Raw genomic sequence first — 56,286 nt, forward strand, 5'->3', positions numbered from 1 at the left:
GCTGCCGGACGTGCGCGCCTTCCTGATCACGGCCTTCGGCGCGCTGACCAGCCGCGACCCGTCCGTCACCCGCGCGTTCGTGGACAGCCTCGGCTGGGCCGGACCGCTGGCCCTGGTGGCCGGCTTCGTGCTGCAGGCCGTGCTGCCCGTCCTGCCGGCCGTCGTCCTGATTGCCGTCACCACCCGCGCCTACGGGCCCTACGAGGGATTCCTGCTCGTGTACGTCGGCACGATGCTGGGCGCCGCCGCCGGGTACGGCCTGGGCCGCGTGCTGGGCGACACCCTGATCCGCACGCTGGTCGGCGAGCGGACCAGGGTGAAAGTTCACGAGTTCGTCGAACGGCACGGCATCCAGGGCGTCCTGATGATCCGCCTGATGCCGGTCCTGTCCGCCGACGTCATGAACCTCGTGGCCGGAGCGGCCCGCATGGAATTCCGGCCCTTCATGCTCGCCACGGCCGCCGGGGCGCTGCCCGTCACGGCGCTCGTCGTGTGGCTGTCCGAGAGCGGCGAGCGGCTGCTGTGGGGCATGATCATCCTCTCGGCCGTCGTCGCGACCGTCGCCGCTGGACGCGCCCTGATCCGGCGCCGCCGCGCCGGGCGCTCACTCGGGTAAACTGAACGCCCGAAGTCCACCGGCACGGTGGATGCAGGAGGCTCATGACCAAGCAAGACCAGGGCGCCCAGGCGTCGGCATACGAACGGGCGGGCGTCAGCATCGACGCAGGACACCGCGCGGTGGAACTCATGAAAGGCGCCGTGGCGCGCACCCACACCCCCAACGTCCTGGGCGGCCTGGGCGGCTTCGGCGGGCTGTTCCGCGCCGCGTTCGGACACATGGACGACCCCGTGCTGGTCGCCAGCACCGACGGCGTCGGCACGAAGACCAAGGTCGCCGTGCGCAGTGGCACCTTCACCGGCCTGGGCGGCGACATCGTCAACCACTGCGTGAACGACATTCTGGTGCAGGGCGCCCGCCCGCTGTTCTTCCTGGATTACGTCGCCATGGGCAAGCTGCTCCCCGAACGCGTCGCGGAGGTCGTCACCGGCGCCGCGCAGGCCTGCGAGGCCCTGGGTGTGGCCCTGCTGGGCGGCGAGACCGCCGAGATGCCCGGCGTGTACGTCGAGGGCGAACTGGACATCGTGGGCACCATCGTCGGCGTCGTCGACCGCCCGAAACTGATCAACGGGAGCCGCATCCAGGCCGGGGATACGGTCCTCGCGCTGCCGAGCAGCGGCCTGCACACCAACGGCTTCTCGCTGGCCCGCATGGCCCTGGACGACCTCGACTGGACTGAAGCCCGCGCCGACCTGGACGGGCAGACCCTCGCGCAGATCCTCCCGGTGCCGCACCGCGCGTACCTGCACGCCTTCGACGCCCTGGAACGCGCCGGGATCGACATTCGCGGCATGGCGCACATCACCGGCGGCGGCCTGATCGACAACCCGCCCCGCGTGTTCCCGCAGGGCATCGGCATGCAGATCGACACCTCCAGCTGGACCGTCCCGCCCGTGTTCGAACTGATCGTGCAGCGCGCCCAGGTCGCCCGCCACGAGGCGTTCCGCGCGCTGAACATGGGCGTCGGCTTCCTGTTCATCCTCCCCGCCCAGCAGGCACAGGCCGCGCTGGACGCCCTGAAAGCCGCCGGGGAGCAGCCCTGGGTGATCGGGCAGATGGTGGAAGGCGAGGGCGTCACGTTCACGGGAGCCGTTTGACGAAGCGACTCGCCCCCACCGGATTCGCCGCGCCCGACCGCGCCACCGCCACCGAATTCTGGGTGGTCCGGCACGGCGAGAGCACCTGGAACGCCGACGGCCGCTACCAGGGCCAGGCCGACGTGCCCCTCAGCCACATCGGCATCCTGCAGGCGGCCAGCCTCGCCGAACGCCTGACCGGGCAGCACTTCGACGCGGTGTACACCAGCGACCTCGCCCGCGCCGCCCGCACCGCCGAGATCGTCGCCGAACGCCTCACCGGCGCGCCGCCCGCGCAGCGCGACCCGGGGCTGCGCGAGATCGACGTCGGCGAACTGTCGGGGCTGGTCATCAGCGAGATCCGCGAACGCTACCCCGACTACCTGGGCGCCCTGAGCACCGAACCCTGGAGCACCCGGCGACCCGGCGGGGAGAGCATGGAGGACCTGTACGCCCGCAGCGGCGCCGCGTTCGGCGCCCTGCGCGAACGGCACCCCGGCCAGAGAGTCCTGGTGTTCACGCACGGTGGCGTCGTGCGCGTTGCTGTGGGCCTCGCCCTGGGCGGCGTGCCCGCCAACGCCTGGGCGCGCCTGAGCGTCGCCAACACCAGCATCACCCGCGTCCTGCTGGGCGAGGGCAGCGGCATGCTGCTGGGCTTCAACGACGACGCGCACCTCGAAAACCTGCTGGAGGCCACCGAAGCCGACGACGTGCTGGGACAGGCGCCGTAACGGGATCAACTGCCGGAGGGTTCAGGTTCACCGCCTGGACCCTCTGCCCTGTGAACGTGCTGGCCCCTGATCCTCCCGGTCACGTCGGGACGCGGTGCAATCCTGCACGCCGTTCCAGGGTCGCCGGGTGCTGGGGCGGGCGGGCGCACCCTGTGGGCGTGAACGCCGCAGCGGCGGGAGGGGCCGGACCGGCTGGCCCACGGGACCGCTGCGGCGGGAGGACCGCGCATGACCGACCAGCCGACCACCACCGAACAGCCTGAAACCCACGCCCGCGTCCCCGAGCTGCCGCGCGTCATCCAGGGAGGCATGGGCATCGCCGTGTCCGACTGGCGACTGGCCCGCGCCGTCTGCATCAGCGGCGGGCTGGGCGTGGTATCCGGCACGGGGATCGACACGGTGCTGCTGCGCCGCCTGCAGGACGGGGACGCTGGGGGAGAGGTGCGGCGCGCCCTGGCGACCTTCCCGAACCCGGCGCTGGCGCAAGCGTGCCTGGATCGGTACTTCCGCCCGGAGGGCCGCGCGCCCGGCGAGGCGTACGCCCGGCTGCCCCTGCCGACCGCAGACCGCTCCCGCGACGCCTGGGAGATGACGCTGCTCGGCGCGTTCGTCGAGGTCACGCTGGCCCGCGAGGGACACGACCGCCCGGTGGGACTGAACCTCCTGACGAAGCTGCAGGTGCATACGCTTCCGGCGCTGTACGGCGCGATGCTGGCCGGGGTGGGCACCGTGATCATGGGGGCCGGGATTCCCCGCGACATCCCCGGCATCCTGGACGCGTTCGCGGCGGGGCGGCCCGCCAGCCTGCGCGTGGACGTGAAGGGCGGCGACCCGCTGACCCTGACCTTCGACCCCGCCGAGTTCGACCTGCGGCCCGTCCCGCTGACCCGCCCGGACTTCTACCCGATCGTGTCCTCGCACGTCCTGGCGGGGGTGCTGGCCCGCAAGGCCAGCGGGGCGGTGCAGGGCTTCATCGTGGAGGGGCCGACAGCCGGTGGGCACAACGCGCCCCCGCGCGGCCCGCTGACGCTGGATGACCGGGGGCAGCCCGTGTACGGCGAGCGGGACGAGGTGGACCTGCCCGCGATGCGCGCCCTGGGCCTGCCGTTCTGGCTGGCGGGCGGCTGCGGCACCCCACAGGCCCTGCACGAGGCGCTGGCGGCGGGCGCGTCCGGAATTCAGGTGGGCACCCTGTTCGCCTTCGCGCGGGAATCCGGGCTGCGCGCCGACCTGAAAGAGGATGTCCTGACCCGCGCGCAGACCGGAACGCTGGACGTGTTCACCGATCCCCTCGCGTCGCCCACCGGTTTCCCGTTCAAGGTGGTCACGCTGCCCGGCACCCTCTCGCAGCCGGAGGTGTACGCCGCCCGCGAGCGCGTGTGCGACCTGGGCTACCTGCGCGAGGCGTACCGCACCCAGTCAGGGCGGGTGGGCTGGCGCTGCCCCGCCGAACCCGCCCAAGCCTACGGGGCGAAGGGCGGGGACACCGCCGACACCGTGGGCCGCAAGTGCCTGTGCAACGCCCTGATGGCCGACGCCGGGTACGCGCAGGTTCAGCGCGGCCGCGTCACCGAACCTGGCCTGCTGACCAGCGGGGACGGACTGGCTGCCCTGCGAGGCTGGACGCCCGGGTACGGCGCGGCGGACGTGCTGCGCGTCCTGCACGGCTGATCCGGTATTCAAGTGATTTCAGGTCATTCGGAGTCGCCCGGTGGCCCCCTCACCCTTCCGTCGCTTCGCTCCTCCCTCCCTCTCCCTCCGGGGGAGAGGGGACAACGGAACGCGACCACGTTGGAGACAAGTCACTTTCATACCGTCTGAATGGCCCACCCCGACCTGCCGGAAGGAGCGGGGCGGGTGCGCTAGGGTGGAGGCACATGCACCCTCACCTGCCCACGCCTGACCGGGGGAGCCCGTGACCGCCCCCTCCGCCCCCCCGCCGGGGCCGCTGCTGGACCGCTACCGCGCCGGGGACCTGCGCGCCCTGGCCCGCGCCGTCACCCTGGCCGAGGCCGGACTGCCCGCCGCGCGCCCCCTGCTGCGCGCCGCCCGGGAACGCACCGCGCGCGCCGTCGTGCTGGGCGTGACCGGCAGCCCCGGCAGCGGCAAGAGCACCCTAACCGACGCCCTGATCGCGTTCCTGCGCTCGCGGGGGCAGCGCGTCGCGGTGCTCGCCGTGGACCCCAGCAGCCCCTACAGCGGCGGCGCGATCCTCGGGGACCGCATCCGCATGCTGCGCCACCACGCGGACGAGGGCGTCTTCGTGCGTTCCCTGGCGAGCCGGGGCGCGCTGGGCGGCCTGTCCGAACGCACCCTGGGCGTCCTGGCCCTGATGGAAGGCGCGGGCTTCGACTGGGTGATCCTGGAGACCGTGGGCGTCGGGCAGTCCGAGGTGGACGTCGCCGCCGCCTGCGACCACACCCTGCTGGTCGTCACGCCCGCCGGGGGGGACGGCGTGCAGGCGTTCAAGGCCGGGATCATGGAGATCGCGGACGTGATCGCCGTGAACAAGGCCGACCTGCCCGGCGCGGACCGCACCGTGCGCGAACTGATGGCCGCGCAGGGCCTCGGCGCGCACGACGAGCACACCTGGTTCGCTCCGATCCGCCGCACCATCGCCGCGAAGGGCGAGGGCATCGAGGCCGTCGTGGCGGCCGTCGAGGCCCACCGCGCGCACCTGGGCGAGGACGGCCTGCAACGCCGCCGCGAGGCGAGGGCGGCGCTGGAGGTCCGCACGCTGGTGCAGGAACGCCTGCTGCGCCGCGCGCGTGACCTGGGCCGCGACCTGTACGCCCGCGTTGCCCGGGGCGACCTGGACGCCGACGCCGCCGCCGACACGCTGCTGCGGGGGGAGCTGTGAAGGCCCGCCTCCCCATGAAGGCCAGCACAGTAGCCGGGTGGCTGTTCGCGTTCCTGGTCGTGCAGCGCCTGCTGGAGCTGCGCGTCGCCCGCTCGAACGAACGCTGGGCGCGCGAGCACGGCGCGCAGGAGTACGGCCAGTCGCACTACCCGCTGTTCTTCGTGCTGCACCCCACCTGGATGCTCCTGACGCTGCTGGAGGGCCGCGCCAGCCGGGGTCGCGTGAACCCCTGGGCGCTGGCGCTGTTCATCCTGGCGCAGCCGCTGCGGTACTGGGTGATCCGCACGCTGGGCCGTTACTGGAACACCCGCATCCTGATCGTGCCCGGCGGGCAGCGCGTCACCGGCGGCCCGTTCCGGTACCTGAAGCACCCCAACTACGCCGTCGTCGCGTTGGAGATCGCCTCGGCCCCACTGGCAGTCGGGGCGTGGCGCACCGCGCTCGCTTACACGCTGCTGAACGCCGCGCTCCTCCTCGGCATCCGCATCCCGGCCGAGGAACGCGCCCTGGCCGAATACCAGCGCTCGCAGCAGGATTGACCCGCAACGAATCAGGGCGGCCCGCGCTGATGCCCGGAGCCGCCCTGTCCTCTGCTCCCTCGGGTCAGTTCACCCGGACGCTGTTCGTCAGGGTGCGGACCACAGCCTCGTTCTTCGCGAAGTCCTTCACGTTCCCGGCGATGGTCACGACCAGCATGCGGCCTCCGACGCTAGTCACGAGCAGTTCGCGGCGCAGCTCGTCGCCCTGGCTGGGCGTGGTGAAGATGAACTGCGCCCAGGGGGTCCCGCTGACCTGCAGCAGGTTCGCCTTGAGGGTCTTCACGTTCGGGACCTGCGCCCGAATTACGCTGGGGAACTGCTCGACGAGTTTGCTCACCTCGGTCTTGTTGAGTTTGCTGTCACGCCATTCGAAGGCGACGCTCACCTTGCGGTCCTCGGTCATGAAGACGGCGTCGGGGCGGCCGGCCGAGCTGGGGAACGCGGTGCGGATCCCGGCGGCACTGAGGGTCAGGAGTTTGGCGTTCGGTTCGACGGTCACGGGGACGTTACCCAGCTTCACGGGCACGGCACTGGCGGCGCCCAGGGTCACGGCGGCGGCGAGCGTCAGGAGAAGGGAGCGGGGCTTCATGTCAGTGCCACCCTAGCGTGAGAGGTGAGAACGCTCGTGAACCGAGCATGAGGACTGTGCGATTCGCATCAATTTCACGTCAGCCGATTCCGGCTGCCCTGAGCGCGAAGGTCGCGGCCCGCGCGCCAATCATCATGCTCGTCGCGTTCGTGTTCGCGTGAATGATGCGCGGCATGACGCTCGCGTCCCCCACCCACAGGCCCCGCACGTCCCGCACCGCCAGGTCACGGCTCACCACGGCGTCCTCACCGTCACCCAGGGCCGCCGTGCCGACCGGGTGGTACAGGGTCGCGCACTCGCGCGCGACGTGCTGGCGCAGCGCCGCGTCACTGCGGTGCCCCTCGCCCGGCAGGACCTCCGCGCCGCGCAGCTCGGACAGGGGAGGGGTCGCGGCGATCTCGCGCGCCTGCCGCACGCCCGCCACGAGACTCTGCACGTCCCGCTCGTCCGTCAGGTACCCCGGATCGATCACGGGCGCCGCGAGCGGGTCGCGCGACGCCAGGCTCAGGCGGCCCCTGCTGTGCACGTCCACCAGCACCGGCCCCACCGAGAAATGATTGCCCGGCTCGGTGCGGAACCCGTGATCCCGGAAGTACGCCGGACCGAAATGGAACTGGATGTCCGGGTCGTCCTGGCTGCTCAGGCCAGGTCGGGCGTGCGTGAACGCGCAGGCCTCCGCGACATTGCTGCTCAGCGGCCCGCTGCGGTTCCACAGGTACCGCGCCAGCGCCTCGCCCTGCGGCACCCGGTCCAGACTCGTGATCCGCGACCGCGTGATCACCGGCACCGCGAGGTGATCCTGTAGCCCCCCACCCACGCCCTCCAGCGCCACACGGACCGGGATGCCGTGCCGCTGCAGTTCCGCGCGCGGCCCGATCCCCGACAGCATCAGCAGTTGCGGCGTCTGCACCGCGCCCGCCGTGAGGATCACCCCGCCCGCCGGGGCGTCCAGCGTCCGGCCCCGCCAGCGCAGCCGCACACCCGCCGCGCGCCGGCCCTCCCACAGCAGTTCCAGCACGTGCGCGCCCGTCAGGACTGTGAGGTTCGGGTGGTTCAGCACGGGCTTCAGGAACGCCCGGAACGCACTGACCCGCTCGCCCCCCAGGTGATTGCTCTCGAACAGGCCCGCGCCGTCCAGCACCCCGTCGTTGAAGGTGTCCACGACCGGCACACCAAGCCCCACCGCCGCCGCCTTCACGAACGCGTGACTCAACTCGTGCGACTCGCCGCGCGCCCCGGCAGGCATCGGACCATCCACGCCCCGCGATTCGGACGCCGGGCCCCGGTACGACTCCAGCGCGCGGAACTCCGGCAGGACGTCCTCCCACGTCCAGCCGTCGCCCCAGCTGTCGAAATCCCGCCGCGAGCCGCGAATCCAGATGGTCGCGTTGATCGCGCTGCTGCCGCCCAGCACCTTCCCACGCGGCCAGTAGAAGGACCGCCCCGCCGCGCGCGGCTGCGGCACCGTCGTCAGGTTCCAGTCCACCCCCGTGCGGAACAGCTTGTTGAACGCCCCCGGCGCGCGGATCAGCGGGTGAGAGTCCGGCCCGCCCGCCTCCAGCAGCAGCACCCGCGCGCCCGCGTCCAGCAGGCGCCGCACCGCCACGCAGCCGCCCGACCCGGCCCCCACCACGATGAAATCCACGCGCCCCTGCCCTGCGTCCCCGCTTGTCATGTGCACCGAGTATAGACGCCCACCCCGCGCGCCCTCCCGGTCCGGGCAGACCGCCCGGTACACTCCCGTACATGAGCCTCACCTTCCCCACCGGTTTCACCGCCGCCGCCATGGCCGCCGGAATCAAACCCAGCGGCAAGACCGACCTGAGCGGCGTCACCAGCAGCACTGCTTGCACCTGGGCGTTCGCGGGCACCCGCAGCACCACCGCCGCCGCGTGCGTCACCCGAAACCGCGACCTGTACGCGCAGGGCGCCCCCATCCGCGCGCTGCTCGTGAACGCCGGGAACGCCAACGCCGCCACCGGCACCCGCGGCGCGGGCGACAACGCCGACATGGCCGACGCGTTCGGCAGCGTCCTGAACGTGCCGCCCGAAGCGGTCCTGACCGCCAGCACCGGCATCATCGGGCACCTGCTCCCCATGGATAAGGTTCTCAGCGGCATCGAGCACCTGCCCGACGACCTGGAGAACGGCGCGGACGCCTTCGCCAGCGCCATCATGACCACCGACACCCGCCCCAAGACGGCAGAAGCCACCCTGAGCAGCGGCGCGCGCATCGTCGGCACTGCCAAGGGCAGCGGCATGATCCACCCCGACATGGCCACCATGTTCGCCTTCGCGTTCACCGACGCCCAGATCGATCAGGCCGCGCTGCGCGACGCGTTCCCCGCCATCGTGAACCGCACCTTCAACGCCGTCACCGTCGACGGCGACACCAGCACCAACGACATGGCCGTCGTCCTGTGCAACGGGCAGGCCGGACCCACCGACCTTACCGAATTCCTGACCGCCCTGGAAGGCGTCATGCGCGACCTCGCCCGGCAGATCGCCGCCGACGGCGAGGGCGCCACCAAACTCCTGACCGTGCAGGTCAGCGGCGCCCGCACCGAAGCCGAGGCCCTCGCCGCCGCCCGCACCTGCTGCGTCAGCCCCCTGCTGAAAAGCGCCGTGCACGGCAACGACCCCAACTGGGGCCGCGTCATCATGGCCGTCGGCCGCAGCGGCGCCGGCGTGAACATCGAGAAACTCCGCGTTACCGTGCAGGACCACCCGGTCTTCCAGGGCAAACCCCTCCCGTACGACGACGCGCAGGTCAGCGCCAGCATGAAAGCCGAGGAGGTCGTCTTCACCATCGACCTCGGCGTCGGCGACGCGCGCGGCGAGGCCTGGGGCTGCGATCTCAGCGCCGAATACGTCAGCATCAACGCCGACTACACGACCTGACCCGGGGAGGTGGTGCGCGGGGGGCGGGACACGGTGCCTGCCCCCCGCGCCTTGTGCCGGGTCATACGGACTCCGGTTGAAAGTTTTGCAAAAACGTTCAACCCGAGCGGACTCGCAGAGCTGCGCAGCAGAGCGAGGAGGAGAAAATAGGGTTCCGGACGTGGAGCTGGCAATCCGGTGAAGTTCCGGATTGTCAGCGAAACAAACGGAATCCGTATCACTCCGGCAAGCTGGACAGCGCGTCGAATCGGGCAAGATGCCGCTGCGTGCGCTCGATCCAGGGTTTCAGGACACGTGGCGTCGCGGTGTACGGCAGGGCGGTGAACGTCAACACGGTCAGCGCCGCGCCCTCCAGCGCAGCCGCCCGCACCTTGTGGTGCCCATCCACGATCACGTTCACGGCCAGGGTCAGGTTCGACAGCAGCGTCCCCTCGACCTGACTGTTGCTGTCCCGCTCCTCGATCACCTGCACGCAGACCGCCGTGGGGCGCGCCCCCGCCCGGAACTGCTCCCGGTAGAACGCCACCCTCCGGGCATCCAGCGACTTTTCCGCCTGGGTGGGCAGCAGGACCGAGACGCCCGCCTCCTCGCCCGGCACCTGCCGCCCGTCGGTGTACGTGATCATGCCGGGCTCCTGCCAGCCCGGCGCGCGGTAGGACAGGGCAGGTGGTGCCGTGGGCACGTCCACTCCGGGCCAGGAGCCCTCCTGAAGATCACCCGGCCAGTACCGCTCCCGCTCGTGCGTCATGTAGTCCAGCGGGCCGCCCGGCACCACCACCGACGGGCGGGTCGTGACCAGACTCGCCACGTACCACCCCGGCGGGAGGAGTGACGCCAGCCGCGTGACGGTTGCCCCGTCGAGCGCCCACAGGCCAAAGGCCAGAGCGTCCTGCAGGTCATCCACCGCTGGTAGGGCGGGACGCCGCGTCAGAGTTAGCGCGTGAAACAGCGCGGGCAGCGTGCCCGATCCCATCCCGATCAGTGCCGCCACCCGCCCTTGAACGCGAAGCGCGGCGCCGGAGTATCCCCGGCCCTCCCAGCGCAGCGGCACCTGATCCGCCGCCTGCCCCGCCGCGACCAGCGCGAAGGGAACACGCCCCACGTGACCCTGCACCCACGCGGGATCAGGCGTGACTGCCGACCGGTCCAGTACCGGAGGCAGAGGTGCTTCCGTCTGCGGGTCGAACGTGGTGAACCACACCGGGGCCGTGTCCATTCCGTCAATCTCGCACCCTCATGCCGCCCAGCCACGCTCATGTGCCCCCCGTGGCGCTCAGCATTCCTTACCGATTCCCCCGCTCGCCCGGCGGTGGGGGTAGGGTGCGGGCATGAGTGCCCCACCTACTCTTCGTCCGGTTGCATCCCGTTCGGCGCTGGCGCGTCCGCTGGACTTCGCGTACCCGTCGAACCGCGTGGCGGCACTGGGGCTGCTGGGGACGGTGGCGCTGGCCCGCCTGCGCGGGCGCGGCTGGGCGGACGCGGTGGGAATCGGGGGCGCGGCGTTCCTGGCGTGGGCGACCGCGCGGGAACTCGACCCGGACTTCCCGGGCACGGCGAACGCGGCGCTGCCCGTGGCGGCGGTGGCCGGGCTGATCAGCCGGGGCGGAGGGCTGGCGCCGTTGCTCCCGGCGCTGGCGGTGCTGTCGGGACTGCGGGGGATCGCAGGGACGACGGGGGAGACCCTGACCCGCACCGATCACCTGGGTCTGCTGGCGCAGTCGCTCGCGGCGGCCGGAACGGGCGGTACGGTGGGCGCGCTGGTGGCCGGTGCGGCGCCCCTCCTGACCGATGGGGGGCGGAGTGTGACCCCGCTGATGGGCGCGCTGCTGCCCCCGCTGGCCCGCGCGCGGGGCGGATCGTGGACGGGCGCACTGCTCGCGGCGGCTGCCCTGCCGCTGGCCCGTGATCTGACCGCGCCGGAACCAGTGCAGAGTGCCTGTGACCGCGCCCCGCGCGCCGTGCGGGCCGAGGAGGTCCGCCGCGCCCGGCAGGTCGCCACGCTGGCCCTGGCCGCCGGGCTGCTCACGCGGCAGTCGCGGGGGCTCCTGCCACTGGCCGCCGCGTGCCTGACCGTCGCCGCCCGCCGCGCCGGGGCGAACCTCAAGAACACCTGAAGCCCCGCGGTCGCAGACTGGGCGCATGGAGACAGCGCCACGGAGGGTCGCCTCCTACGCTAAACGCATGACCGGACTTCCCAGGCAGATCACGCTGCTGCTCGCCACGATCCTCACGCTCGTGATGAACTACCTCAGCAACGCCCTCCCCCTCTTCGGGAACTCGAACAAGGAGGTGAGCGACGCCCTCCCGAACGCCTTCACGCCCGCCGGACTCACGTTCGCCGTGTGGGGGCCCATCTTCCTGGGCCTGGTGGTCTTCGCCGTGTACCAGGCGCTGCCCGCCCAGCGCGGCCCCCGATTTGATCGGCTGTTCTGGCCGTTCCTGCTGGGCAACCTGCTGAACGTCTCCTGGCTGCTGGCCTTCCAGAGCCTGAACTTCGGCCCCAGCGTGCTCATCATGCTCGCCCTGCTCGCCAGCCTCGTGTGGCTGTACCTCACGGTGCGCGACCTGCCGCCCCAGGGCGCGGAACGCTGGACGCTCGCGCTGCCGTCCTCGCTGTACCTGGGCTGGATCAGCGTCGCCACGATCGCCAACATCACCGCGTACCTCGTCAGCGTCGGCGTGACGGCCGGCGCGCTGGGCCTCAGCGCCCCCGTCTGGTCCGCGGTCCTCGTCGTGATTGCCGCCGCGATCGGCGTGTTCTTCCTGGCCCGCTTCCATGACTACGCCTTCGCCGGGGTGCTGCTGTGGGCCTTCTACGGCGTGTACGTCGCCCGCCCGGACGCCGCGACCGTCGTGACCGGCGTCGCCATCGCCGCCGTCATCGTTGTGCTGGGCGCCCTGCTCAGCCTGCGCACCCGCCGCACCGCGCTGTAACGAGCGCACCCGGATGGGCTGCTGCGGGCATGACCGGCAGCGGCCCACCTGCGGTCGGTACACTGAACTTCACATGCATCCCGACTCGCCCCTGGCCCTGATCGGTTACCCCGCCCCGGCCGCCCGCGCCCTGCGCGACCTCGGCCTGATCGCCGTGAACGTCCCCACTGACGACCTGCGCGCCGTGCTGGACGCCAGCCGCACCCTCCACTTCACTGGGGCGCTCGTTCACCCCAGCCAGGAGACGCACGCGCTGGACGCCGTCACGCCCGACGCCGTCGCCCGCCGCGTGGGCCGCGTGGACGCCATCGCCCTGAGCGGCGAATTCCACGGGACCTTCGCCCTCAGCGACGCGCTGACCGACGCGCTGGACGCCAGCGGGTACGCCTCGCGCGGCGCGAGCGCCCTGATCCTCGGCGTGGACGCCCACGACCTCGCCCTGGCCCTGCCCCTCGCCCGGCTGGGCTTCACCGAGATCGGCATCGCCGCCGAGAGCACCCCCGAAGCGGAACGCGCCACCCGCGACCTGCCCGCCGGACGCCGCGCCTACCCCCTGAGCCGCCGCGACCCCAGCGTCACCGACTTCGCCGCCCGCGCCGACCTGCTGATCCTCACCGCCGGGACCCTCCCGCCCGGGCTGGTGCAGCCGTACCACACCGTCATCGACCTGACCGGGCGGGCCAGCATCAGCGGCAGCGGCGCGAACACCCTCGACCTGCGTGACCTCCCCCTGCGGCGCCTCGCCCGGCAGCTGGAACACGCCACCGGGCAACGCTTCCACCCACAGGAACTCGAAGGGGCCCTGCAGGCCCTCGTGTAAGAGAAAAAAGGGGAGAGGCGCACCCACTGTTCGGGTGCGCCTCGCTTTCTGCCCGCTCAGTTGTGGCTGGCGGTGTCCAGTTTCTGCAGGTAGGCCTTCCCGCCTTCGAGTTCGGCCTGGAAGCCGTCGGCGGCGGCGAACACCAGCGTCTCGGCCAGCGTCTCGCTCATCAGGTATTCCTGCCACGCTTCGGCGGCCTCGCGGGCGTCGCCCTGAAGGTCGAGGTGGAGGGCGATGCGGTCCTGCACCTCGAATCCGGCCTTCTTGCGGGCGTCCTGCACGCCGCGCACGAGGTCGCGGGCGAGCCCTTCGAGTTCCAGTTCGCGGGTCAGGGTGGTGTCGAAGGCGACGAGGTACCCGGCTTCCTCCTGCGCGGCGAAGCCTTCGGGGGACTTGGCGTCCACGAGGACCTCGTCCGGCCCGAGTTCGAAGCGTTCACCGGTGGGTGCCAGGACCTCGAACTGCTTGCCGTCGCGCACGAACCGGGCGACTTCGCTGGCGTCGGCGGCGGCCAGCGCGGCGCGGACCTGCGGGACTGCCTTCCCGAACTTCTTGCCCAGCACGGGGAGGTTGGGGCGCAGCTGGTAGCTGACGAGTTCGGTGAACTGGTCGATCAGTTCGACCTCCTTGACGTTCAGTTCCTCCTTGAGCTGCTCGGCGAAGCGGCCCAGCGCCTGGGTCTGGTCGGCGGTGCGGGCACGGACCATGACCTTCGGCAGGGGCTGACGCTGGCGCATGCCGGTCTGTCCGCGGACGGCGCGGCCCAGGCTGACGACGCGCAGCACGGCGTCCATCTCGCCCACCAGGGTCGGGGCGGCCAGCGCCTCTTCGACCTTGGGCCAGGGGGTGAGGTGCACGCTGTCGGGCGCGTCCGGGACCAGCGAGCGCACGAGGTTCCCGTACAGCGTCTCGGCGAGGAACGGCGTGAACGGCGCGGTGAGTTGCGTGACGGTCACCAGGGCGTAGTGCAGCGTGGCGTACGCGTTGTGGTCCGCGCCGTCGTCCCCGGCCCAGAAGCGGCGGCGGTTGCGGCGCACGTACCAGTTGCTCAGGTCCTCCACCACGAAGTCCTGCAGGGCGCGGCTGGCTCCGGTCGGGTCGTAGTTCTCCAGCGCGCCCGTGACCGTGGCGATCAGGGCCTGCACCTTGGCGAGCAGCCAGCGGTCCACCTCGGGGCGCTGATCGGCGGGTGCGGCGGCCTTCAGGTCCGGCTGGTCGAGGTTCGCGTACAGCACGAAGAACGAGTAGGTGTTCCACAGTGTCAGGAAGTAGCTGCGGAACGCCTCGCCGACGAGGTTCATGCCGAAGCGGCGGCTCAGTTCGGGCGGCGCGCTGACATACATGTACCAGCGGGCGGCGTCCGCGCCGTACTGCTCGAACACGTCCCAGGGGTTCACGACGTTCCCCTTGCTCTTGCTCATCTTCGCGCCCTTCTCGTCCAGGATGTGCCCGGAGCAGATGACGCTCTTGTACGCCACGGAGTCGAACACCATCGTGCCGATCTGGTGCAGGCTGTTGAACCAGCCGCGCGTCTGGTCGATGGCCTCCGCGATGAAGTCCGCGGGGAATCCCCCGTTCTCGAACTTCTCCCTGTTCTCGAAGGGGTAGTGGTGCTGCGCGAACGGCATGCTGCCGCTGTCGTACCAAACGTCCATCACGTACGGCACGCGCCGGAAGGTCTTGCCATCCGCCTCGAAGGTGATGTCGTCCACGAAGGGCCGGTGCGGGTCGAAGTCGGGGCCCGTCAGTTCGGGGCGGCCGCTCAGTTCGGCCAGTTCGGCGTAGCTGCCGATCACGCGGTACTCGCCGTCCTCGGCTTCCCACACGGGCAGCGGCGTGCCCCAGTAGCGGTTGCGCGAGAGGTTCCAGTCGATCAGGTTCTCCAGCCACCCGCCGTAGCGGCCGTTCTTGATGTGCGGCGGGTGCCAGTCGATCGTCTGGTTCAGTTCGATCAGGCGCTCCTTCAGGCGGGTGTTGTTTAGGTACCAGCTCTCGGTGGCGTAGTACATCAGCGGGGTGCCGCAGCGCCAGCAGTGCGGGTAGGCGTGCAGGAAGTTCTTCTCGCGCCACATCAGGCCGCGCGCGCGCAGGTCGCGGACGATCTCGGTGTTCGCGTCGCGGAAGAACACGCCCTGCCACGGACCGAAGCGGTGCTTGCCCTCGCCGTCCACGCCCACGATCACCGGGAAGCCGTAGTTGCGGGCCAGACGCATGTCGTCCTCACCGAACGCGGGCGCGGTGTGCACGATGCCTGTCCCGTCGCTGTCGGACACGTAGGTGTCCAGACCCGACATCCACACGGGCTTGCCCTCGCCCTCGGCCTCGTACGCTTCGGTGAAGAGGGGCTGGTACGCCACGCGCTCCAGTTCGCTGCCCTTGAAGGTCTTCACGACCTCGGCGTCCTCGCCCAGCACCTCGTTCTTCAGGCTGGCGGCCAGGATCAGCACCGCGCCGTCCTTGTCGCGCGCCGCCACGTACTCGAACTCCGGGTGGATGGCGACACCCACGTTGTACGGCAGCGTCCACGGCGTGGTCGTCCACACCAGGAACGCCGCGCCGTCCTCCAGGCCCAGGCGGGCCGGGTCGGTCAGGCGGAACGGCACGTACACGCTGGGATCCTGGATGTCCTTGTAGCCCTCGCTCACCTCGGCGTTGCTCAGGGTCGTGCCGTCCTTGGGGCAATACGGCGCGACGCGGAAGCCCTTGTACAGCAGGCCCTTCTCACTGAGGTTCTTGACGCTCCACCAGATGCTCTCGATGTAGTCCTTGTGCAGCGTCATGTACGCGTCGTCCAGGTCCACCCAGTAGCCCATGCGCTCGGTGAACTTGCGCCACTCGGCCTCGTACTCGAACACGCTGGCGCGGCACTCCGCGTTGAACTTGTCGATGCCGTACGCCTCGACCTCGCGTTTGCTGTTCAGGCCGAGTTTCTTCTCGACGCCCAGCTCGACCGGCAGGCCGTGCGTGTCCCAGCCCGCCTTGCGCGGCACGTGGAAGCCCTGCATGGTCCGGAAGCGCGGGAAGAGGTCCTTGAACGAGCGGGCCTGGACGTGGTGCACGCCGGGCTGGCCGTTCGCGGTGGGCGGGCCCTCGAAGAACGTGAAGACGGGGCCGCCTTTGGTCTGTTCCAGGGAGCGTTCGAACACGCGTTCGCGTTTCCAGAAGTCGAGGATGCCCTGTTCCAGCGCGGGGAAGTTCGGGTTGCCCTGCACGGGCGTGAAGAGGGTCTTCTTGTCGGTCATGTGAGCTCCAGATGGGCGGTGAGGGTCGTGGTGGCTCGGGCGTCGGAGGCGGGGGTCACCCGCGTCGGAATCGGCCGCCTGGGCCGGGCGGGGCAGAGGGGCGTTCCGTTGCGTCGTTGGATGCGGGGCATGGTCACCTCCGGCGGGTGCGGGTCAGGACAGGGGAGAGGGGGCGGCTAGTCGACGATGAACAGCGTGGCCCCCACGGCGGTACTCGACCGGTGCGCTTCGGCCTGATCGGCCACCTGATACGACTCGCCGGGCCGCAGCGTGAAGGTGCGCCCGTCGGCCAGTTCGGTGTCCAGCTGCCCGGCCAGCACGAGCAGGATGTGGCCTTTCTCGCACCAGTGGTCGGCCAGATACCCGGCGCTGTACTCGACCATCCGCACACGCACGGGTCCACCCGGTCCGGCTCCGAACTGCCGGGTGCGCCACGTCGCCGCGCCGCGCTCGCCGGGGTGCTCGGTGGCGGGCACGTCGGCCCAGGTGGTCACCCCGAAGGGAATGTCGGTCAGCTGCATGGTTCGGGCCTCCGGGGACGGAACACGGGTAAACGGAGAAGGGGGCGGCGGGTCTCAGCGGTCACGCCCCCACGCGGGGGGACGGTGCTGGGACGCGCCGCCCCCTGCGGGGAGCTGGTGCGTGGTACCACCCAACTTCACCGGTCATCACCGGTCTCCATTGGCCCTCTGACGGGGGGTGTCCGGACGGGTCTAGTCGGCCCGTGGGCCTTTCTTCCGTCGGCGCGGGAGGTGATCTTCGGTACTCGCGGCTGGCGTCAGGCTTTCACCGTCCCTGACTCGCTCGTGCTGCCCTGCGCGCCCTACTGTCCTCTCGGTCGCCTCTGCTGTCTCACCCCGGTCTGGGGTGCGCCTCATGGTAGGGCGGCAGGCTGGGGTCGGTCAACGTGGACCGCCGCACGGCGTCCCGTTGAGGGTATGCTGGACGGTGATTGTTGCGGTCCGCCTACCCCCGAGGTCACCGCGCGCATGTGAAAACGGACAGCGCGCGTTTAGAATTGGTTTCAGGAGTTTGAACGAATGACATTCCCCACCCCCCCTGCCTGCCCCGACCGGACCGCCCCTGAGGCGCGGCCCATGCGGGTCGGCATTGCCCTTTCCAACTGTGCCCGACGGGAGGCCACGCCGTGACCGACACCCATCAGAGCCTCCCGTTTCACGAGTTGCAGCAGAAGATCCTCCCGGAACTGCACCTGATCGCCGCCGGGTACGGCATCGAGAACTACCGCAAGCTGAAGAAGGACGCCCTGGCCCTGGCGATCATGGAGCATCAGGCGGCCAGTGAAGGCCAGCTGCTCGCGCGCGGCTTCCTGGAGATCAGCCCTGACGGGTACGGCTTCCTGCAGGCCGACCTGCTCGACCCGAACAGCCGCACGGTGCTGATCAGCGCCGGCGTGATCAAGCAGTACCACCTGCGGACCGGGGACGAGATCATCGGCCGCGCCCGCAAGCCCCGCGAGAACGAACGCTTCGGCGCGCTGGTGCAGGTGGAGGCCGTGAACGGCGTGGACCCCGAGACGGCCCGCCGCCGCCCGCGCTTCGATGACCTGACCCCCACCTTCCCGGACGCGCAGCTGGTGCTGGAAGACCCCACCATGGACGACGGCCTGAGCCTGCGCGTCGTGGACCTGCTGGTGCCCATCGGGCGCGGGCAGCGTGCGCTGATCGTCGCGCCGCCCAAGGCCGGCAAGACCAGCCTGCTGAAGAAGATCGCGAACTCCATCGTCAAGAACTACCCGGACGTGACCGTCATGGTCCTGCTGGTCGACGAACGCCCAGAGGAGGTCACGGACTTCCGCGAGAGCGTGCAGGGTGCGCAGGTCATCGCCAGCACCTTCGACGAGCCGCCCCAGCATCACGTGCGCGTCGCGGAGTTCGTGCACGAACGCGCCCGCCGCATCGTCGAGGAGGGTGGGCACGTCGTGATCCTGCTGGACTCCATCACGCGACTGGCCCGCGCGAACAACCTCGTCACCCCGCCCACCGGGCGCACCCTGTCCGGCGGTCTGGACAGCAACGCCCTGCACTGGCCCAAACGCTTCCTGGGTGCCGCACGCAACATCCGCGAGGGTGGCAGCCTGACCATCCTGGCGACCGCCCTCGTGGAGACCGGCAGCCGCATGGACGACGTGATCTTCGAGGAATTCAAGGGCACCGGCAACGCGGAACTCGTGCTGTCGCGCCGCCTCGAGGAACGCCGGATCTTCCCGGCGCTGGACATCCTGAAGTCCGGCACGCGCCGCGAGGAACTGCTGCTGCAGCCTGAAGTCCTGAAGAAGATGTGGCTGCTGCGCAAGGTCATCAGTGACATGGACCCCGCGGACGCGATGGAGATGCTGCTGTCCCGCATGGGTAAAACCCGGAACAACGTCGAATTCCTGCAGGCCCTGGCCGGCGGCTGACGTTCGTCTACTCGATTTCACTCCCCGGAGCTCACCCTTGTCCTTTCCTTCTGTGCGCCGCGCGACGCGGCTCCTGACCCTCGGTACCCTGCTGGGCCTCGCCCAGGCGCAACAATCCACTCCGGAAGAGCGGCTGCTCTCGCCGCTGCAGCTGCAACTCAGCAGCCCGGCGGACGTCGTCCTCACCCGCGACCGTGGCGAGCGGCTGGTGCAGATCGTCACCACCCGCGACACGCCCCTGCCGGCCGTGGCCCGCCGCTACGGCCTGACGGTCGGCGCCGTGAAACTGGCGTCCACCCGGGCGAACACCCAGGTGGTGCAGTTGACCTTCCCGGGTCGCGTGCAGGCAGACCAGCCCGTCCGGCCCCGCTCGGTCGTCACGTACCGCGTGCGGCCCGGGGACACCATGGCCCGCGTCGCTCACCGCTTCGGCATCTCGGTCGTGGATCTGCTGGGCGTGAACCTGGACCGCACCAGCCTCGACCGGCTGGAGGTCGGCGGCACCCTGAACGTTCCCACGGGCACGCCGGGGCTGCTGGTGCGCATCAAACCCGGTCAGTCTGCGCTGTCCCTGATTGCCGGGTACGGCGCGGATCTCGTGGCGACCGCGCAGGCGAATGACGTGCTGCCCACCGAACTGAACGTCGGAGATGAACTGCTGCTGCCCGGCATCCGCGCCGAAGGCTTCGCGCAGCAGCTCGCCGATCGCCGTGAGGCCGAGCGCCGCGCCGCCATCGCCGCGCAGCGGCAGGCGCAGTACGAGAAGTTCGTCGCCTGGAAGAAGGGCCGCGAGAAGGCCCGCCTGGAAGCGAGATACGAGGCGCAGGCGCAGTACGAGAAGTTCCTGGCCTGGAAGAACAGTCCTGAACGGAAGGCCGCGATGGCCGCCCTGGAACGACAGCAGCAGTTCGAGGCGGCGCAGGCGGCCGCCCGGGCACGCGCGCGGCAGTCGGCGCAGCGGACCAGCGTCTCGGCCGCCGGAGTGGGCTCCGGGCGCAGCGGGCTGGTCTGGCCCATGCGCAACTACCGCCTGACCAGCCGGTACGCCGAGCAGGACATCGAATTCCACCGTCAGGTGTTCCACGGCGGGATTGACCTGGCTGCGCCGTACGGCACGCCGATCTACGCGGCGTCGGCAGGTCGCGTCACGCAGAGCGGCTATGGGGCGTATGGTCTGAATGTGTTTACGCAGAGTGGCAACAGCACCCTGGTGTACGGTCACATGAGCCGCGCCGCCGTCTCCGAGGGGCAGCAGGTGGAGCAGGGGCAGCTGCTGGGGTACATCGGCTGCACCGGCATCTGCACCGGTCCTCACCTGCACTTCGAGGTGCGGCTGGGTGGCCAGACGGTGGATCCGCTGGGCCTGCTGCCATGACCCCGGATCGTGCCGGGGTGCGCCTTCTGGTCGTGGATGACGAGGAGCAGATCCTGGAACTGCTGGATCTGACCCTGGCCATTCACGGGTTTGAGGTCTGCCCGGCCAGCAGTGGACCGCGCGCGCTGGAGGTCCTGGCGCAGGAACGGATTGACGTGATCGTCATGGACGTGCTGATGGTGCCGTGGGACGGGTTCGAGACGGTGCGCCGCATGGCCGCCCAGCATGGTGCGGCGCTGCCGCCGGTGGTGTTTCTGTCCGGTCTGGCGCGACCGGCGGTCATGCCGGACCTGGGTCCTGACGTGGTGCAGGAGTACCTCGTCAAGCCGTTCCGGCCGTCGCAACTCGTCGAGCGGATCGAGGAAGCCCGGCGCCGTAAGCCGTCCCGCTAGTCTGGACCTGGCTCTCCTGCTTCCAATCTGACCCCCCGCATGCGGCCAACGTGACCCTATTCGGGGGGTCAGTTCTGGCCTACTCTGGGCCCATGACTGAAGCGACCACCGGTACCCCCGCCCTGAAGCAGGGCTTCGCTGAAATGTTCAAGGGCGGCGTCATCATGGACGTCGTCACCGCCGACCAGGCCCGCATCGCCGAGGCCGCCGGCGCGACCGCCGTCATGGCCCTCGAACGCGTCCCCGCCGACATCCGCAAGGACGGCGGCGTGGCCCGCATGAGCGACCCCAAGATGATCAAGGAGATCATCGGCGCCGTCAGCATCCCCGTCATGGCCAAGGTCCGCATCGGGCACATCGTGGAAGCGCAGATCCTCCAGGCGCTCGGCGTGGACTTCATCGACGAGTCCGAAGTCCTGACCCCGGCCGACGACCAGTACCACATCCTCAAGCACGACTTCAAAGTGCCCTTCGTGTGCGGCGCCAAGAACCTCGGCGAGGCCCTGCGCCGCGTCGGCGAGGGCGCGAGCATGATCCGCACCAAGGGCGAGGCCGGGACCGGCAACGTCATCGAGGCCGTCCGTCACGCCCGCACGGTGCTGGGCGAGATCAAGCACATCCAGGCCCGCCCCGCCGAGGAACTCATGACCGTCGCCCGCGACCTCCAGGCGCCCTACGAACTGGTCCGCTACGTGCACGAGCACGGCAAGCTGCCCGTCGTGAACTTCGCCGCCGGTGGCGTGGCCACGCCCGCCGACGCCGCGCTGATGATGCTTCTGGGCCTGGACGGCGTGTTCGTCGGCAGCGGCATCTTCAAGAGCGACAACCCCGAGCGCCGCGCGCAGGCCATCGTGAAGGCCGTCACGCACTTCCAGAACCCCGAGGTGCTCGCCGAGATCAGCGAGGACCTGGGCGCCCCGATGACCGGCATCAACATCGACGACCTGATTCCTGCCGAGCGCCTCGCCGCGCGCGGCTGGTAAACATGGCCCGCATCGGCGTGCTGGCCCTCCAGGGCGCGTTCCGCGAGCACCGCGCCGCCCTGGAACGCCTGGGCGCCCAGGTGACCGAAGTCCGTCTCGCGACGGACCTGGACGGCCTGCACGGCCTGATCCTCCCCGGCGGCGAGAGCACCACCATGGCCCGCCTGATGACCGAGTATGCGCTGTGGGAACCCCTGCGGGCCTTCCACGCGCGCGGCGGGCAGCTGTGGGGCACCTGCGCGGGCGCGATCCTGCTGTCCCGCGAGGTGCAGGGCGCCCCGCCGCAGTTCGGACGGCAGGACAGCCTGGACCTGCTGGACGTGACCGTGCAGCGCAACGCCTTCGGGCGGCAGATCGACTCGTTCACGACCGGCCTGGACGTGCGCGGCCTGGACGGCGCGTTCCCCGCCGTGTTCATCCGCGCGCCCGCCTTCGCCCGCGTCGGTGACGGCGTGGAAGTCCTGTCCGAGTACGACGGGCAGGCCGTCGCGGTGCGTCAGGGCCGCGTGCTCGCCACCGCGTTCCACCCGGAACTCACCGGGGACGACCGCCTGCACGGGCTGTTCCTGCAGGGCTGCCTCACGCCCGCCTGAACGCAGACGCCACAGGCCGCCACCTCCGAGCGGGGTGGCGGCCTGGTTTGTATGGGTCAGTCGTTGCTGGCCGGTGCGGGCGCCTGCGTGGGCCGGGTGACGCGCAGGCGCAGGCTGAGTGCCAGGGCCACCACCACGAGTCCCAGCGCCAGCAGGTACGCGCGGCGCAGCCCCTCGGCGAGGTCGAACCCGCCGCTTTCGATTGCGGCCGAGCCGATCAGCAGGGCCATCAGCGCGGTGCCCAGCGCGCCGCCCATCTGCCGGGCGAACAGGACGCCGCTGGTGACGGCGCCCAGTTCCTCGCGCGCGGAGGACTCCTGTGCGGCCAGCAGCAGGCTCAGCATGGAAAAGCCCATGCCGGTGCCCACCGCGAAGCCCAGCGCGCTCGTGACCCACAGCGGCGCGTGCACGGCGAAGATCAGCGCGCCGAACATGACGACGAGCACCGCGAACCCTGCCTGGGCGATGCGGGCCAGCGGCACCGTTTTCACGAGGCGCGAGGTGACGATGGCCGTCAGGGTCCAGCCGACCAGCATGGGGGTCAGGATCGCGCCGCCCGCCGTGGCGCCGCCGCCCGTGACACCTTGCGCGTACAGCGGCAGGTACGCGATCACGCCGAAGTACGCCGCGCCGCCCAGCAGGTTCCCCGCGAACGCCACGCGCGGCAGCCGCTCGCGCAGGGCGCGCATGGGCAGCAGCGGGTCCGGGTGGCGGCGTTCCAGGACCACGGCTCCGGCCAGGGTCGCGGCGCCCAGTCCCACCAGCAGCCACTGCCGCTGCTCCAGGCCCCACACGACCAGTCCGCTGCCCAGCGTGAACAGCGCCGCGCCCGCCCAGTCGATTCTCGCGGGGCGGGGCTGCCCGGTCTCCGGCAGGAAGCGCAGGGCCAGCAGCAACGCCGCCACGCCGAACGGCAGGCTGGCGTAGAAGGTCCAGCGCCACGAGACGGCCTCCGTGAGCCAGCCGCCCAGCAGAGGCCCCACCAGTCCGGACACGCCCCACACGCCGGAGATCAGGGACTGCACGCGGCTGCGCTCCTGCAGGGAGTACAGTTCGCCGACCATCGTGAGGGTCAGGGGCAGCAGGCCGCCCGCGCCGATGCCCTGCACAGCCCGCGCGGCGATCAGCAGGACCATGGAGTGACTCTGCCCGCACAGCGCCGAGCCGATCAGGAAGATCACGATGGCCGCCAAATATAGGCGGCGGCGGCCCACCACGTCGCTGGCGCGGCCCCACAGGGGGCTGCTGACGGTGCTGGTCAGCAGGTACACGGCGAACGGGAGGGCGTACAGGTGCTCGCCGCCCAGGTCGCGGATGACGCTGGGCATGGCGGTGGCGACCACGCTGGCCTCCAGCGCAGCCAGGAACACGCCCACGATCAGGCCGGTGGTGGCCAGTTGCCGCGCCTGCGGGCTGAGGTTGGGGAGGGCATTCACCTGCGCAGCGTACTCCCGTGAACGTCGGGCCAAGAGTGGGGCTGGATTCACACGTTCTGAATCGTTACAGTCTGGGGATGACCATGCACCAACGTCCGCTGGGCCGCACCGGCCTGAACGTCACCGAGATCGGCTACGGCGCCTGGGGCATCGGCGCCGACATGTGGAAGGGCGCCCAGGACGACCAGAGCCTGGACGCCCTGCGCCGCTACATCGAACTGGGCGGAAACTTCATCGACACCGCCATGGGCTACGGCAGCGGCCACAGCGAACGCCTCGTCGGGCAGGTGGCCCGCGAGCATCCCGGTACATTGGTCGCCACGAAGATCAGCCCGAAGAACATGGGGTGGCCCGCCGCGCCCGGCACCACCGCCGACGAGGCCTTCCCCGCTGAGTACATCACCGACATGACCCGCGCCAGCCTGGAGCGCCTGGGCCTGCCCAGCATCGATGTGCAGCAGTTGCACGTCTGGAACGATGCCTGGCTGGGCCAGGGCGACTGGCAGGACGCGGTGACCCAGCTCAAGCGCGACGGACTGATCCGCGCCTTCGGGATCAGCATCAACGACCACCAGCCGGACAACGCCGTGAAGGCGGTCGAGGCGGGCGCCGTGGACTCCGTGCAGGTCATCTACAACGTGTTCGATCAGTCCCCGCAGGACCGCCTGCTCGACGCCTGCCTCGCGAACGGCGTGGGCGTCATCGTGCGCGTCGCGCTCGACGAGGGGAGCCTGACCGGCACCCTGACCGAGTCCACCACCTTTCCTGACGGCGACTGGCGCAACGGCTACTTCGGCGGCGACCGCCTGACGCAGCTGCAACCGCGCCTGCGCGCCATCGAGCAGGACCTCGGCATCCGCACCGATCAGCTCGCGGAGACCAGCCTGCGTTTCGTGCTGGCGCACCCCGCTGTGTCCACCGTGATCGTCGGCATGCGCTCTGTGCGCAACGTCGAACGCAACGCCGCGCTGGCGGACGGGCAGGGCCTCGCGGCCGAGCAGGTCCAGCGCCTGCACGCGCACCGCTGGGACCGCAACTGGTACCGCGCGGACTGATCACTACCTTCGACCCTCAGTAATCAGCCCCCAGGAGCAGACGCAACCGGGGGCTGATGCAATCCAGTTTCAGCTGGCGCGGGGCGGCAGGCGCACGATGGTCAGCATGTACCGGCCCAGCGCCTGAATGGCCTCGTAAAACTTGCCGAACTCCACGGGTTTGACCACGTAGCTCGCGGCGAACGCCTGATACGAGCGCAGGATGTCCTCCTCGGCGTGACTGGTCGTCAACATGATCACCGGGATGGTCATCAGCGCCGGGTCGTGCTTGAGCACCCGCAGCAACTCCAGGCCGTTCATGCGCGGCATGTTGATGTCCAGCAGGATCACGTCCGGGCGGGCCTTGGCCGGGTCGCGCAGGTACTTCAGAGCCTCGACACCGTCCCGGGCAATCTGCAGGTGATTCAGGATACCCGCGTCCGCGAACGCCTCCTGGGTCAGGATGATGTCGGCCTCGCTGTCCTCGACGAGCAGAATATGGACGGGCAGTGGGGTCTGGGTCATGGGAAGCCTCCGGCCCGCTTCCGGGCCACTGCGTGACAGTCTGGCAGGCGCACGTGATGGTGTGCCCCCATACAGGTTCACCCGCTCCCTACGCACCCTTGAGGCAGCCTTGACGTCCCGGCCGGTACTCTGGACGACATGAACGTGCTCCAGTACTCCCTGGCCGGCGGCGCCGCCTTCCGCACCCCGGACGCCCTGCTTCACGACCTGAGCCTCGGTGAGGCCGTCCAGACGGTTCCCGACCTGCCGTACACCCTGGGGGCCCTGCTGGAGCACCTGCAGGTCACGCAGCGGGCCAGTCTGGCCCTGGCGTCCGGACGGGCCGAAACGTGGCCGGATGGGCTGAACGTCTGGCCGGACGGGCCCTGGACCGCCGACCGACTCGCCGCAGTGCTTCTGGACCTGCGTGCCGGACTGGCCGAGGCGCAGGCTCTGGCAGCCGACCCGAGTACCCGGGCGCGGGACGTGCTGACCGACCTGGCGGTGCACAGCGCCTACCACTGGGGGCAGGTGGCCCTGCTGCGCCGCCTGCACGGGACGCTGCCCGGCCCGGAGCAGGCGTGACGGTCCTCGTCGGGTCCCTCAACCCGGGCAAGGTTCAGCCTGTGCAGGGCGTCTTCTCGGCTCTGTTCCCCGGCCTGGAGGTGCGGGGCGTGGCGGTGCCCAGCGGCGTGCGTGATCAGCCCATCGGGGTGGGGGAGACCCGGCGGGGGGCCGTGAACCGCGCGCGCCGCGCCGCCCGCCGTCCGGGAGCGACCTGGGGTGTGGGCCTGGAAGGTGGGGTGCGGGTCGAGCGGGGACAGGGTTGGCTGTTCGGGGTGGTGGCGGCCGTGCGGGCGCAGGACGAGACGCTCCTGATGTCCCGCACGGCGGAACTCCCGGTGCCTCCGGCGGTGCTGCCCCGCGTGCTGGCCGGTGAGGAACTGGGCCGGGTGATGGACGCCGTGCTGGGCACCACGGACCTGAAGCGTGGGGCGGGCACGGTGGGCGCCCTGACAGGTGGACTGGTGACCCGCCCGGGCGTGTGGGCCCAGGCGCTGGCCCTGGCGCTGGTGCCCGCCCTGCACCCGGACCTGTACCCGTCCGCAGCAGATGGGAAAAACGAACGTCTGTTAGGCTCGGACTCGTGAGCACCTGGATCCAGTCCCGCCAGATCGGCCCCGCCACCGTCCACTCCCTGACCGACGGCGAGTTTCGCCTGGACGGCGGCGCCATGTTCGGCAGCGTCCCCCGCGTCCTGTGGGAGCGGGCCACCACCCCCGACCACCTCAACCGCATCCGCCTGCGCATCAACCCCCTGCTGATCCAGCTGGACGGAGAGAACATTCTCGTCGAAACCGGCATGTGGGACCAGGGCGGCGAGAAATTCGAGGCCATGTATGCCCTCGACCGTGACGAGACCGTCTTCCGCGGCCTGGACGCCATGAACCTGACTCCCGAGGACATTCACCTCGTCATCAACACGCACCTGCACTTCGACCACGCCGGACGCAACGTCACCACGCTGGGCGAACCCACCTTCCCCAACGCCCGCTACGTCGTGCAGAAACAGGAACTCCACGACGCCCGCCACACCCACGAACGCAGCCGCGCCAGCTACCTCCCCGCGTACATCGACCCCATCGAGCATGCGGGCCTGTTCGACATCGTGGACGGCGAACACGACCTGCGCCCCGGCCTGAGCGTCCTCCCGCTCCCCGGACACAACCTCGGCCAGCAGGGCGTCGTCCTGCGGCAGGACGGACAGACCCTCGTGTACGTGGCCGACCTGATCCCCACCCTGGCCCACGCCCCCACCGCGTACATCATGGGCTACGACCTGTACCCCGTCACCACGCTGGAAACCCGCAAACGGTACCTGGGGCAATGGTTCGAGGAAGGCGCCCTGATCTGCACCCCCCACGACCCGGACACCGCCTTCGCGCAGCTGCATCTCAACCCCAGAGGTGGCTTCACGCTCGCGCCGGATCAGCACCCCTGAACACGCCCGCACCCCGACACGCTACCCTGCGGGAGTTCATGCGTTCACTGCTGCCCCTGCTGTTCACGGCCCTGACTGTCCTGCCCTCAGCCTGGGCAGCCAGTCTCGACCCGCACTACTACCCGCACCGCCCCGGCACCCGCTGGACCTACAGCAGCGGCGAAACGCAGCTGGTCGGCGCGCCGGTCACCCACCGCGGCGTGACCGTCGTGCCGCTGAGCCACCAGTTCGGCAGCACCACCTACAGCCAGGACATGCTCGAGTACCGCCCTGACGGCAGCGTCTGGCTGCGCGGCGTGAACGCGGCCGGCCGGCTCAGCTGGTACGCCGCGCCCCTGCTCGTGTACCCCACCGGCCCACTGAAACCCGGCCAGACGTGGCAGTCCAGCACCGGAACCCTGCGCATGACCGTCACCGTGACTGGCGTCGCTCCTCTGAAACTGGCTGCCGGATCCTTCAACGCCCTGATCCTGCGCAGCGAGACCGTCACCGGCGGCAAGGCCAGCGTGCAGCTCAGCTACTTCGTTCCCGCCCTGGGCATCGTCCGCTACCAGACCGCGGACGGCAGCACCATCGACCTGCAACGCTGATCCCTACGGGAGGTGCAGAAGTCCCGAGAGACCTGCTCACCCGTAAAACGATGAAAGTTGCCGGAGCACACCTCTGCGCGAAAAAAGCCCTGGACGCACGGTCACACCCAGGGCGACGGCGGCGGTCAGTTTCGGCGGCGCCGGGCGCGGTAGGTGAGCAGGGACACGTACATCTTCGTGCGCGCCTTCGCGCCACCCCAGAAGCCCCGCTTCTTCTCCTTGACGACCTGCGCCACGTTCGGCAGTTCCACGTACGCCCACCGGGCCCCGGTAGCCTTCAGGTGCCGCGTGATCGCCGGTTCCGGCCAGCGTTCCGTGCCCAGGTCCGGTACCGAGAGCAGCCACTCGCGGCGGCAGGCCCGCTGACCACTCAGATGCGGGGTCAGTTTGTTCCCCCAGTCGGTCACGAACCCGCCACCCTCGAACACACCGATGCTCATGTCCAGCTCGCCGCGCAGCACCGGCTCACACAGGGCGCGCAGATGCTCGTCCGTCAGGCCGGTCAGGTCCGCGTCCAGCAGCACCACGACCTCCGCCTGCGCGGCCAGCAGCGCCGCGTGCAGCGCCCCGCCCTTGCCGAGGTTGTCCGGCAGGTCCACAACGACGGCGCCCGCCTCGCGCGCCACGCGGGCCGTATCGTCCACGCTGCCGTCGGACGCCACGACCACCTCCGGCGTGAAGGTCCGCGCCACGCGCACAACCTCGCCGACGGTATCCTCCTCATTGAACGCCGCAATCACCACTGCGCTGGAAGACCCCAAGGCACCCGACATGCCGCCCATGGTACCCGCCACGTCGCCTCTGACCAAACCGTCCCGGGCACGCAGAGCGATGCCCGTGGTCTACCGTCACGCTTCCAGAGCCAGTGGACGCGCAGAGCTGCGCCGCGGCGCGCTCATCCGATGAGAGACGCGGCTGACCTCCCAGCGGGCTCCAGTTCCACCCCGGGGCCACCTGCACGCCCCAGGGCTCCACTTCCAACCGCTGTCCTTTTCAGGTGCTCGCTCCGCTCGATTCAGAGGTCTTCAGAGGGATTGAGAAAGCCCTTCAACACCTCTGAATTCTGCTGCCGGAGCCCCGGGGTGACCCGGGTCCGGAGCTGACCACCACGGTCAGTTCGTGATCCGCAGCTCGGCCGTGGACAGCTCCGCCGCCTCTGCGGCCGGCACCGGCACGTCCGCGGTCAGCGCGGCACTCAGCCACGACCCGTGCCGCACCAGCAGCAGATTGCCGCCCGGCAGGCGCGCCACCAGCAGGTCGTGCAGCACCATCGGGGCCAAGCCCGGCATCATCACGACCAGTTCGCCCTTGTAATCCCAGCGGATCGTCACGCCCCGCCCCTCCACCTGAATGCTCAGCGGTTCGTCCGTGAGAACCGCGCTGACGAACCCGCCGCCGGACGTCAGCGTGAGCTGCGTGACCGCCCGGCCCTCCGGGAGGGACTCCGGATCGTGCAGGGCCACGTGAAGCGCCGCGTGCAGTCGGTCCGCGACCGTCCGGTGCAGCCCCAGGGTCTGCGCCGCCGCCCGGAACGCCTGCGCGGCGCTGTCGGCCGGCAGGCGGGCCAGGCGCTGAACCAGGGTCTCCACACCCTTGCGCGCGAAGGACAGCAGCACGTCCGGCGTGGAATCCTGGTACTTCCGGGCGCTGTCCGGCGTGAGTTTCTCGGGCTGGAGTGCGCCGCCGCGCAGCACCTGCGCCGCCGCACGGGCCAGCCGCAGGAACGCGAAGTCGTGCGCCGGGTCCAGCAGCAGCGCCGTGGCCCGCGCGGTCGACGCGCGCCGCCCCAGCTCCTGCGCCGTGTGACTCTCGACCACCAGGGTCAGGTACGCGCCGCTGACGAACGCGCGGAACTGCTGATCGGGCAGCTTCAGCGTCTGCGACCGCTCGTGCGTCGGAAGGCCCGGCCGCAGCAGGGTCAGCTGCGATCCCACCTGCAACTGCCAGTTCGGTCCGATCGGCTGCCACTCGATGTTCAGGCCCCGCCAGCGGGTGCTGCTGCCCCCCCGCAGGTACACGGTGAGGCGCTCGGCTCCATCGTCCGGGACGCGCATGGCGCTGCCCGCATGCTGCGCGAACAGGATGCTGCCCTGCGGCGCCCCGTTCAGGCTGGGTTTCGGCAGGGCTTCCAGGATGGGGTCCAGCAGCTGCGAGACGTGCCGCGCGGCCGCGCGGATCGCCGGCCGTTCCCGCGGATCGCGCGGCAGCGGAAACTCGGCCCGCAGCGCCCGGATCAGCAATTCGCGCGCCTCGTGCGAGATGGGTTCCCGTTCCGCCGCGGCAATCCGGGCAGCCAGCACGTCCTCATCCGGATGGCGGGGGAACGGCTCGGCATGCACCGCCGACAGCGCCGCCCGCACGCGCGCCCGCCCGTCCTCGGTCAGCAGCAGCACCGACAGGGCCGCGGCCAGCCGCCCGGTGACCTCCGGGTCGTGCAGGTCCATCAGCGCGTCGTGGGCCGGTGGGACCGCCAGGGGCTGCGTGCCGGGGCGTCCCAGCCGCTCGGCGTTCTCGATGAGGGTGTACAGCACCCGCAGGTGCGCGAATTCCGGTTCGCGCTGCCAGCGAAGCGTCAGGTCCCGCGTCTGCCCGGCCGCCCGCTGGTGCCACTGCAGCAGCTGAAGTTCCTCCCACGCGCGCGACTCGTCGGAATCGGCCGTGGGCGGCGCGGTCCAGGTACTCTGTCCTCCGTGCCCGGAGCGGGCGCGGGTCTGCCGGACCGGGTTGCCCTGGTGCAGCCGGTACTGCCGGTCGGTTTCCATCAGGCGGCGCAGCAGCCCGGCGTCGAGCGGGGCGCCCAGCAACTCGTCTCGCAGCAGGGCCAGGCCGCGGCGCCCGCCGCGCGGCACGCGGCCCTCCACGAGGTCCTGGACCTTGTACTCATACAGTTCCACGAGTTCAAGCCAGTGGTCCACGGTGCACCTCCGGGCGGGTGTTCAGGATGGCGGTGGGCATCGGCCTCAGTATGCCGCTTCGGTCCGCCGGGCGCGCCGGCAACCCTGACGGGGGGCGGGACGATCCTTGATGTAAGGCGCTGGACAGCGCCGCCCTGTATAACAGGAGTCAATGAAGTGCCTCGCTCTTCCGTTCCCGCGCGCGAACCGGGTTGGCCTGTGACGCCCCTGCTGCTCGCCGCGCTCTTCATCGTCGGGGTGCTGCTGACGGTCCGGCTCGGCGAGCGCGTGCTGAGCATCGTGGCCGCCGTGGTCGTGGGCCTGCTGGGGCTGCTGCTGGGTGCGCTGGCCCTGGGCGTGGGGGGGCCGGGCGGCGCGGCGCAGCTGAGCGAACTGAGCCGCGCGCAGGGCGTGCTGGTGGCCGCCGGGTTCCTGATCACCACGGCGGCGTACCACATGGGCCGGATGGTCCTGCCGAGCCTGGATCGCCCGGGGCGCCGGCCGGTCAAGGTGCAGCGGACGGCTGCGCCCACCCAGGTGCCGCGCCGCTCGACGCTGAGCCCGTCCAAGGTCACCAGCGACCTGCGCTTCCAGGAGTACGAGGTGCTCGACCGGATCGGGATCGGTGGGATGGGCAGCGTGTACCGTGCGCGTCGCCGGCAGGACGGCCGCACGGTTGCCCTGAAGGTCCCGCAGGACAAGTACCTCGCGGACGCGAAGTTCGTCAAACGCTTCTACCGCGAGGCGGAGGTCCTCAAGCGGTTCAGTCATCCGAACATCGTGCGGGTGTACGACTACCGCATGCAGGATCCCGAGCATTACATCGCGATGGAATTCCTGGACGGCAGCAGTCTCGAGGACCTGCTGGAAAACCGCACGCTGGCCTTCGCGGAAAGCGCGCAGATCATTCGCGCCCTTGCCGACGCGCTGCGGCACATCCACGCGCAGAACGTCGTGCACCGCGACATCAAGCCCGCCAACGTCATGATCCTGAAAAACGCGTTCACGGAGGGCATCCTGCGGGAGGGCGGCGTGAAGCTCATGGACTTCGGCATCGCGGTCGGGAAGGTCCTGACCCGGCTGACCATGACGGGCGCGCGCGTCGGGACGCCCATCTACATGGCGCCCGAACAGGCCAAGGGCAACCGCGTGGACGCCCGCAGCGACGTGTACTCGCTCGGCCTGCTCGCCTACGAGATGGTCACCGGGCAGACTGCCTTCAAGGGCAGCTACGAGGCCGTCGTGCACCAGCAGGTCTTCGAGTCCCCCAAGCCGCCCAAGCAGGTTCGCCTGGAAGTGCCGGGGAAGCTGAACGACCTGATCCTGCACATGATCGAAAAGGACCCCGCCTCCCGCCCCACCCTGGACGACGTGATCGCCCGGATCGACGCCGGGGTGCTCAGCGATGACGTGTTCAACGACCCGGTCGCCCTGGCGCTGAGCGTGCAGGAGAAACGCGGCACGCTGCGCCTGCTGGACCTGAAAGGCAAGCTGCGCGCCAGTCTGCGCGACCAGACGGCGCAGGGCCTGCCGGGCGCCCCGAACGCCATGGCCAGCGACCACGCCGGCAACCTGTACGTGACCCTGCTCGACTACCGCCAGGGCAAGGCCGGCGCGCTGGTCCGCAAGCTTGACGCTGACGGCAAGGAGCTGACGTCCTTCGGAGCGTACGGTCTGGGCGAGGGTGAGCTGCTGCAACCGGTCAGCGTGGCTGTCGCGCAGGGCCACCTGTACGTCCTGGACGCCGAAGCGCACCACGTGGTGATGTTCGACCTGGACGGCAGGTTCATCCGCCGGTTCGGAGGGCGGGGCCAGGGTCTGGGCCGGTTCGAGCGGCCCCGCTGCATCGTGGCGGCGCCCGACGGGCACGTGTACGTGCTCGACACCGGCAACAACGAGGTGCAGCGGTTCAGCGCGCAGGGAGAGTACATCAGCCGCTTCGCGTTCCGCCTGGACCGCAACAGCGACGCCCTGCGTCCCCTCGAGGGGCTGGGCGTGGATCAGTTCGGGGCGGTATACATCGTGGACAGCGTGGCCCGCAAGGTGCGCAAGATCGAGGCGGACGGCTCGCCCGGCCTGACCTTCTCGATGGAGACCCTGGTGGGCGAACCCACCGACGCGCCCTGGCTGATTCAGATCGGTCCGGACGGGCAGATGTACGCCGTACGTCAGGGTGGACAGGTGCTGCGCATCTACTCCAGTGTCGGCGACCTGCTGTCCTCGAACGACATGTACGCGCCGGTGCAGGCCATGTCGCTGCTGCAGCGTCCCCACGTGCTGCAACCGGCCTGACGGTGCCGCTGCCCACCCTGACGCTGTACACCCGCGCCGGATGCCACCTGTGTGAGCAGGCCGCCGCGCACCTGGGCGCGATGGACCTCGCGTTCACCCCGGTCGATATCGACACGGCCCCCGACCTGCGGCTCCGCTGGACCGATCACGTACCGGTCCTGGCCTGGACACCCCCAGGGCAGCCGGAGCAGGTGCTGGGCAAGGGAGCGTTCAGCCGCGCCCGACTGGGGGCCCTGAAGCTGATCCTGATGCGCGCGACCTGAACCGGCCGCTCCGGCCTGTGGGACGCGCGCCGGTGCGTGGGGACGCTATGGTGGGCGCATGAGTAACCGCACCCTTCCCGCCGGAGTGCCCGCGTGAGCTGGCTGGAGCGCCTCCGTGACGGGCTGTCCAAGACCCGCAGGCAGATCAACGACACCGCCGGTTTTCTCGGCACCGACGTCCGCGACGTCCTCACCAACCGCCTGGAGACCATCGAGGACCTCGAATACGCCCTGATCGCCGCTGACGTGGGCCGCGCCGCCACCGAGGAGATCCTGGAGGACATCCGCCGCAGCGAGGGCAAGAACCTTCAGGACGCGCTGATGGACGCCCTGACCCTGCAACTCGAACCGGACTCGAAACGTGCCGAGTTCCGCAAGCTGGGCTTCAGCCCGGACGCGCGGCGCAGCAGCGTGGACCCCAGAGGCCACGTCGTGATGGTCATCGGCGTGAATGGAGTGGGGAAGACCACCACCATCGCCAAGCTGGGGCAGTACTACGTGGACCGCGGGAAGAGCGTGATGTTCGCCGCGGGAGACACCTTCCGTGCCGCGGCGGGCACGCAGCTGGGCGTGTGGGGCGACCGCCTGGGCATCCCGGTCGTGCAGGGCGTGGACGGCGGCGACCCGGCCGCGGTCGCCTTTGACGGCGCCGCCGCCCGCGCGGCGCGCGGCACGGACCTGCTGTTCGTCGACACCGCCGGGAGATTGCACAACAAGCACAACCTGATGGAGGAACTGAAGAAGGTCCGCCGCGTGATCGAGAAAGCCGACCCGAACGAACCCGCCGAGGTGTGGCTGGTGCTGGACGCCGTGACCGGCCAGAACGGGCTGCAGCAGGCGAAGAAGTTCCACGAGTCCACGCCGCTGACCGGCGTGATCGTCACGAAACTGGACGGCACCGCCAAGGGCGGCATCCTGGTGCCGATCGTGCGGGAACTGGGCGTGCCGATCAAGTTCATCGGGGTGGGCGAGCAGCCCGGCGACCTGCAACCCTTCGACAGCCGCGAGTTTGTCCGCGCGCTGTTCGACGTGAACATCCCCCGCGAGTAACGGCAGACAGAGGCGGCCCCCAGGTGATCCGGGGGGCCGCCTCTGTCTTTGCGGGGTTACTGGGTGCTGCGGGGGTCGAGCACATCGCGCAGACCGTCGCCGAGCAGGTTGAAGCCCAGCACGGTCAGGAAGATGGCCAGACCCGGGAAGATCATGGTCCACGGGGCGTCCAGGTAGTACTGGCGGCTATCGCTGATCATGGTGCCCCACTCGGGCAGGGGAGGCTGCGCGCCGATGCCCAGGAAGCCCAGCGCGGCGACCTCGATCGTCGCGGTGGCGATGCTCAGCGCGCCCTGCACGATCAGCGGCGACAGGCTGTTGGGCAGCACGTGACGGAACACCATGCGCCACTGCGAGGCACCCAGCGCACCGGCCGCCGCGACGAACTCCCGCTCGCGGAGGGACAGCACGACGCCGCGCGCCAGCCTCAGGTACACCGGGATCTGCACCAGGGACACGGCCAGCATGGCGGTGACCAGTTGCGGGCTGTTCAGCGCGAACAGCCGGTCCATGCCCGCGATCAGCAGGGGTGGATTGTCGGCGCTGAAGATGCTGGCAAAGCCGATGGCCAGCAGAATGCCGGGAAAGGCCAGCATGACGTCCGTCACGTAGCCCAGGATGCTGTCCAGCCACCCGCCGAAGTACCCGGCGAGCACGCCCAGCAGGGAACCCAGCACCAGGGCCAGGATGGTGCTGACCACCCCGACCTTCAGGCTGATGCGGGTGCCGTGCAGCACGCGGGTCATGATGTCGCGGCCCAGGTTGTCCGTCCCGAACGGCGCGGCGAACACGTTCACCTTGCCGCTGACGGGATCGGTGTACGTCTGCTTCGCCTCCTCGTTCCACAGGGCCGTGACGGACGGCGGCTTGAGGCGCAGGGAGTACCGGTTGGGTTCGTTGCGCGGATCGTAGGGTTTCAGGACGCTGGCGAACACGGCGAGCAGCACGAACGCGAGCACGATCACCGCGCCGACCTTGCCGGGCGCGCTGCGCCGGAAGCGCCGCCAGAAGATGCTGTCCTGTTTGGGGGTGGACTGCGGAACAGTCGTTGTCGTCATCGGGTCACTGTTCCTTTCAGCTGTACTGGATGCGCGGGTCGAGAGCGGCGTAACTGAGGTCCACGAGCAGGTTCACGACGCTGACCACCAGGGCCGCGAAGATCACGCCGCCCTGGATGATCGGGTAGTCGCGCTGGCTGATCGCGTCGTACACCCAGGAGCCCAGGCCCGGCCAGGAGAAGATCGTCTCGGTCAGCACGGCGCCGCCCAGCAGCGCGCCCGCCTGCAGGCCGATCACAGTCACGACCGGCAGCAGCGCGTTGCGAAGCGCGTGCTTCATGGTCACGGTGCGGTCTGCGAGGCCCTTGGCGCGGGCGGTCCGCACGTAATCCTGGTTCAGGACGTCCAGCATCGAGGACCGCGTGATGCGGGCCACGATCGCCAGCGGGATGCTGCCCAGCGCGATGGCCGGGAGGATCAGGTGGCGCACGCTGTCCCACGCGGCGCCCGGCTGTCCGCGCAGCAGCGCGTCAAGCACGTTGAGACCGGTGATGGGCGCGATGTCGAACTCCGTGCCGATGCGGCCGCTGGGCGGGAGGATGCCCAGTTTCACGCCGAAGAAGTACGACAGCAGCAGGCCCAGCCAGAAGACCGGCATGCTCACGCCGAGCAGCGAGATGGTCGTGGCGAGGTTGTCCCAGATGCTGTTGCGCCGCAGGGCCGCCAGGATCCCGGCGGGCATACCGATCAGCAGCGCGACCAGCAGCGCCGCGATGCTCAGTTCCGCCGTGGCGGGAAAACGGGCTTTCAGGTCATCCAGGACGGGGATGTTGCTCTTCAGTCCGGTGCCCAGGTCGCCGCTGAGCAGGGCGGACATGTACTTCGGGTACTGCGCGTCCAGCGGGTTGGCCGGGTTGAAGAACCAGGGTTTGTTCAGGCCCAGCTGCTCGCGCAGCGCGGCGGCGGCTTCGGGCGTGGCGCGCTCGCCGAGCATGGCGACGGCCGGGTCGCCGGGAATGGAGCGGACGAACACGAACACGACCAGACTGATGCCCAGCATGACCAGCAGGGTGCGTGCAAGGCGGCGGATCAGGTAACTGCCCAAGGTGGATCTCCAGAAGGTGAGGGGGTGGCCCAACGCGGGAGGGCCGGAGCTGGCCTGTGCAAGGCGCTGCTCCGGCCCCCGCGTTCAGCCGGGTGTTACTTCTTGCTGCCGACGCTGATGGTGTTGAAGGGTTCGCTGCCGAGCGGGCTGGGGGTCCAGCCCTTCACGTAGCTGCGCGCGGCGGCCAGCGGGTTGCTGTGCACCATGGGAATACGGTACGCGGCGTTGTAGGTCAGTTCGTGCAGCTGCTGGTACACCTTGGCCTTGGCGGCCTGGGTGTTCGCTGCGCGGCCCTGCTGGAGCAGCGTCTCGACGTTGGAGGGGTTCCAGTTGATGTCGTCGCTGGCGTTGCTGCCGTAGTAGGCGCCGTAGAAGTTGTCCGGGTCGCCGTAGTCGCCGGTCCAGCCGATCATGTACATGTCGAAGCCGGGTTCCTTGTTGCGGTCCTGGAGGTACTTGGCCCAGTCCTCGGTCTTCAGGTTGACTTTCACGCCGATGGCGCTCAGGTCGGCGGCGATGGCTTCTGCGATGGGTTTGGGCGTGGGGAAGTACGGGCGGCTGACGGGCATGTACCACAGGTCGATGCTGAAGCCGTTGGGGTAGCCGGCGTCGGCCAGCATCTTCTTGGCGGCGGCGGGGTCGAACTTGTAGTCGGCCGGGACCTTGGGGCTGTTCGCCCAGGCCAGGACAGGGGGCAGGAAGCTGGCGTTGCTGATGCCCAGGCCGTTCCAGAAGGCGTTGGCGATTTCTTTCTTGTTGATCGCCATGCTGATCGCCTGACGGACCTTCTCGTTCTTGAGGTACTGGTTGCGGTTGTTCAGGCTCAGGAAGCCCACGTTGAAGCTGGGGCGCTTGACGGCCACCAGGTTCTTGTCGCTCTGCACGCTCTTGAGGCTGTCGGGCGTCAGGTCGTTGGCGAAGTCGATGGTCCCGGCCTTCAGTTCGTTCAGGCGCTGGCTGGCGTCCTTGATCGAGCGGATGACCAGCTGGTCGACCTTGGCCTTTTCACCCCAGTACAGCTTGTTGGGCAGCAGGGTCACGCGGTCGCCGGTGCGCCAGCTCTGGAAGATGAACGGGCCGGTGCCGACGGGCTTGCTGGCGGGCGTGCCGTACTTGGCGCCTTCCTTCTTGATGGCCGCAGGGCTGGCGATGCCGAAGTACCCGGCGGCCAGCACGTCCGGCAGGACGCTGGAGGGCTTGTTCAGGTCGATGCGCACGGTGCTGTCGTTGACCTTGACGATGTTCTTGATGACGGCGGTGGCGTCGCCCTTGTAGCCGCCGAGCAGTTCGCCGACGATCTCGAAGGTGCGGCCCTGGTCACGGAAGCCGTAGGGGTGGTTCTTGTCCCACCAGCGGCCCAGGTTGAAGATCACGGCGTCGGCGTTCATGGGGGTGCCGTCGTGGAAGCGCACGCCCTTGCGCAGCGTGAACGTCCAGGCGGTGTTGTTCGCGTTCGCGGTCCACTTGGTGGCCAGGCCGGGCTTGAGGTCGGTGGTGCCGTCCTCGAAGTCGACCAGGGTGTCGTAGATCTGCCGCTGCACCAGGATGCTGATGCCGTCGGTGATGTTGCCGGATTCCAGGCTGACGGGTTCGCCGTTGCCGCCGAAGACCAGGGTGGCCGCGGAGGCGGCGCTCAGGGTGGAGAGCAGGGCAGTCAGAAGCACTTTCTTCATGGAACCTCCGGTCCTGACCGGCGTGAGTTCACGGCGCGGGGCGCGCGTGAACATCAGTGGACGGCAGGACGATGAAAAGGAAAACGTGCGTTCAGGGTATGGGCCACCCCCGGGGGTGTCAAGCGCGGGGTCCCGTCCAGCCGCGCGGGAGCGTCCAGGGGGCCCCCCCGGGCGGGGAGGTCACCCTGTCACGCTCACCCGATGGGGGTGGCCAGAATGCCTAGCCCGTCCACCTCGACTTCCACGACGTCGCCCGTCACCAGCGGGCCCACGCCGTCGGGGGTGCCGGTCAGCACCACGTCGCCGGGTTCCAGGATCACGAAGCGCGTCAGGTACACGAGGATCTCCGCGACCGGAAAGATCATCTGCGAGGTCCGGCCGTCCTGACGGACCACGCCGTTCACGCGGGTCTGCACGCGCACGTCGCGCGGGTCGAAGTCGGTTTCCAGCCAGGGGCCCAGCGGGCAGAAGCGGTCGGCGGCCTTGGCGCGGAACCACTGGAGGTCCGTCTTCTGCCGGTCGCGGGCCGTCAGGTCCAGCCCGTTGGTGTACCCGGCGACGCAGTCCAGGGCGTTGTCCAGGGTCAGGTGGCGGGCGCGCGTGCCGATGACCAGCGCCAGTTCGCCCTCGAAGTGGAAGTTATCGGTCCAGTCGGGTCGCTCGACCGTGCCGCCCGGCTCGGCCAGCGCGTTGGGACCTTTCAGGAAGATGCCGGGTTCGCTGGGCAGGTCGCCCGTATCGTTGCCCAGCTCGCGGATGTGGTCCAGGTAGTTGCGGCCCACGCACACGATCTTGGTGGGTTCGGCGGGGGCCAGCAGGGTCACGCTGGTCAGCGGCAGGGTGTCGCCGGTGGGCTCGCCGCCCATACCGCGCGTGACCTGAATGTGCTCGCCGGTCAGGACGCCCCACTGGGCCGGGCCGCTGGGGCCTTCCGTTGCAAATCGGATCAGTTGCATGGCCGCAGGATAGGGCGCGCGGGTCGGCCGCACCTGAGGGGCCGGGGGGCGTCGTCAGCCGGCGCGGTCGCAGATCAGGTGCTGGATGGGCGCTGGCCGGGCGAAGTGGAAGCCCTGCAGGTAGGTGCAGCCGGCGTCGCGCAGCAGCCGGGCCTGCTGTTCGGTCTCGACGCCCTCGGCGACGGTCGTGACGCGCAGCGAGCGGGCCAGGGCGACGATGGCGCGGATGACTTCCAGGGCGCGGTCGCCCGCGTCGCCGGTCTGGCCGACGCCGCGCACGAACGACCGGTCGATCTTGAGGTGCTGGACGGGCAGGGTGGACAGCGCCGAGAGGCTGGAGTACCCGGTGCCGAAGTCGTCGAGTGCCAGCTGTACGCCCAGCGCCTGCAGGTCGGTCAGGACGCTGCGGGCCACCTCGGCGTTCAGGAGGGAGGTTTCGGTGATTTCCAGCACGAGTCGCCGGGGGTCGATGGCGGTGTCGCGCAGGATGGCGGCCACGAGGTTCGCGTAGCCGGGCTGCGTGAATTCCAGCGGGCTGACGTTCACCGAGACGCGGCTGAGCTGGCCGCTGCGCAGCAGGCGGGCGGCCTCGCGCAGCATGAATGCACCCAGCTGGTGGATCTGGCCGGAACTTTCGGCCAGTGGGATGAAATCGGCGGGACTGACGAGCTGCCCGCCGCGCTGCCAGCGGATCAGGGCCTCGTGTGCCACCGTGCTGTAATCGTTTGCACAGACGATCGGCTGAAAGTACGCCATCAGCTCTCCGCGGTCCTGCGCGCGGTGCAGGGCGCTGAGCAGTTCCAGGTCCGCCGCGCTGCGCGAATCATGGTTCGCGTTGAAGTACGCCCAGCTCATGCCCCCGCGCTTGGCGCGGTACATCGCGGCGTCCGCGCGGGCCAGCATCTCCTCGGCGTCCACCCCGTCGTCCGGGTACAGGCTCACGCCCGCGCTGAAGGTCACGAACAGTTCCTGACCGTTCAGGTCAAGCGGCGGGGTCATGGCCCCTTTCAGGCGCGTCAGGACCCGCTCGGTATCCTGCACCTCCCGCACGTCGGTCAGCAGCAGCGCGAACTCGTCTCCGCCCAGGCGCGCCACCAGATCACTGCTGCCCACCTGATCCCGTAGGCGCTGCCCGACCCCGCGCAGCAGCTCGTCCCCTGCGGCGTGACCCAGGGAATCGTTCACGACCTTGAAGTGATCCAGGTCCAGCAGGATCAGCGCCACGCGCTCGCCGGACAGCGTGACGCGCTGCGTGGCCTGACGCAGTCGGTCCCGGAACTGCGCCCGGTTGGGCAGACCGGTCAGATCGTCCGTCATGGACAGCCGCTGGAGCTGCGCCCTCACGCCCCGGCGATCCAGTTCACTGCCGACCAGGCCGGCCAGCCCGATGAGGCCCTCGACCTGCTGGGGCGTGAAGGCGCGGGGCTGGTGATCGATCACGCACAGGGTCCCCAGGATGTACCCGTCGGCATTCAGGACCGGCACCCCCAGGTAGGCCCGGACGTTTAGGTCACTGGTCACGCAGCCCAGGTCCGCCACCAGTGGCAGCTCATGCGTGTCGGGGACCACCAGCGCCTTGCCGCGCTGCACCACGATGGGGCAGATGGCCGCCTCACGCGGGCAGGCGGGCAGGTCCGTGCCCAGATGCGACACGAACCACAGCTGATCCCGGCCCAGCAGCGTGAACAGCGCCACCGGGGCGCCGCTGATCACCTGCGCCAGTCGGGTCAGGCGCTCGAACGTGAAGTCGGCCGTCCCCAGCAGCCCGGTGGCCTCGACGGCGTCCAGCCGGCCTGTCTCATCGCCGAGGATGACCAGCGGCTGAGCTGCGGTCGGAGGAATCGGGGTGTCCATAGATGAAGTGTTCTTTAAGGCCTGTCACATAAATCTTTTCGACATCATCCAAAAGCTCAGGCTGACACCGAGGAGGCCGTGAACCGGGAAATGCCGTCACAGCGGAGTTCAGAGGTCTTCAGGTGATCCCCACAGACCTCTAAATCGAGCGGACTCATGCCGCCGCACCGCAGAGCGAGTCTCTGAAACGACCGTGGTCTGCAGCGGAGTCCTGGGACCGACAACACGCTCCAGGCTGCAGCTGAACATCACGGTCTCGCCGGGCCCACATCACCTGACGCCCGGCCGGCGCTCGACCAGCACCGGCGGGCACCCCGGAATACCAGGATGCCCGCCGTCCCGGAACGGTTACTTGAGCAGGTGGCGGCTGATCACGACGCGCTGGATCTCGTTGGTGCCCTCGTAGATCATGTTCAGCTTCACGTCGCGCAGCAGCTTCTCGACCGGGTACTCGGCCACGTACCCGTACCCGCCGTGAATCTGGATGCCCTCGTTCGCGGCGTTGAACGCCATCTCGCTGCAGTACGCCTTGGCAATCGCACTCTCGAACCCGTGAGGCTGCCCCTGATCCACCAGCCACGCGGCCTTCTGGTACATCAGGCGGCCCGTCTCGATGCCGATGGCCATCTCGGCCAGCTTGAACTGGATCGCCTGGAACTCCGCGATGGGCCGGCCGAACGCGGCGCGGTCCTTGGCGTACTTGACGCTTTCCTCCATGGCGCGCCGCGCGATGCCCACCGAGCCCGCCGCGACCGGAATGCGGGTCTTGTCCAGGGTCTTCATGGCGATCTTGAAGCCGTCCCCCAGGCCGCCCAGCTGGTTCTCTTTGGGCACGCGGACGTTCTCGAACACCAGTTCGCTGGTCAGGCTGGCGCGCTGCCCCAGCTTGTGTTTGATCTTGTTGTACGAGAAGCCCGGCGCGTCCTTGGGCACGACCAGCGCCACGGTCGCGCGGTGCCCGCCCTGCCGGTCCGTGGTGGCGAACACGACGGTCACCTCGGCCAGACCGCCGTTACTGATCCACATCTTCGTGCCGTTGATGACCCATTCGTCGCCGTCCAGCACGGCGGTGGTGCCCATCGCGGCGGCGTCCGAGCCGTTGTTCGGTTCGCTCAGCGCGAACGCGGCCAGCCCGGCCTTCTCGGTCAGGGGCGTCAGGAAGCGCCGGTGCTGCTCCTCGGTGCCGCCGATCAGGATCGGGGCGATGCCCAGTTCGCTGGCCATCAGGACGGTGTAGATGCCCATGCAGCCGTACGCGATCTCCTCGCCGATCAGGCATTCGTCGAACATGCCCAGGCCCAGGCCGCCCGCGTGCTCGGGGATGCTGGGGTTGAGCAGGCCGACCTCGAAGGCCTTCTCGACGACCTGCCAGGGCAGTTCCTCCTTCTGGTCGTACTCGGAGGCGATCGGAATGATCTCCTTGCGGGTGAAGTCGCGGGCGAGCTGCTGCAGCTGGCGTTGTTCGTCGTTCAGGGTGAAGTCCATGGTCACTCCTCGGGTGGGCGCACGGTGACGCCAGAAATGGGGATTGTACTGGGTTCAATCTTATCAGGACCGGGCGTGCCGCCGCACCTGTTCCCGCCGCGGTGGCGTGCCCCTGTCCTGCCCCGCCGACCCCCCGAGCAGATGCAGGCGCGCAGGAGGGCCAGGCGCGACGGCCCTGACCTCAGCTGACCGTGGCCCCTGACGCGCCCCCCTGGTCCCGTGAGGACCTGAGGCCCATCGTCTGGCATCCGGTGCGGTCAGCACTTACAGAGGCAGGCCGCCTTCAGGTGACGCCTGACCCATCTGAACTGGCAGCCCGACACCTGCCGGGGCGTCGCTTCACGGTGGTGTGCTGACCGTCGGGCCTGCATTCCCCGCATTCTGTGCGCGCTGGACGCTCCACAGGGGACGGCAGAGCGCACAGATGAAGCCTGAATGAAATGGCAAATTGCCAGCATCTGCCAGAATGATCTGGCGATATGCCATACAAGAATCTCTCCCGAGTTCAGGCCCTGATCCGCCACGCGCTGGAAGAACACTCCGCGCGCGGCCACCAGGGCGACCTACCTGAAGGCAAAGTCACGCTGCGTCTCCAGGCTGTCGACTACTACTGGCTGACGCAACTGGCCGAACTGATGGACGGCAGCCGCACCCGCGCCGCGTCGCAACTGCTGTCCGCCGCCATCCGCGACGCCGCGCAGGCCGCCGACCTCCCCACCGAGGGCGAGGCCTTCCAGACCGCCTTCCGCGCCTTCCTGCACCAGGAATTCCCGCACGAGACCTCGCCGCCCACCCACCCCTGACCGGAGGTCCCCATGCCCCACCACACCGAACTCATCGCCGCGCTGGCCGTCGGCCTGACCCTCGCCTTCTTCGGCGGCCTTCTCGCCACCCGACTGCGCCTGCCGCCCCTGGTCGGCTACCTGCTCGCCGGGATCGCCGTCGGACCCTTCACGCCCGGCTTCGTCGCGGACGCCGACATCGCCGCTCAACTCTCGGAAATCGGCGTGATCCTGCTGATGTTCGGCGTCGGGCTGCACTTCTCCATCGGCGACCTGCTCGCCGTTCGCCGCATCGCGATTCCCGGCGCGCTCGTGCAGATCGTCGTCGCCACGCTGCTCGGCATGGGCGCCGCACACCTGTGGGGCTGGCCCCTGGGGCAGGGCCTCGTCTTCGGCCTCGCGCTGTCCGTCGCCAGTACCGTCGTGCTGCTGCGCGCCCTGGAAGAACGCGGCACCCTGAGCACCGCCAGCGGTCAGATCGCCGTGGGCTGGCTGGTCGTCGAGGACCTCGTGATGGTGCTGGCCCTGGTCCTGCTGCCCGCCCTGGCCCCCCTGCTGCAGGGCGGCGGCCCCCTGAACCTCGGCGAGATCGCCATGTCCCTGGGCCTCACGCTGGGTAAGGTCGCGCTGTTCGTCGCGCTGATGATGATCGCCGGGCGGCGCTTCGTGCCCTGGCTGCTGACCCGCGTGGCGCGGCTCGGCTCACGCGAACTGTTCACCCTGGCCGTGCTCGGCACCGCCCTGGGCATCGCCTACGGCGCGGGCGTCCTGTTCGACGTGTCCTTCGCGCTGGGTGCCTTCCTGGCCGGCGTGGTCGCCAGCGAAAGCAAGTTCAGCCAGCAGGCAGCCGAGGACGCCCTGCCCTTCCAGGACGCCTTCGCGGTGCTGTTCTTCGTGGCGGTCGGCATGCTGTTCAACCCCGCCATCCTGCTCAGCGCGCCGCTGCTGGTCATCGGCACCGCCCTGATCATCATGATCGGCAAGACCGTCGCCGCCTTCCTGATCGTCCGCGCCCTGCGCTATCCGGTCGGCACCGCCCTGACCGTCGCCTTCTCCCTGGCGCAGATCGGCGAATTCTCGTTCATCCTGGCCACGCTGGGCCGCGACCTGAACCTGCTGACCGCTCAGGGCCAGAACCTGATCCTGGCCGGCGCGATCATCTCCATCACCCTGAACCCCTTCCTGTTCCGCGCCATGCCCACCCTGCAGCGCTGGCTGGGAGCCGAGCCGGCCACCACCCCGGCACCCCAGCCGCTTCGCCTGCGCGGGCACGCCCTCCTGATCGGGTACGGCCGGGTCGGACAGCTGACCGCGCAGGCCCTCCAGGCGCAGGCCACCCCGCTGGCCGTCATCGAGCAGGACGAGAGCCGCGCCGCCACCCTCCGCGAGCAGAACGTCCCGGTCGTGCAGGGTGACGCGACCCGCCCCGACACCCTGCATCTCGCGGCGGCAGAGCACGCGAAGGTCGTGGTGATCGCCACCCCGGACGCCATCCAGACGACCCTGATCATGGAACAGGTCCGCGCCCTGAACCCGGACGTGCACGTCATCGTCCGCACGCACGACGAGCACACCCGCAGCGCCCTGCACGACCTGGGCGCCACCGAGGTCCTGTACGGCGAGCATCAGCTGGGGGTCGCCATGGGTGAGCGGGCCCGCAGCGCCGTCCTCACCCCCTGACCGCCATCAACGGCCCGCTGCTGGCCCGCCCGTCACTGCAATTCGCGCAGGACGGCGGCCAGCAGCAGCACATTCACGCACAGCAGCACGTTCGACACCGGTCCCACCCACCCGGCCTCGAAGCCGCCCGCGTTCCGGCGGGTTTTTCTGCGTTTCGCACGTCGTTTCCGGGCCACTGGTCCGCGAAGCTAGCACTCACACGCCCACTGGAACGCGAAAAATCCCCCAAACTCACCCGCCGGGGGCAGCGGGACACCGCCTCAGACGGCGTCCGGCGACCTCGTCACGCCCGTCGGCACAGGGGCAGGGGAGGAACGCCGCCTCCACCCGCCCCGTTCCGGTTCGTTTACATCCCGAACCGGGCGTAGATGTCGTCCACGTGCCGCAGGTACCAGCCCAGGTCGAAGGCCTCATCCAGTTCCGCGTCACTCAGGGGACTTTCGGGATCGGCCTTCAACAGGTCGCGCAGGCCCTCGCCGGTCTCCCAGGAGCGCAGGGCGTTGCGCTGCACCAGCGTGTAGGCGTCCTCGCGGGTCAGGCCCTTCTCGTCGATCAGGGCGTGCAGCACCCGCTGGCTGAACACTAGGCCGCCCAGGTCGTTCAGGTTGCGCAGCATCCGGTCGGGGAACACCACGAGGTCACGCAGCACGCCCGTCAGGCGGCGCGTGGCGTAACTGGTCGCGGCGGTCGCGTCGGGCAGGATGACCCGCTCGGCGCTGGAATGGCTGATGTCCCGCTCGTGCCACAGCGGCACGTTCTCCAGGCCCGTCAGCAGGTACCCGCGCAGCAGGCGCGCCAGACCCGTCACGTTCTCCGTGAGGATCGGGTTCTTCTTGTGCGGCATGGACGAACTGCCGGTCTGGCCCTTCCCGAAGGGTTCCATCGCCTCGCGTACCTCGCTGCGCTGCAGGTGGCGGATTTCCACGGCGATCTTCTCGACGGTCGTGCCATAGATCGCCAGGGCGCTGAGCACCTCCGCGTGACGGTCGCGCGCCAGCGTCTGGTTCGTGACGGGCGCCGCCTGCCAGCCCCACGCCTGCGCGACCTCCTCCTCGATGCGGGGCGAGACGTGCGCGAACGTCCCCACCGAACCCGACAACATGACCACCTGAATCCGCTTGCGCGCGGCGTGCAGGCGCTCCAGGTCGCGGTCCAGGGTCGCCATCCAGTTCAGGAACTTCAGGCCGAACGTCATCGGTTCGGCGTGAATGCCGTGCGTGCGGCCCACCGTCGGCGTGTGCTTGTGCGCCGCCGCCTGAATGCGGCACACCTCGCGCAGCGCCTCCACGTCCGTGATGATCACGCCCAGCGCCTCGTCCAGCACGAGGTTCTGCGCCGTGTCCACCACGTCCGTGCTCGTCAGGCCGTGATGGATGAACCGCGCCTCGTCCCCGTAGCGGTCGGTCAGGGCGCGCGTGAACGCCACGATGTCGTGCCGGGTCACCGCCTCGATCTCCGCGACCTTCAAAGCGAACGCCTCGTCCAGCGGGTCGGCCGCGCTCTGGGCAGTCAGGGTGTCGAAGGCGGCCTGGGGCACCTCGCCGTGCCGCGCCTGCGCCTGCATGGCAGCCAGCTCCACGCGTAGCCACGCGCGGTACTTACTGGCCTCGCTCCACAGCGCCTTCATCTCCGGGGTCAGGTAACGGTCAATCACGGTTTTCCAGCGTACCACCCCCCCGCCGCTGCCCGCCGCGCGGTGTCCAGTCGGGGAACGCTCCCCCCCACGCCACCGGCGGTCACCCCCGATTGGTGGTCGGGACGCGAACTTTTTCGTGTTCACAGCTTTCCGTCAGCTTCGCGGTGCACACTGCCGATGTTGTCTCAATTCACGGCGGCCACCGCGCCGCCCCCTGCCAGAGGAGGCCCCATGAACCGCACCCTGATCGTCCTGACCGCCCTGACCCTGGGCACCGCCGCGCTGGCCGAGGGCACCACCACGCCCACCACCCCCGCGCCCACGACGACCGTCACGCTGCCCGGCAACGTCACCGCCAGCGCCGCCGACGCCTGGAAGGCCTTCGTCGCGGCGGGCGGAACCGCCACGCTGCTCGGCGCGGACGGCAGCGTCATCGGCACCCTGAATGCCGACGGGACCGTCACCCTGACCGGCACGGCGACCCTGAGCGACGTCCGAAGCGTCAAGCTGACCCCCGCGACCGGCGAGGCCATCACCGTGAACGTCACCCGGGACCTCAGCAAGCCCGGCGCGATCAAGGTCGAGCTCACCGACGCGCGTGGCCGCACGCAGTCCCTGCCCCTCCCGGCCGTCGTGAACCGCCTGAAGGTCACCGCGCCCGGCAGCGATGAGGTTGACGAGAGTGGCGAGGACGGCGAGAAGGACAAGTCGGACAAGTCCGGCAAGGACGACAAGGGCGACAAGGGCGACAAGGGCGAGCAGGGCGGCAAGCCCAGCACCAACCCCGGCAAGGGCAGACCCTGAGCTGAGGCCAACTCACGCGGCGGGACGTTCCACGAGGAGCGTCCCGCCCTGTGCATGGGTGCGCTAGCCTGACCGCGTGAGCCTCACGCCTGCCGACCTGCGCGCCGCAGCACTGCGGACCCTGACGCCTGCGCCCGGCGTGCAGGCCGCGCTGGACCGCCTGGGCTTCGTGCAGGCCGACCCGATCCGCGCGCCCGCCCGCGCGCAGGACCTCACCCTGATGGCCCGCGTGAGGGACTACCGCGCTGGGGACCTCGAACGGCTATACCCGACGCTGGACGCTGAGGAAGACATCATCCCCAACTACGGGTTCGTGACGCGGGACGTGCAGCGCCTCCTGCACCCGCGCGAGGTGCCCGAAACGCGCGTGGAACGCGAACATCCCGGCCTGATCGCGGACGTCCGCGCCGTCCTGCACGAGCGGGGCGAGGTGCATCCCCGTGATGTAATCGCTGCGCTGGGCGCCCGGCGCGCCTCGAACTACTGGGGCGGCAACAGTCAGGCGACCACCCGTGCGCTGGACGCCCTGCACTACCGGGGCGAGGCGCGGATCGTGCGCCGCGACGGTGGCGTGCGCGTGTACGGGCTGGCCCCTCACCTGGATGCCCTGCGGGCCGACCCGCTGCCCACCCCGGACCGCCTGCGCGCGGTGGTGCGGTTGCTGGCGCGGCTGTACGGCCCGCTGCCGGAGGCCAGCCTGCGCTACCTGACCAGCCTGTCCGGCTACGGCCTGCCGCACCTGCGCGCGGACCTGCGCGGCGCGCTGCGGGACGTCCTGAAGGGCGACCTGGAGGGGGTGCGCGTGGACGGCGTGCCTTACGTGTGGGCGCCGGGCGATCACCCCGGCGACGCGCCCGCCCCGCGTGGCGTGCGGATCGTCAACCCCTTCGACCCGCTGGTGTGGGACCGCCGGCGCTTCGAGCACCTGCACGGCTGGGCGTACCGCTTCGAGGCGTACACGCCCGCCCCGAAGCGCACCATGGGCTACTACGCGCTGCCGCTGCTGCACGCGGGCCGCGCGGTCGGCTGGGCGAACCTGAGCGTCGGCGGCCCGAGTGGGGGCAGCGGCACGCTGACGGCAGGGATCGGTCTGCGGCCCGGCGTGCGGCGCACCGCCACGTTCACGGCCGCGCTGGACCGCGAACTGGAACGGTACCGCGCGTTCCTGAACGCCGCTCAGGTCGAGGTGTCGGACCAGACCTGAGCGGCGCGGGCCAGCGCCCCCGCCACGCCATCCGATCCCGCAGCCCGGCGCCGCAGGGTCTGCCGGGCCGTGGACAGCAGGTTCAGGGCCAGTCCCGCCCGCTCCTGTGCCCGCAGCGCCCCCGGGGAGAGGGGCCGCCCAGCGTGCGCCAGCGCGTCCGCGTAGACCGCCCGCAGGTCATCGCCCAGCCGCGCGCGTTCCCCGGCGTCCAGCCGCAGCGCCAGCAGGTGCGCCAGATCCTCGCCCGGCAGGCTGGGATGCACCTGCCCGTAATCGATCAGGACCGGCGTGCCGTCCGCGCGGGACCACAGCACCTGCCCCGCGTGAATGTCCCCATGCACCAGCGTCCAGACCGGCGCGTCCCGCAGCAGCGCCGGAAGGGCCCGCGCGGCGTCCAGCAGCGCGTCCCGCTGCGCGGCGGGCAGATCCGGCACGCCGGGCCGAGCCTGCCACCGAGCCACGCGATTCCGGTCCAGTACCTCCTCCGGGCGCCACACCCACTCACCGCTCAGGGCCGCGCGGCCCTGAGCGGCCCAGTGCGCGTGTAGGGCTGCCAGCAGCCGCACCACGTCCCGCAGCCCCTCCTCGCGCGCGGCGTCGTCCGTGAAGTAGCCCCAGCCGGTCGTCGCGTCCGTCAGGTCCCGCATCAGCAGGTGCGCCAGCGGACGATCCGCGCTGCGGGCCGCGTGCAGCAGCGCCGCATGCGGCACCGGGCACCCCGGCGCGAGGTCCCTCAGGTACGTCGCCTCCCGTTCCAGGCGCACAGCCGCCCGCGCGTCCCGCCACCCGGCCAGGAGGTACTTCAGGAACAGCGGCCCACCCGCCGACGCGTAGCGGGCGAAGGCCGCGCCCTCGCCCACCCAGGATTCCCGCAGGCGCGCGCCGGGAAACTGCGCGCGCAGCGAACGCGGCCACACGCGGGCGTCCACCGCCACCTCGCCGGACGGGGCGCGCCACGTATCCGCCAGCAGCGCCCCCAGCCGCATCAGGTCAGCTCCATCAGGTCAACAGGGACACGAGGCCCAGCAGTGACCCGCCCGCCAGCGCCGCCCCCACCATGAACACGCCCAGGCAGCCCAGCGGTCCCCGGCGGCGCGCGCGGTAGTGCCCGCCGTGCCCGTAGTGGTGCCGCCCGTGGCTGTGCGACGAGCGACTGTGATGACCCAGGAACCCGCCCCGGTGCCCATGACCGCTGCGACTGAACGAAAACGATCCGATCGAGAATCCACTCATGCCCCACAGTACGCACCCCGACCGCCGGAAGTTGCACGCTGACCTCTGGACTGCGTTCAAGGAGGTGGCATGTCCTGCACGTACTCAGGCGCGTATCATGGGCGCGATCATGACGGAACGGAAGTACTTCGGAACGGACGGCGTGCGCGCCGTCGCGGGCACCCACCCCCTCACGGCCACCTGGGTCATGACCCTCGGCGCCGCCGCGGGAGAGGTGCTCAAGAGCAGCAACCCCCGCGCGACGGTCGTGATCGGCCGGGACACCCGCCAGAGCGGCGACATGCTCGAAGCGGCGCTGGCCGCCGGACTGACCAGCCGCGGCGTGAACGTCATCCACCTGGGCGTGCTGCCCACCCCCGGCGTCAGTTTCCTGACCCGCCACCTGAAAGCGGACGCGGGTGTGGTCATCAGCGCCTCCCACAACCCCTACGAGGACAACGGCATCAAGTTCTTCGGGGCGGACGGCCAGAAACTCAGCGATACCACTGAACTGGAGATCGAGGCCGCCATCGACCGCGTGCCCGAACTGCCCCCCGTGACCGGCGTGGACCTGGGCGGCGTCACCAACTACACCGAGGCCGAGCGGCTGTACGTGAACTACCTCGGCACGCTCGCCCCAGACCTCAGCGGTCTGCGCATCGCCCTGGACTGCGCCAACGGCGCCGCCTACCGCGTGGGCCCCAAGGTCTTCCAGGCGGCCGGGGCGGACGTGTTCGCCGTGTACACCACCCCGGACGGCCGCAACATCAACCGCGGTTGCGGCAGCACCCACATGGACCACCTGCAGCGCATTGTGCGTGAAGGGAAGTACGACCTGGGCGTCGCCTTCGACGGGGACGCCGACCGCGCCCTGTTCGTGGACAGCCGCGGGAACGTCGTGCACGGCGACCACATGCTGCTGCTGAACGCCCGCGCGCGCGGCGAGACGGCCGTCGTGACGACCATCATGGCCAACATGGCCCTCGAAGTGAAACTGCGCGAGGCCGGCATCCCCCTGGAACGCACCGCCGTCGGCGACCGCTACGTGCACGAGCGCCTGCACGGGGGCGGCCTGCACCTGGGCGGCGAGCAGAGCGGCCACATCCTGTTCCTGGACGTGTCACCTACCGGGGACGGCGTGCTGACCGCCCTGCTGACCCTGAAGAGCATGCAGCAGCTCGGCACCACCCTGGACGCCCTGCACGACGACCTCGTGATGTTCCCTCAGACCCTCGTGAACGTCCGCGTGGCCGACAAGAAGGCCATCGCACTCGACCCCGAGGTCCGCGCCGCCGTGGACCGCGCACAGGACCGCCTGCACGGCACGGGCCGCGTGAACCTGCGCCCCAGCGGCACCGAGAACCTGATCCGCGTGATGGTCGAGGGACAGGACGAGACCGAAATCCACGAGATCGCCCGGGAACTGGCCGGCGTGGTGGAACGCCGGGGCGCCCTGGTCGGGTAACGCACAGCAGTCTCACGCGGGTCCGGGGTACACCTGAGGTGGCGCCGGACCCGCACTCATGCGCCCGGCCCACACCCCACACCCCATCCGGAGGACGCCCATGAACAGACTCCCCCTGCTGATCCTGCTGTCTGGCGGCGCGCTGGCTGCCACCACACCCCCCAGTCCCGTCCAGCTCACCGCCACCACCAACCTCGTCGTCAGGGAAACCCGCGACGGCAAGACCACCGAGGTCCTCCGCGCTGCCGAGGGCGTGCTGCCCGGCAACCTGCTGGAACTCGCCCAGACGATCCGCAACACCAGCACCCGCGACCTGCGCGAGATGGCCCTGAACATGCCGCTCGACCGCGCCCTGACCTTCCAGAGCGCCACCTGTACGCTCGGCGGCGTCGTGACGCTGTACTCGCTGGACGGCAAGACGTACGCGAAAGCGCCCCTGATGAAGACCGTCACCGTCACCGAGAACGGCCGGCAGGTGCAGAAGCAGGTCGAGGCCAAACCCAGCGAGTACCGCGGCGTCCGCTGGCAGATCCCCACCCTGAAGGCAGGTGAGACCGGCCGCTGCGCCGTGCGCGCCACCGTCCGCTGACAGGCAGAATCTGAAAAACCCCCGCAGCCAGTCCGGTGCGGGAGTTCACGGGCAGGGGGCGCGTCAGCCGCAGCCGACGCGCCCCCTGCAAGCCGGGCGGTTTAGCCCTGCTGAGCGGCCTTGGCCTTGTTGATGGCCTTGGCCAGGCGGCTCTTCTTGCGGGCCGCGGCGTTCTTGTGCAGGGTGCTGCCCTTGGCGGCCTTGTCGATCAGGCTCTCGGCGCGGGACTGCACGGCGGCCATGTCCTCGGCGCCGGTCTGGGCGGCCACCAGGGCCTTCTTGCTGAAGGTCTTGATGGTGCTCTTGCGGCTGCGGTTCAGCATGCGGCGCTTGAGGCTCTGGCGGTGACGTTTCTGGGCGGACTTGTGACGAAGGGCCATGTGGGTTCTCCTTGTTCTCCCGCCGCCTGTCCGGCGGATCGGGGCGGTTCCCATGGCGGGAACGCGAGCGTCCGGGCCTCGCGGCGTCCGGCGCGCCGGGCACGTCGCCGTGCTCCGGGTCACTCACCGCGCGCGGTGGGCAACCTGTGCACTATAGCGGCCCGCCGCCCCACCCGGCAAGGGCCCGCGCGGCGCCGCGCACCTTCACGCCCTCCGCCCCGCGTCATACTTCCCCCGTGAGAGCCCGCCGACCCCGACCCGACCTCCCGGACGCCGGGGAGGACCGCGCCCGCCCCGCGAAACCCCGCGACCCGCAGGAGGAACGCGACGCGCTGCTCGCGTACGCGTTCCGCGCGCTGGGGCAGCGGGCCCTGAGCGCCGCCGAACTGCGCACCCGCCTGGAACGCCGCAGCGAGAACCCGGACCTGATTGAGGAGGTCCTGAAGCGCGTGCAGGAACTCGGGTACCAGAACGATGAACAGGTCGCCCGCAGTGAAGGCAACCGCCGGGGTGTGGGCACTATGCGCGTCCGGCAGACCCTCAAGCGGCGCGGCGTGCAGGACGACCTGATCCAGGAGGTCGTGCTGGCCCGCGATCCGGACCGCGAGCACGCCGAGGTCCTGACCCTGCTGGAGCGCCGCTGGTCGTCGCTCGCCCGCAAGCGCGACCCGCAGGCCAGTGCGTTCGCGTTCCTCGCGCGGCGCGGGTACACCGGGAACGTCATCTGGCCCGCCCTTCGGGAATTCATGGCGGATCGCCCGGTCGAGGAACCCGACGACGAACCGGACTGGGAAGGCGAGGAGTAGGGGCTGACGGTCAGGCGTTCAGGAGGCGGACCGCGCCGGGCCGGACCTCCACGTCCAGCCGTGTGACGGGCGTGCCCAGGTCGCCGTCCAGATGCACCCGCATGGGCCGGTTCCAGCGGACCGTGACCTGACGCGCCGCCGCGTGATGCGCCAGCGGGTGACCCAGGTGCGTGCCGCGCAGCACCCGCGCCAGCAGGCCCGTCAACTGCAGGCGAGACATCGGGCCACCCACGACGACGTTCAGCAGGCCGTCGCGCACGTCCGACTCCGGGCTGATCAGGAACCCGCCGCCGTAGCGGGTGCCGTTCATGACCGCCACGATCGCGCTGGGTCCGGCGTACAGCGTCACGCCGTCCGCGTCCACCGTCACGTCGGCCAGGGACAGGTCCTTCAGGGTCGCCACGGCGGACCACGCGTACCGCGCGAAGCCCTGCACCCGCGCCGGCACGCGGTCCATGTTCGTCGTGACGTCTGCGTCGAAACCCATGCCCAGGCCGTTCAGCAGCGTCCGCTCGGTCACCGTCCCGTCCGCGTGGTGCGCCCGGACCCACAGGGCGTCCACGGCGCGCGGCGTGAATGCCAGCCGGTCCAGCGCCTCGCCGAACGCGCCGGGCTTCAGGCCCAGCAGGCCCGCGAAGTCGTTCCCGGTGCCCAGCGGCAGGATTGCCAGGGGCCGCCCGGTCCCCACCACGGCCGGAAGGAGCGCGCCCACCGTGCCGTCCCCACCGACCGCCATCAGCGCCGTGCCGGGCGGCAGGGCCTGCACGCGCGCCAGGGCCAGCGCGGCGTTCTCCTCCTGAATCAGGGTGTGCGTCAGTCCGCGCCGCTCCAGTTCTGCACGCAGGCGCGGCCATTCCCGCGCCGCCAGTCCACCCCCCGCGTTCGGGTTCAGGACGACAGCCAGTTCCGGAAGGCCCGCCGCGCGGGAAGAGACGTCACTCACGATCCCAGCAGGATAGTACGGACTCCGGTTGAACGGTTTGTGCACACCGTTCAATCCGAGCGGACGCGAGAATGAGCGGCGTGGGTTCCGGGCGTGGAGTGAGCAACCCGGGGCTGTTCCGGGTGGTGAACGGAGCAGACGGAACCCATTCAAGCCCTGCGCCGCGCCCCACTGTCCCGCCTTGACCCGGTTCAGCGCGCAGCGGGGTTCACTTCATGTTCGGGTCGTCCTGCAGTTTGCGGGCCTCCATCTGCCCGACCATCTGCATCCACTCCTCGTCGTTCAGGTCGTCCGGGGTGCGGCCACTGGCCTGCAGCAGATCGCGCATCAGGGCCACCTCGCGGTCGGTGCTGGCCTGCTCGCCCAGTCGGCCACGGATCGCGGTATCGGAGATCATGCCACACCCTATGCCAGGAAGGACCAATACGCCTTCACGCGCCCACCAGCGTCCATTCACCAAAAAGAAGAGGGAGGCCCGGACGGCGCTCCCTCTCCGGCATTGTGTTCAGCTCAGACGATAGCGGGTTCCACGTACTCGCCGTACACGGTCTTCAGGATGTCCATCTGCTCGCCCAGCGTGCAGTACGCGTGCGCGCATTCCAGGAAGGCGGGCATGGAGTTCGCGCCGGTCACGGCGGTGTCGCGCAGGGCGTCCAGCGCCGCCTGGGCGCGGTTGGGGTCGCGTTCGCGGCGCACCTGCGCGAGCCGTTCGGCCTGCAGCACCTCGACCTGCGGGTCGATCAGCTGGATGGGCACCTCGACGGCGTCCTGCACGAAGTCGTTCACGCCGACCACGATGCGGTCCTTGGTCTCGACCTCGCGCTGGTAGCGGTACGCGGCCTCGGCCATCTCCAGCTGGAAGAAGCCGCTGTCGATCCCGGCCTCCACGCCGCCCATCAGGCGGATCTGCTCGATGTAGCCCATCGCGGCGGCCTCGATGTCGTTCGTGAGCTTCTCGACGTAGTAGCTGCCCGCCAGGGGGTCCACGACGCCCGCCACGCCGGTCTCGTACGCGATGATCTGCTGAGTGCGCAGCGCGATGGTCGCGGCTTCCTCGGTGGGCAGCGCCAGCGCCTCGTCGAAGGAGTCGGTGTGGAGGCTCTGCGTGCCGCCCAGCACGGCCGCCAGTGCCTGGATGGCGACGCGGGCGATGTTGTTCAGTGGCTGCTGCGCGGGCAGGGACACCCCGGCGGTCTGGGAGTGCGTGCGGAGCATCCAGGAGCGGGGGTTCTTCGCGCCGTAGTGGTCGCGCATCTGCCGCGCCCAGATGCGCCGCGCGGCGCGGAGCTTGGCGATCTCTTCGAAGAAGTCGTTGTGGATGTCCCAGAAGAAGCTGATGCGCGGCGCGAACTCGTCGATGTTCAGCCCGCGTTCCAGCGCCTTCTCCACGTAGTGGAAGCCGTCCGCGAGAGTGAACGCGAGTTCCTGCACGCCGGTCGCCCCGGCCTCGCGGATGTGGTAGCCGGACACGCTGATGAAGTTCCACTTGGGCAGGACCTTCGGGCCCCACTCGAAGGTGTCGATGACCAGTTTCACGCTGGGCGCGGGCGGGTAGATGAATTCCTTCTGCGCGATGAATTCCTTCAGGATGTCGTTCTGGATGGTGCCGCCCACCTGCCCCAGGTCCTTGCCCTGCTTCTGCGCGTTGGCGATGTACATCGCCCAGATGGCGTTCGCAGGGCTGTTGATGGTCATGGACGTCGTGACCTGCGTGGGGTCGATGCCCCGGAACAGGATCTCCATGTCCGCGAGGCTGCTGACGGCCACGCCGCACTTCCCGACCTCACCCTTGCTGAAGGGGTGGTCGCTGTCGTAGCCCATCAGGGTGGGCAGGTCGAACGCGGTCGAGAGGCCCGTCTGACCGGCCTTCAGCAGCGCGTGGAAGCGTTCGTTGGTCTGCTCGGCGCTGCCGAAGCCCGCGAACATCCGCATGGTCCACAGTTTGCCGCGGTACACGCTAGGCTGCACGCCGCGCGTGTACGGGAACTCGCCGGGGTAGCCCAGATCTCGCTCGGCGTCCCAGTCTTTCAGGTCGTCTGCGGTGTAGATGGGTTCAGGCTCCATGTCGGAGAGGTTCTTGAAGTTGTACTTGCGTTCGGGGAACTTCTGCGCGGCGGGGCTGTAGACACTCTGCATCCACTCGTTCTTGCTTTTCATCGGGGGACCTCCGGGGCGGGGGAGAGGTTGGAACAAACGCTCGTTAGGTTCCTGCCAGGATAGCAGGACGCCCGCCCCCGGACCTCACCTGCGGCACCCCACCGAACTGGAGGGCGCTAGCGTGTCCGGCAGTGACGACCACCGACCAACTGCCCAGCACCACCGACCTGCCCACGGCCGCCGAACTGGCCGCCTTCACCCTCGAGGCGCAGCACCCCGCCACGCACGGGTGGATGGACCGCGCTGAGCGCCTCGGGAACCTGACCGAGGAACACGAGTTCGACGTGCAGCTCGCCACCGATCTCGACCTCGCCGCGCAGCGGGCCGAGTTCCTGAATGCCGGACCCGCCGCGCCCGCCTACCTGAACGTCTGGACGCCCGTCCGCTCCGACTTGCACGCCATGCTCAGCATCCGC

54 protein-coding genes (2 of these 54 only partly in view) are annotated in these 56,286 nt (G+C 70.1%); 31 read left to right on the forward strand and 23 right to left on the reverse strand.

The features are described from left to right. From IEY69_RS03070 to IEY69_RS03095, 6 genes are all read left to right on the forward strand, one after another. On the forward strand, positions 1 to 616 hold the 3' portion of the coding sequence (locus IEY69_RS03070) for a TVP38/TMEM64 family protein (protein ID WP_189071660.1). It extends 83 nt beyond the left edge of the window; the window shows 616 of its 699 coding nt (coding positions 84-699); its start codon lies beyond the left edge, outside the window; its stop codon occupies positions 614 to 616. Positions 617 to 660: 44 nt separating this feature from the next. Then, positions 661 to 1,716: a phosphoribosylformylglycinamidine cyclo-ligase gene (gene purM / locus IEY69_RS03075; RefSeq protein ID WP_189071661.1), complete on the forward strand. Its 1,056-nt coding sequence runs from the start codon at positions 661 to 663 to the stop codon at positions 1,714 to 1,716. Continuing rightward, on the forward strand, positions 1,713 to 2,426 hold the full coding sequence (locus IEY69_RS03080; RefSeq protein ID WP_046842684.1) for a histidine phosphatase family protein: 714 nt from the start codon (positions 1,713 to 1,715) through the stop codon (positions 2,424 to 2,426). Before purM ends, IEY69_RS03080 begins: the two co-directional genes overlap by 4 nt. A gap of 228 nt (positions 2,427 to 2,654) precedes the next feature. Beyond that, the gene (locus IEY69_RS03085; protein ID WP_229783582.1) at positions 2,655 to 4,097 is read left to right on the forward strand and encodes a nitronate monooxygenase; all 1,443 of its coding nucleotides are present in this window, start codon (positions 2,655 to 2,657) and stop codon (positions 4,095 to 4,097) included. A 244-nt stretch (positions 4,098 to 4,341) separates the two neighbouring features. Further along, entirely contained in the window at positions 4,342 to 5,286 is a 945-nt protein-coding gene (gene meaB, locus IEY69_RS03090) for a methylmalonyl Co-A mutase-associated GTPase MeaB (protein ID WP_229783583.1), read from the forward strand. Between the two features lie 14 nt (positions 5,287 to 5,300). After that, complete coding sequence (locus IEY69_RS03095; RefSeq protein WP_189072340.1) at positions 5,301 to 5,825, forward strand: isoprenylcysteine carboxyl methyltransferase family protein; 525 nt, start codon at positions 5,301 to 5,303, stop codon at positions 5,823 to 5,825. 64 nt (positions 5,826 to 5,889) lie between these two features. On the opposite strand, the gene IEY69_RS03100 is transcribed toward IEY69_RS03095, so the two are convergent. Both IEY69_RS03100 and IEY69_RS03105 read right to left on the reverse strand, forming a co-directional pair. Then, entirely contained in the window at positions 5,890 to 6,414 is a 525-nt protein-coding gene (locus tag IEY69_RS03100; RefSeq protein ID WP_189071662.1) for a hypothetical protein, read from the reverse strand. Between the two features lie 79 nt (positions 6,415 to 6,493). Then, complete coding sequence (locus IEY69_RS03105; RefSeq protein ID WP_189071663.1) at positions 6,494 to 8,089, reverse strand: GMC family oxidoreductase; 1,596 nt, start codon at positions 8,087 to 8,089, stop codon at positions 6,494 to 6,496. 71 nt (positions 8,090 to 8,160) lie between these two features. Between IEY69_RS03105 and argJ the strand changes: the two genes are divergently transcribed. Beyond that, positions 8,161 to 9,315 carry a bifunctional glutamate N-acetyltransferase/amino-acid acetyltransferase ArgJ gene (gene argJ, locus IEY69_RS03110; RefSeq protein ID WP_189071664.1) on the forward strand — a complete coding sequence of 385 codons (1,155 nt, stop codon included), beginning with the start codon at positions 8,161 to 8,163 and terminating at the stop codon, positions 9,313 to 9,315. A 217-nt stretch (positions 9,316 to 9,532) separates the two neighbouring features. On the opposite strand, the gene IEY69_RS03115 is transcribed toward argJ, so the two are convergent. Beyond that, the gene (locus tag IEY69_RS03115; protein WP_189071665.1) at positions 9,533 to 10,531 is read right to left on the reverse strand and encodes a hypothetical protein; all 999 of its coding nucleotides are present in this window, start codon (positions 10,529 to 10,531) and stop codon (positions 9,533 to 9,535) included. Positions 10,532 to 10,643: 112 nt separating this feature from the next. On the opposite strand from IEY69_RS03115, the gene IEY69_RS03120 reads away from it, so the two are divergent. From IEY69_RS03120 to IEY69_RS03130, 3 genes are all read left to right on the forward strand, one after another. Continuing rightward, the gene (locus tag IEY69_RS03120) at positions 10,644 to 11,429 is read left to right on the forward strand and encodes a hypothetical protein (RefSeq protein WP_189071666.1); all 786 of its coding nucleotides are present in this window, start codon (positions 10,644 to 10,646) and stop codon (positions 11,427 to 11,429) included. Positions 11,430 to 11,496: 67 nt separating this feature from the next. Further along, entirely contained in the window at positions 11,497 to 12,249 is a 753-nt protein-coding gene (locus tag IEY69_RS03125) for a TspO-related membrane protein (RefSeq protein WP_189071667.1), read from the forward strand. Between the two features lie 73 nt (positions 12,250 to 12,322). Further along, the gene (locus IEY69_RS03130) at positions 12,323 to 13,069 is read left to right on the forward strand and encodes a shikimate dehydrogenase (protein ID WP_189071668.1); all 747 of its coding nucleotides are present in this window, start codon (positions 12,323 to 12,325) and stop codon (positions 13,067 to 13,069) included. Between the two features lie 56 nt (positions 13,070 to 13,125). On the opposite strand, the gene ileS is transcribed toward IEY69_RS03130, so the two are convergent. Both ileS and IEY69_RS03140 read right to left on the reverse strand, forming a co-directional pair. Continuing rightward, on the reverse strand, positions 13,126 to 16,311 hold the full coding sequence (ileS, locus tag IEY69_RS03135; RefSeq protein WP_189071669.1) for an isoleucine--tRNA ligase: 3,186 nt from the start codon (positions 16,309 to 16,311) through the stop codon (positions 13,126 to 13,128). A gap of 176 nt (positions 16,312 to 16,487) precedes the next feature. Continuing rightward, positions 16,488 to 16,832, reverse strand: a complete 345-nt coding sequence (locus tag IEY69_RS03140; protein ID WP_189071670.1) for a DHCW motif cupin fold protein — start codon at positions 16,830 to 16,832, stop codon at positions 16,488 to 16,490. Positions 16,833 to 17,458: 626 nt separating this feature from the next. Between IEY69_RS03140 and rho the strand changes: the two genes are divergently transcribed. The 5 genes from rho to pdxT all read left to right on the forward strand — a co-directional run bounded on the left by rho (position 17,459) and on the right by pdxT (position 22,076). After that, entirely contained in the window at positions 17,459 to 18,733 is a 1,275-nt protein-coding gene (gene rho, locus IEY69_RS03145) for a transcription termination factor Rho (RefSeq protein ID WP_189071671.1), read from the forward strand. A gap of 37 nt (positions 18,734 to 18,770) precedes the next feature. Continuing rightward, a complete protein-coding gene (locus tag IEY69_RS03150; protein ID WP_229783584.1) occupies positions 18,771 to 20,108 on the forward strand; it encodes a peptidoglycan DD-metalloendopeptidase family protein in 1,338 nt (445 codons plus the stop codon). Beyond that, positions 20,105 to 20,500 (forward strand): response regulator, encoded by a 396-nt coding sequence (locus tag IEY69_RS03155; protein WP_189071672.1) that lies wholly within the window; start codon positions 20,105 to 20,107, stop codon positions 20,498 to 20,500. Before IEY69_RS03150 ends, IEY69_RS03155 begins: the two co-directional genes overlap by 4 nt. Before the next feature lie 92 nt (positions 20,501 to 20,592). After that, positions 20,593 to 21,483 carry a pyridoxal 5'-phosphate synthase lyase subunit PdxS gene (gene pdxS, locus IEY69_RS03160; protein WP_189071673.1) on the forward strand — a complete coding sequence of 297 codons (891 nt, stop codon included), beginning with the start codon at positions 20,593 to 20,595 and terminating at the stop codon, positions 21,481 to 21,483. A 2-nt stretch (positions 21,484 to 21,485) separates the two neighbouring features. After that, entirely contained in the window at positions 21,486 to 22,076 is a 591-nt protein-coding gene (pdxT, locus tag IEY69_RS03165) for a pyridoxal 5'-phosphate synthase glutaminase subunit PdxT (RefSeq protein ID WP_189071674.1), read from the forward strand. Positions 22,077 to 22,132: 56 nt separating this feature from the next. Here pdxT and IEY69_RS03170 read toward each other — a convergent pair whose 3' ends face one another. After that, positions 22,133 to 23,512, reverse strand: a complete 1,380-nt coding sequence (locus IEY69_RS03170; protein ID WP_189071675.1) for an MDR family MFS transporter — start codon at positions 23,510 to 23,512, stop codon at positions 22,133 to 22,135. Positions 23,513 to 23,595: 83 nt separating this feature from the next. Between IEY69_RS03170 and IEY69_RS03175 the strand changes: the two genes are divergently transcribed. Further along, the gene (locus tag IEY69_RS03175) at positions 23,596 to 24,567 is read left to right on the forward strand and encodes an aldo/keto reductase (protein ID WP_189072342.1); all 972 of its coding nucleotides are present in this window, start codon (positions 23,596 to 23,598) and stop codon (positions 24,565 to 24,567) included. Positions 24,568 to 24,636: 69 nt separating this feature from the next. On the opposite strand, the gene IEY69_RS03180 is transcribed toward IEY69_RS03175, so the two are convergent. Beyond that, the gene (locus IEY69_RS03180; RefSeq protein WP_189071676.1) at positions 24,637 to 25,071 is read right to left on the reverse strand and encodes a response regulator; all 435 of its coding nucleotides are present in this window, start codon (positions 25,069 to 25,071) and stop codon (positions 24,637 to 24,639) included. Positions 25,072 to 25,209: 138 nt separating this feature from the next. Here IEY69_RS03180 and IEY69_RS03185 point away from each other — a divergent pair, with 138 nt between their 5' ends. The 4 genes from IEY69_RS03185 to IEY69_RS03200 are packed head-to-tail and all read left to right on the forward strand — an operon-like array spanning position 25,210 to position 27,642. Further along, positions 25,210 to 25,635 (forward strand): DinB family protein, encoded by a 426-nt coding sequence (locus tag IEY69_RS03185; RefSeq protein ID WP_189071677.1) that lies wholly within the window; start codon positions 25,210 to 25,212, stop codon positions 25,633 to 25,635. Then, on the forward strand, positions 25,632 to 26,201 hold the full coding sequence (gene yjjX / locus IEY69_RS03190) for an inosine/xanthosine triphosphatase (protein WP_189071678.1): 570 nt from the start codon (positions 25,632 to 25,634) through the stop codon (positions 26,199 to 26,201). Before IEY69_RS03185 ends, yjjX begins: the two co-directional genes overlap by 4 nt. Next, a complete protein-coding gene (locus IEY69_RS03195; RefSeq protein ID WP_189071679.1) occupies positions 26,198 to 27,052 on the forward strand; it encodes an MBL fold metallo-hydrolase in 855 nt (284 codons plus the stop codon). The genes yjjX and IEY69_RS03195 overlap by 4 nt, the downstream gene beginning before the upstream one ends. A gap of 38 nt (positions 27,053 to 27,090) precedes the next feature. Then, positions 27,091 to 27,642, forward strand: coding sequence for a hypothetical protein (locus tag IEY69_RS03200; protein ID WP_189071680.1), 552 nt, complete (start codon positions 27,091 to 27,093; stop codon positions 27,640 to 27,642). Positions 27,643 to 27,767: 125 nt separating this feature from the next. Here IEY69_RS03200 and IEY69_RS03205 read toward each other — a convergent pair whose 3' ends face one another. Continuing rightward, entirely contained in the window at positions 27,768 to 28,424 is a 657-nt protein-coding gene (locus IEY69_RS03205; RefSeq protein WP_189072343.1) for a glycosyltransferase, read from the reverse strand. Between the two features lie 330 nt (positions 28,425 to 28,754). Continuing rightward, positions 28,755 to 30,557, reverse strand: a complete 1,803-nt coding sequence (locus IEY69_RS03210; RefSeq protein WP_189071681.1) for a hypothetical protein — start codon at positions 30,555 to 30,557, stop codon at positions 28,755 to 28,757. A gap of 198 nt (positions 30,558 to 30,755) precedes the next feature. Here IEY69_RS03210 and IEY69_RS03215 point away from each other — a divergent pair, with 198 nt between their 5' ends. The 3 genes from IEY69_RS03215 (at position 30,756) to ftsY (ending at position 34,141) form a co-directional block, all read left to right on the forward strand. Beyond that, on the forward strand, positions 30,756 to 32,828 hold the full coding sequence (locus IEY69_RS03215; RefSeq protein WP_189071682.1) for a protein kinase domain-containing protein: 2,073 nt from the start codon (positions 30,756 to 30,758) through the stop codon (positions 32,826 to 32,828). 2 nt (positions 32,829 to 32,830) lie between these two features. After that, complete coding sequence (locus IEY69_RS03220; protein ID WP_189071683.1) at positions 32,831 to 33,091, forward strand: glutaredoxin family protein; 261 nt, start codon at positions 32,831 to 32,833, stop codon at positions 33,089 to 33,091. Between the two features lie 93 nt (positions 33,092 to 33,184). Then, a complete protein-coding gene (gene ftsY, locus IEY69_RS03225; protein ID WP_189071684.1) occupies positions 33,185 to 34,141 on the forward strand; it encodes a signal recognition particle-docking protein FtsY in 957 nt (318 codons plus the stop codon). Positions 34,142 to 34,197: 56 nt separating this feature from the next. Here the strand turns inward: ftsY and IEY69_RS03230 are convergent, their stop codons facing one another. The 6 genes from IEY69_RS03230 to IEY69_RS03255 form a co-directional block, all read right to left on the reverse strand. Beyond that, on the reverse strand, positions 34,198 to 35,199 hold the full coding sequence (locus IEY69_RS03230) for an ABC transporter permease (protein WP_189071685.1): 1,002 nt from the start codon (positions 35,197 to 35,199) through the stop codon (positions 34,198 to 34,200). A 16-nt stretch (positions 35,200 to 35,215) separates the two neighbouring features. Continuing rightward, positions 35,216 to 36,244 (reverse strand): ABC transporter permease, encoded by a 1,029-nt coding sequence (locus tag IEY69_RS03235; RefSeq protein WP_189071686.1) that lies wholly within the window; start codon positions 36,242 to 36,244, stop codon positions 35,216 to 35,218. Between the two features lie 95 nt (positions 36,245 to 36,339). Next, complete coding sequence (locus IEY69_RS03240) at positions 36,340 to 37,917, reverse strand: ABC transporter substrate-binding protein (protein WP_189071687.1); 1,578 nt, start codon at positions 37,915 to 37,917, stop codon at positions 36,340 to 36,342. A gap of 194 nt (positions 37,918 to 38,111) precedes the next feature. Then, positions 38,112 to 38,873, reverse strand: coding sequence for a fumarylacetoacetate hydrolase family protein (locus tag IEY69_RS03245; protein ID WP_189071688.1), 762 nt, complete (start codon positions 38,871 to 38,873; stop codon positions 38,112 to 38,114). Between the two features lie 54 nt (positions 38,874 to 38,927). Further along, positions 38,928 to 40,727 (reverse strand): putative bifunctional diguanylate cyclase/phosphodiesterase, encoded by a 1,800-nt coding sequence (locus IEY69_RS03250; protein ID WP_189071689.1) that lies wholly within the window; start codon positions 40,725 to 40,727, stop codon positions 38,928 to 38,930. A gap of 348 nt (positions 40,728 to 41,075) precedes the next feature. Further along, positions 41,076 to 42,212: an acyl-CoA dehydrogenase family protein gene (locus IEY69_RS03255; protein WP_189071690.1), complete on the reverse strand. Its 1,137-nt coding sequence runs from the start codon at positions 42,210 to 42,212 to the stop codon at positions 41,076 to 41,078. 479 nt (positions 42,213 to 42,691) lie between these two features. On the opposite strand from IEY69_RS03255, the gene IEY69_RS03260 reads away from it, so the two are divergent. After that, a complete protein-coding gene (locus tag IEY69_RS03260) occupies positions 42,692 to 43,015 on the forward strand; it encodes a hypothetical protein (protein ID WP_229783587.1) in 324 nt (107 codons plus the stop codon). A gap of 12 nt (positions 43,016 to 43,027) precedes the next feature. Beyond that, positions 43,028 to 44,674 (forward strand): cation:proton antiporter domain-containing protein, encoded by a 1,647-nt coding sequence (locus IEY69_RS03265; RefSeq protein ID WP_189071691.1) that lies wholly within the window; start codon positions 43,028 to 43,030, stop codon positions 44,672 to 44,674. Positions 44,675 to 44,706: 32 nt separating this feature from the next. Here IEY69_RS03265 and IEY69_RS03270 read toward each other — a convergent pair whose 3' ends face one another. Next, on the reverse strand, positions 44,707 to 44,850 hold the full coding sequence (locus IEY69_RS03270; RefSeq protein ID WP_189071692.1) for a hypothetical protein: 144 nt from the start codon (positions 44,848 to 44,850) through the stop codon (positions 44,707 to 44,709). Positions 44,851 to 45,020: 170 nt separating this feature from the next. Continuing rightward, the gene (gene purB / locus IEY69_RS03275; protein ID WP_189071693.1) at positions 45,021 to 46,328 is read right to left on the reverse strand and encodes an adenylosuccinate lyase; all 1,308 of its coding nucleotides are present in this window, start codon (positions 46,326 to 46,328) and stop codon (positions 45,021 to 45,023) included. A gap of 213 nt (positions 46,329 to 46,541) precedes the next feature. Between purB and IEY69_RS03280 the strand changes: the two genes are divergently transcribed. Then, the gene (locus tag IEY69_RS03280) at positions 46,542 to 47,114 is read left to right on the forward strand and encodes a hypothetical protein (protein WP_229783589.1); all 573 of its coding nucleotides are present in this window, start codon (positions 46,542 to 46,544) and stop codon (positions 47,112 to 47,114) included. Positions 47,115 to 47,190: 76 nt separating this feature from the next. Beyond that, positions 47,191 to 48,318, forward strand: coding sequence for a DNA glycosylase AlkZ-like family protein (locus IEY69_RS03285; RefSeq protein WP_189071695.1), 1,128 nt, complete (start codon positions 47,191 to 47,193; stop codon positions 48,316 to 48,318). On the opposite strand, the gene IEY69_RS03290 is transcribed toward IEY69_RS03285, so the two are convergent. Further along, positions 48,291 to 49,304, reverse strand: a complete 1,014-nt coding sequence (locus IEY69_RS03290) for a phosphotransferase family protein (protein ID WP_189071696.1) — start codon at positions 49,302 to 49,304, stop codon at positions 48,291 to 48,293. The genes IEY69_RS03285 and IEY69_RS03290 overlap by 28 nt on opposite strands. Positions 49,305 to 49,317: 13 nt before the next feature. Further along, on the reverse strand, positions 49,318 to 49,551 hold the full coding sequence (locus IEY69_RS03295; protein ID WP_058976841.1) for a hypothetical protein: 234 nt from the start codon (positions 49,549 to 49,551) through the stop codon (positions 49,318 to 49,320). A 109-nt stretch (positions 49,552 to 49,660) separates the two neighbouring features. Between IEY69_RS03295 and glmM the strand changes: the two genes are divergently transcribed. Together glmM and IEY69_RS03305 are read left to right on the forward strand one after the other, a co-directional pair. Beyond that, entirely contained in the window at positions 49,661 to 50,995 is a 1,335-nt protein-coding gene (gene glmM / locus IEY69_RS03300; protein WP_189071697.1) for a phosphoglucosamine mutase, read from the forward strand. A gap of 100 nt (positions 50,996 to 51,095) precedes the next feature. Continuing rightward, positions 51,096 to 51,584 (forward strand): hypothetical protein, encoded by a 489-nt coding sequence (locus IEY69_RS03305; protein ID WP_189071698.1) that lies wholly within the window; start codon positions 51,096 to 51,098, stop codon positions 51,582 to 51,584. Between the two features lie 101 nt (positions 51,585 to 51,685). On the opposite strand, the gene rpsT is transcribed toward IEY69_RS03305, so the two are convergent. Then, positions 51,686 to 51,964, reverse strand: a complete 279-nt coding sequence (rpsT, locus tag IEY69_RS03310) for a 30S ribosomal protein S20 (protein WP_174366410.1) — start codon at positions 51,962 to 51,964, stop codon at positions 51,686 to 51,688. A 236-nt stretch (positions 51,965 to 52,200) separates the two neighbouring features. On the opposite strand from rpsT, the gene IEY69_RS03315 reads away from it, so the two are divergent. Continuing rightward, positions 52,201 to 52,770, forward strand: a complete 570-nt coding sequence (locus IEY69_RS03315; protein WP_189071699.1) for a RecX family transcriptional regulator — start codon at positions 52,201 to 52,203, stop codon at positions 52,768 to 52,770. A 10-nt stretch (positions 52,771 to 52,780) separates the two neighbouring features. Here the strand turns inward: IEY69_RS03315 and IEY69_RS03320 are convergent, their stop codons facing one another. The 3 genes from IEY69_RS03320 to IEY69_RS03330 form a co-directional block, all read right to left on the reverse strand. Then, on the reverse strand, positions 52,781 to 53,713 hold the full coding sequence (locus IEY69_RS03320) for a diacylglycerol/lipid kinase family protein (RefSeq protein ID WP_189071700.1): 933 nt from the start codon (positions 53,711 to 53,713) through the stop codon (positions 52,781 to 52,783). A gap of 208 nt (positions 53,714 to 53,921) precedes the next feature. Then, a complete protein-coding gene (locus IEY69_RS03325; RefSeq protein WP_189071701.1) occupies positions 53,922 to 54,110 on the reverse strand; it encodes a hypothetical protein in 189 nt (62 codons plus the stop codon). Between the two features lie 113 nt (positions 54,111 to 54,223). Continuing rightward, on the reverse strand, positions 54,224 to 55,870 hold the full coding sequence (locus IEY69_RS03330) for a methylmalonyl-CoA mutase family protein (RefSeq protein WP_189071702.1): 1,647 nt from the start codon (positions 55,868 to 55,870) through the stop codon (positions 54,224 to 54,226). A 131-nt stretch (positions 55,871 to 56,001) separates the two neighbouring features. Here IEY69_RS03330 and IEY69_RS03335 point away from each other — a divergent pair, with 131 nt between their 5' ends. Further along, positions 56,002 to 56,286, forward strand: the start of a protein-coding gene (locus IEY69_RS03335) for a hypothetical protein (RefSeq protein WP_229783590.1). 669 nt of this gene lie beyond the right edge of the window; only the first 285 of its 954 coding nucleotides appear in the window; its start codon is at positions 56,002 to 56,004; its stop codon lies beyond the right edge, outside the window.

Source organism: Deinococcus sedimenti, assembly GCF_014648135.1.
Classification (GTDB): domain Bacteria; phylum Deinococcota; class Deinococci; order Deinococcales; family Deinococcaceae; genus Deinococcus; species Deinococcus sedimenti.

Bases quoted from the DNA above. Each gene is read 5' to 3' on its own strand.
- purM (WP_189071661.1), top strand. From the start codon at position 661: ATGACCAAGCAAGACCAGGGCGCCCAGGCGTCGGCATACGAACGGGCG.
- IEY69_RS03085 (WP_229783582.1), top strand. From the start codon at position 2,655: ATGACCGACCAGCCGACCACCACCGAACAGCCTGAAACCCACGCCCGC.
- IEY69_RS03095 (WP_189072340.1), top strand. From the start codon at position 5,301: ATGAAGGCCAGCACAGTAGCCGGGTGGCTGTTCGCGTTCCTGGTCGTG.
- IEY69_RS03100 (WP_189071662.1), bottom strand. From the start codon at position 6,414: ATGAAGCCCCGCTCCCTTCTCCTGACGCTCGCCGCCGCCGTGACCCTG.
- IEY69_RS03105 (WP_189071663.1), bottom strand. From the start codon at position 8,089: ATGACAAGCGGGGACGCAGGGCAGGGGCGCGTGGATTTCATCGTGGTG.
- argJ (WP_189071664.1), top strand. From the start codon at position 8,161: ATGAGCCTCACCTTCCCCACCGGTTTCACCGCCGCCGCCATGGCCGCC.
- IEY69_RS03115 (WP_189071665.1), bottom strand. From the start codon at position 10,531: ATGGACACGGCCCCGGTGTGGTTCACCACGTTCGACCCGCAGACGGAA.
- IEY69_RS03120 (WP_189071666.1), top strand. From the start codon at position 10,644: ATGAGTGCCCCACCTACTCTTCGTCCGGTTGCATCCCGTTCGGCGCTG.
- IEY69_RS03125 (WP_189071667.1), top strand. From the start codon at position 11,497: ATGACCGGACTTCCCAGGCAGATCACGCTGCTGCTCGCCACGATCCTC.
- IEY69_RS03130 (WP_189071668.1), top strand. From the start codon at position 12,323: ATGCATCCCGACTCGCCCCTGGCCCTGATCGGTTACCCCGCCCCGGCC.
- ileS (WP_189071669.1), bottom strand. From the start codon at position 16,311: ATGACCGACAAGAAGACCCTCTTCACGCCCGTGCAGGGCAACCCGAAC.
- IEY69_RS03140 (WP_189071670.1), bottom strand. From the start codon at position 16,832: ATGCAGCTGACCGACATTCCCTTCGGGGTGACCACCTGGGCCGACGTG.
- IEY69_RS03155 (WP_189071672.1), top strand. From the start codon at position 20,105: ATGACCCCGGATCGTGCCGGGGTGCGCCTTCTGGTCGTGGATGACGAG.
- pdxS (WP_189071673.1), top strand. From the start codon at position 20,593: ATGACTGAAGCGACCACCGGTACCCCCGCCCTGAAGCAGGGCTTCGCT.
- pdxT (WP_189071674.1), top strand. From the start codon at position 21,486: ATGGCCCGCATCGGCGTGCTGGCCCTCCAGGGCGCGTTCCGCGAGCAC.
- IEY69_RS03175 (WP_189072342.1), top strand. From the start codon at position 23,596: ATGCACCAACGTCCGCTGGGCCGCACCGGCCTGAACGTCACCGAGATC.
- IEY69_RS03180 (WP_189071676.1), bottom strand. From the start codon at position 25,071: ATGACCCAGACCCCACTGCCCGTCCATATTCTGCTCGTCGAGGACAGC.
- IEY69_RS03185 (WP_189071677.1), top strand. From the start codon at position 25,210: ATGAACGTGCTCCAGTACTCCCTGGCCGGCGGCGCCGCCTTCCGCACC.
- IEY69_RS03200 (WP_189071680.1), top strand. From the start codon at position 27,091: ATGCGTTCACTGCTGCCCCTGCTGTTCACGGCCCTGACTGTCCTGCCC.
- IEY69_RS03205 (WP_189072343.1), bottom strand. From the start codon at position 28,424: ATGGGCGGCATGTCGGGTGCCTTGGGGTCTTCCAGCGCAGTGGTGATT.
- IEY69_RS03230 (WP_189071685.1), bottom strand. From the start codon at position 35,199: ATGACGACAACGACTGTTCCGCAGTCCACCCCCAAACAGGACAGCATC.
- IEY69_RS03240 (WP_189071687.1), bottom strand. From the start codon at position 37,917: ATGAAGAAAGTGCTTCTGACTGCCCTGCTCTCCACCCTGAGCGCCGCC.
- IEY69_RS03245 (WP_189071688.1), bottom strand. From the start codon at position 38,873: ATGCAACTGATCCGATTTGCAACGGAAGGCCCCAGCGGCCCGGCCCAG.
- IEY69_RS03250 (WP_189071689.1), bottom strand. From the start codon at position 40,727: ATGGACACCCCGATTCCTCCGACCGCAGCTCAGCCGCTGGTCATCCTC.
- IEY69_RS03255 (WP_189071690.1), bottom strand. From the start codon at position 42,212: ATGGACTTCACCCTGAACGACGAACAACGCCAGCTGCAGCAGCTCGCC.
- IEY69_RS03260 (WP_229783587.1), top strand. From the start codon at position 42,692: ATGCCATACAAGAATCTCTCCCGAGTTCAGGCCCTGATCCGCCACGCG.
- IEY69_RS03265 (WP_189071691.1), top strand. From the start codon at position 43,028: ATGCCCCACCACACCGAACTCATCGCCGCGCTGGCCGTCGGCCTGACC.
- IEY69_RS03280 (WP_229783589.1), top strand. From the start codon at position 46,542: ATGAACCGCACCCTGATCGTCCTGACCGCCCTGACCCTGGGCACCGCC.
- IEY69_RS03290 (WP_189071696.1), bottom strand. From the start codon at position 49,304: ATGCGGCTGGGGGCGCTGCTGGCGGATACGTGGCGCGCCCCGTCCGGC.
- IEY69_RS03295 (WP_058976841.1), bottom strand. From the start codon at position 49,551: ATGAGTGGATTCTCGATCGGATCGTTTTCGTTCAGTCGCAGCGGTCAT.
- glmM (WP_189071697.1), top strand. From the start codon at position 49,661: ATGACGGAACGGAAGTACTTCGGAACGGACGGCGTGCGCGCCGTCGCG.
- IEY69_RS03305 (WP_189071698.1), top strand. From the start codon at position 51,096: ATGAACAGACTCCCCCTGCTGATCCTGCTGTCTGGCGGCGCGCTGGCT.
- rpsT (WP_174366410.1), bottom strand. From the start codon at position 51,964: ATGGCCCTTCGTCACAAGTCCGCCCAGAAACGTCACCGCCAGAGCCTC.
- IEY69_RS03325 (WP_189071701.1), bottom strand. From the start codon at position 54,110: ATGATCTCCGATACCGCGATCCGTGGCCGACTGGGCGAGCAGGCCAGC.
- IEY69_RS03330 (WP_189071702.1), bottom strand. From the start codon at position 55,870: ATGAAAAGCAAGAACGAGTGGATGCAGAGTGTCTACAGCCCCGCCGCG.